Below are 57671 nucleotides of genomic sequence, written 5' to 3'. Positions count from 1 at the left end.
TTCTGGAGCGCCCGCCAGACGCGCTCGCGGCCGTCGCCGCGCGCGGGGGCCTCTTCGATGAGGCCGTGCTTGGCGAGGGTGCGCAGGTGGTAGCTGCACGCGCTCGGGGACAGCCCGGCGATCTCGGCGCACTCGGTGGCCGTCGCGGGGCCCTCCTCCTGGAGCCGCCCGAGGATCGCCAGCCGCGCCGGATGGGCCATGGCCCGCAGCAGCCCGACGTCGTCGGTGACCATCCGAGTCTTCATGGGGTCCTACGGTAGGCGGTGCCGAGATATGAAGCATTGCCTTCATATCTCTGAAAGAGTACTTTCATAAATATGATCCCCCTCCGCCGGCAGCGCGACTACCGCCTCCTCTGGTCCGCACGGGCCGTCACCGAAGCCGGGAGCGAGGTGTCCCGCCTCGCCGTCCCGCTCACCGCCGTCACCCTCCTCGCCGCCTCGCCCATGGAGATGGGCGTGCTGACGGCCGCCGCTTCCCTCCCGTTCCTGTTCGTCGCGCTGCCCATCGGCGCCTGGGCCGACCGGGTGCGGCGGCGTCGCCCGGTACTGGTGGCCTGCGAACTCGTGTCCGGCACGGCCGTCCTGACGGTCCCCGCCGCCTGGCTGCTCGGCCTGCTGACCGTCCACTGGCTGATCGCGGTGGCCCTGGTGGTGGGCACCTGCACCGTGACCTTCCGCAACTTCACCATCCCCCACCTGACCAGCGTGGTCGGCGAGTCGCAGCGGACCGAGGCCATCGCGGGCATGCAGTCGGTCTTCTCCATCGCCCAGCTCGGCGGCCCCGGGCTGGCCGGGGTGCTGGTCAGCGTGCTGTCGGCCCCGCTGGCGATGCTGGTCAACGCGGTGACGTTCGTGGCGTCCGCCCTCTGCCTGCGCTCCATCCGCGCCGTGGAGCCGGAGCGGCCGATCCCGCCCCGGCGGGCGCTCCGCCAGGAGATCGCGGAGGGCATGTCGGCGCTGGCCCGCCACCCCGCGCTGCGGGCGCTGACGCTGTGCGGCATGACGGTCAACCTGTTCGCCGCCGCCCAACTGGCTGTCTACGTCCTCTACGCGGTGCACGTGCTCGGCCTGCCGGGCGGCCTCGTGGGCATCTCGATGATGGGATTCGGGGCCGGCGGGCTGGTCGGGGCCTTCCTCGCACCCGCCGTCACCCGGCGGCACGGGGCGCCCCGGGTGCTGCTGGCCTCGGTGCTGTTCTTCCCGGTCGGATTCCTGGCGATGGCCGCCGTCAGCGGACCGGTGTGGTGGTGCGTGCTGCTGATCGGGCTGGCGGAGGCCGTGGTGGGGGTGGCCGTGGTCTGCTACAGCGTGTGCGCCGGGGCCGAGACGCTGCGGGAGACCCCGCCGCCGCTGATCGGCAGGGTCAACGCGTCGATCAACTTCCTCACGCAGGGCGCGCTGGGGATCGGCGGGCTGCTGGGCGGCGTCGCCGGGGAACTGCTGGGGCTGCGCCCGGCGATGTGGGCGTGTTTCGCTGGGGCGCTGCTGACCATCCCGTGGCTGTGGCTGTCGCCGCTGGTCGGGCAGGCGCGTGACCGTCGCGCGATCACCATGCGGCCGGATGCTCACCGGGCCGGGGTGGGGCCGACCATGTAGGCGGGCGCCCGGCGATGAGTCCGGCGGGACGGACGAAGGTGTATCCGTCGCGGGTCTCCAGGAGGTCGCCGACGCCGGGCTCGCCGCCGGGCGTCGTCCTGCCCAGGCCGTCGAGCCAGTGAGCGGTGGCGGCGAGGGACAGCACGGCGTGCCAGGAACCGCCCTCCCGCCGCCTGCGGAGGAGCGCCGAGGCCGCCGCGAAGGCGGCCAGGTAGCCGGTGGCGTGGTCGAGCGCCTGGCAGGGCAGCGGCCCCGATTCGGCGGCGATCCCGGTCGCCATCTGGACGAGGCTGTCGAACCCCCGCCTCCCGTGCCAGGGCCCCGGACCGTAGGCGGAGACGTCGACCACCACGACACCCGGCCGCAGCCCGACGAGATCGCCCAGCCCGAACCCGAGCCCGTCGAGCGCACCCGGCCGGTACCCCCGGATGACGACGTCGGCCTCCCGGATGAGCTCCCTGAGCAGGTCGCCCTCGGCGGGAAGATCGATCAGGCACGACCTCTTCCCGGCGGCGGTCTCCAGCACCAGCCCCGGAACCTCCGGGAGCCCGGGCCCGCAGACGTGCATGACCTCAGCGCCGTGCGAGGCCAGGAACCGGCTCGCGACCGGCCCCGCGATGACCCGCGTGAGGTCCACCACCCGCAGCCCGCCCTCGCGCGGCGGCGGCCCCGGGAGCCGGTCGAGCGTGAGAACCGGCCGGGCCGCCACCGCCCGGCCGTGCGGGTGGCCGGCCCATCCGGCCCGGCTCCGCATCGCGGCCGCGCATCCACCCGCCGCGACGACCGCGTTCTCGATCTCCAGTCCGGTACGCCCTCCGCACACCTCCCCCACCTCCTCCCGCGTGGCGTCCGGGGGAAGCCCGAGCGCCGCCAGCGCGGCGTCGCGGTGGTGGACGAAGTTGGCGTGGATCCTGACGCGGCCGTCGGCGGCCGGGTAGTCGCCGCTGATCGGCGCCCACAGCTCGATGGGCTCGGCCCCGACGCGGAAGTGGCGCTCACTGCGGAAGGCGACGGCGGCGTGGCGCATGTCGACCGACGCCTGGCCGTGGCGACCGGTGAGCGCCGCCATCGCGGCGGTGGCCACGCCCACGCTGGACGCGGCGGCGGTGCCGATCCGGAAGGGCGAGGGCATGACCGGCTCCTGGCCGGTGACCTGGACACGGCCCAGATCGACGCCCGCGAGCCTCTGCAGCTCCTGGATGACGTGGCCGGTCACGGGATCCTCAAGTTATCCACAACCTTCTCCACAGGCTGAACTCTCATAACCGGACATAGCTCCGAGGGTTATCCACAGACAGTTGTTGAAAGGGTGCGGGGTGTGTCGAGGTGGTCAGGCTGGTCGTCATGTTGTTTCCAGCTTCGGTCCTGCTCGTGATCGCCGCTCAGTGGGGGTGGCCCTTGGCCGGCGAACCCCGGCCTGTCCGCCCCTTCACTCCGCCGCCAGAACGGTGGTTGTCCGGGCACCGTGGGGTCGACCTGCCTGCTGATACGGGACAGGAGGTGCTGGCGGCCGGGGACGGCGTGGTCACGGTGGCCCGGAGGGTGGCGGGGCGCGGGGTGGTGACGGTTTCCCATGCCAACGGGCTGCGGACGACCTACCTGCCGGTCGCGCCGACGGTGACCGAGGGGCAGCGGGTGCGGGTCGGCGAGGTGCTCGGAACGGTGAGCGGGCCGGACGGGCACTGTCCCCGGACCTGCCTGCACTGGGGGCTGCTCAGCGGCGACCTCTACCTGGATCCGCTCCATCTGCTGGGGCTGGGCCAGGTGCGACTGCTTCCGAGGCCGCTTGGGGAATGGGCGCTTGACGACCCACCCGGACCTGCCCGGCCCATTGGGCACGATCATCCCGAGCCGTGATCCCTGGCCGGCTACCAGCCCTCTGATTCAGATGCGGCTTCGCCTGTCGACCTTTAGCCGAGAGGTTGTGGGAGCAGCGGTTCATCGGACACGCGGTGTAGCTTTGTCCCAGCTTCTCGAAGACCATCCTCAGCATGGCGCACCCACTGACGGAGGCGGGGCACCCTCGCTTGGACTCGCCCGTGTGCGCGCTTCGGGTCACCTTCGCTTGGACTCGCGGGTGCGCGCGCTTCGGGTCCCCTTCGCTTGAACTCGCGGGTGCGCGGGCTTCGGGTCCCCTTCGCTTGGACTCACGGGTGTGGGGGCTTCGGGCAAGAGGGTGTGTTCCCCGAATGGCTGCGTCGATCAATTTCCACAGAGCCCGGTGGCAGCATGCGAACAGGCTTGGCACCCTAGGGCCCAACGATCAAGCTGCCGGTCGACTCAGCTCCGGGAGCAGACGTCTCCCGCTGATCAAGCCCGAGGGTGGGCCTGCTCGTAGGCGGCCCGGAGGCGTTCGATCGAGACGTGCGTGTACAGCTGGGTGGTACCGAGCGACGCATGTCCAAGTAGCTCCTGGACACTCCGGAGATCGGCCCCGCCCTCCAGCAGATGAGTGGCCGCCGTATGGCGGAGACCATGTGGCCCCATGTCGGGGACCCCGGCTTCGCCCAGCCGGGCGTGAACGACCCGCCGCACCGCGCTCTGGTCGATCCGCCCGCCTTTCACCCCGAGGAACAACGCCGGCCCGGAACGCACGCCGACGAGGACGGGCCTCCCGCGAACACACCAGGCATCTAGTGCATCCAGCGCCGGCAGCCCCAGCGGCACGACCCGCTCGCGGCCACCTTTCCCCAGCACCCTGATGGTCCGCCGCTCCCGGTCGACGTCGTCGAGGTCGAGCCCGCAGAGCTCACTGACCCGGATACCCGTGGCGTAGAGAACCTCCAGCAACGCCTGATCACGGAGCTCTCTCGCCACCACGTGCGGCTCGTCATGGGCCGCGCCCTCAGTACTTCGAGCGGAGGGCTGGGAGGCCGACGCGGGACGGGCATCCGTGGCATCGGATGTGGTCGATCTCCGCTCAGAACGCGGGCCGTCACCACCCGGAGCACCTGACACCGAGCGCCGGCCGAGCTCCACAGCACCGGAGGCATCGCCCTCGAACCCAGAAACCAGCTCATCGGCCCCCAGCTTTGGCCGAGGATCATGGAGCCCAGCTGCCTCATATCGAGAATCGGAGGAAGCGGACCTTTCGAACGGAGGCTCACCGGCTCCCCATTGGGGATCGAGGGAACCGGACCGCTCGAACCGAGGAACACTGGTCTCCCGTTGGGGATCGGAGGAAGCGGACCTTTCGAACGGAGGCTCACCGGCTCCCCATTGGGGATCGAGGGAACCGGACCGCTCGAACCGAGGAACACTGGTCTCCCGTTGGGGATCGGAGGAAGCGGGCCCACCTGACCGAAGGTCGTAAGGCTCCGCGCCTGGATACCGCAGGGCGGGCGCATCGGAGTCCTGGCTCGGCCGATCACTTGTTCTGCTCGGCTGGTGATCCCTCAGCGGCGCGTCTTTGCCGGGAGCGGTCCCCCCGCCCTGTCTTCCGAGGTCCAGCATGCGCACGGCCTCGGCCTGGTCGAGCACCTTGGGGAGGGTTCGCTTGGTGCGGGCCGTACCGAGGAGCAGACCTGGATCGGTGGTCAGCCACCCCGCCCGGTGGCAGAACGATGTGAAGCCGCGGATGCAGGCCGTTCGCCGGGCCAGGGTCGCCCGGGACTTGCCGGTGTCGTGCTGCTCCCCCAGCCATTCGCGCAGCACCCCCACGCCGATCAGCTCGACCCGGTCGACGCCCACGTCGAGGAGGTGTTCCGTCAGGGATGACAGGTCGCCCATGTACGCCCGCACGGTGTTGGCCGCCAGGCCGCGTTCGACCCGGAGGTGGCGTTCGAAGGCCCGTACCGCGTCCTCTAGATCTCCCGACATATCCGCTTATCTTCCCCTTCCTTTCGCACTCAGCCGCCAGCCGCTCCCCTCACGCATCAGATAGCCGCCGGCCTCCAGGTTGCCCAGGCAGCTCAGCGCCACCGGCAGCGGGAGCCCCGCCTTGAGCGCCAGTTCGGCCGGGCCCATCGCCCCCCGGTTCGGCAGCGCGTCGAGGACGCGCTTGGACTCCAGGCTGAGCAGGTCACGGGAGGTCATCTGGCCACGCGGGACGGGTGCGATGTCGTCGCCGGCCTGGCCGACCTGTTCCAGGATCTCGTCGGCCGACGTCACGCACACCGCCTTCCCCAGCCGGATCAGGTTGTTGCAGCCCGCCGAGACCTCGCTGGTCACCGGCCCCGGTACGGCCATCAGCTGACGGTTCAACTGGAACGCGTGGTGGGCGGTGTTCAACGCCCCCGAGCGGGGCGCCGCCTGGATGACGACGGTCCCCCGCGACAGGGCGGCGATGACCCGGTTGCGGACGAGGAAGCGTAACCGCGTGGGGGTCACCCCGGGCGGGGATTCGCTGATGACCAGGCCCTCCTCCCGGATCGCGGCGAACAGGTCCTGGTGGGCGGCCGGGTAGGGCACGTCGACGCCGCACGCCAGGATCGCGACCGTCGGGGACGGCCCGGCCAGGCAGCCCCGGTGGGCGGCGGCGTCGATGCCGTACGCGCCTCCGGAGATCACCGCATAGCCCCGGTCGGACAGGCGGCAGGCCAGCTCGGAGGCGACGTTCACCCCGTAGGGGGTGGCCGCGCGGGCGCCGACCACGGCGATCGATCGCGCGCCCGCCTGGCGGAGGTCGCCCGCGCCGGAGAGCCACAGGCCGATCGGCCGGGCGTCCCGCAGGTCGTCGAGTTGACTCGGCCAGTCGGGGTCGCCGGGAATGACGAAACGGTGGCGGGCGAGGTCGTCGTCGGGGTCGCTCGCCGCGAGGGCCCGCGTCCGCCAGGCGGTCGCCTTCCGATCGTCGACGCCCGCCAGGGTCCCGTCACGGATCCCGGCCAGGACGGCCTCCGCGCCGTGGGTGCCGATCGCGCGGCCCATGGTCTCGTCGCCGGTCTCGGCGATCCGGGTCAAGGCCGCCCTCGCGGCCCGGTCACCGGTCACAGTTCCTCTCCCATCCACATCGTCAGTGCCAGCGATATCTCGTCGGCCGCCGGACGGGCGCGCCGGCTGATGTCGGCGATCGTCCAGGCCAGCCGTAGGACGCGGTCGACCCCGCGGGCGCTGAGCGTGCCCAGGTCGACGGCGCGGTTCAGCGGGGCCAGGTCCCGGTGGCCGAGGCGCCAGCCGCCGTGCAGCAGCGACGACGGGACCTCGGCGTTGAGCCGCCAGGGGGTGCCGGCGAGGCGTTCGGCCGCTCTCTCGCGTGCCTCCGTCACCCGTTCGGCGACGGTGGCGCTCGATTCGGCCAGGGCGCGGTCGGCGAGGAGCTCGGCCCGGGTCGGCGGCGAGAGGCGTACCTTCACGTCGACCCGGTCGAGCAGCGGCCCGGACAGCCGGGCCAGGTAGCGGCGGCGGACGGCCGGAGTGCAGGTGCAGAACCGCCCGGCCTCGCCGCTCAGCCCGCACGGGCACGGGTTGGCCGCCAGGACCAGCATGAACCTGGCCGGGAACGTCACCGAGCCGTTCGCCCGCGACACCGTGACCTGGCCCGATTCGACCGGCTGACGGAGCGAGTCGAGGACCCTCGGCGGGAACTCGGGAGCCTCGTCGAGGAAGAGGATGCCGCGGTGGGCCAGCGAGACGGCTCCCGGACGGATCTGTCCCGTCCCGCCGCCGATCACCGCCGCGGCCGAGGCGGTGTGGTGGGGCGCCACGAACGGTGGACGGGCCAGCAGGGGCCGCCCGGCCGGGAGGGTGCCGGCGATCGAGTGGATCGCGGTGACCTCCAGGGCCTGTTCCCGGTCGAGCGGCGGGATGATCGTGGTCAGCCGCTCGGCCAGCATCGTCTTGCCGGTCCCGGGCGGTCCGAGGAGCCAGAGGTTGTGACCCCCGGCCGCGCAGATCTCCAGCGCGCACCGGCCCTGTGCCTGACCCGCGACGTCGGCCAGGTCGACGGTCTTCTCCTCGGCGGGGACGGCGAACTCCATCGGGTCGAGGTAGGGCGCCCGCGCGCTCACCTCGCCCTCCCGCAGCAGCTCCACCAGTTCGCCCAGCGACGAGACGGGCAGCACCGCGAGGCCCGGCACGAGCGCCGCCTCGGCGGCGTTGGCGACCGGGACGACCATGGTCCGCGCCCCGGCGGCGAGGGCCGCGAGCGCGGCCGGAAGGACACCGCGGACGGGTCGCACCCGCCCGTCGAGCCCTAATTCGCCGAGGAAGAACGGCTCGGCGATCCGCGCGGGCGGAACGAGCCCCGCCGCGCCCAGAACGGCCATCGCGATCGCCAGATCGAAGGACGATCCCTTCTTGGGCAGCGAGGCGGGGAAGAGCGAGACCGTCACCCGGGCGTCGGGCCAGTCGAACCTGCTGTTCAGCAACGCCGACCGGACCCGGTCTCTCGCCTCGCTGATCGCCGTGTCGAGCAACCCGATGAAGTGAGTCCCCACCAGTCCTTTGCCGACATCGGCCTCGACCTCGACGGTGTGCCCGGACACCCCGACCAGCGCGGCACACCGCGTACGTGCAACAGGCACGGAACACCCCTCACGATCAATCCGGCGCATGCCGGAGCGCACATTCATCCGCGACAGCACAAGGCATCAGCGACAGCAGAAGGCATCAGCGACAGCAGAAGGGCAGGCCCTCGCCGAAGGGCCAGTGCGGTCCGGACGAAGGCGCAGGACCGCTGACCCGCGAGACGCCGCACGTGGAGGTGACGTCGAGCCCGCGATCACGGATCTACTCAGGGCTCCCATCAGCAGATGCCCTTCTCGTGGCGGATCGAGAAGGTCCCCGCGAACCCGTCGAGCGCCACCACGTCGACCCGCACCGCCGCGAACCGCTCGCCCTGCCCCGCCCTCCACCGGGCCCCCAGCCGTCGCAGCCGGGCCAGCTTCGCCTCGGTCACCGACGCGAAGGCCGACCCACGGGCATCGGAAGACCGTGTGCGCACCTCGACCACCACCAGCACGCCCCCGTCGCGCGCCACGATGTCGATCTCCCCCTCGCGGCACCGCCAGTTCCGGCAGAGGATCTCCATCCCGTGGCGGATCAGGTAACGCGCCGCCAGATCTTCACCGGCCCGCCCCAGCTCGTCCTTCGCTCCCATGCGGGCCACGCTCGCAGAGCGGGCGGAGGCGGGAACGCCCGAGCGGGGGCCCTGTGGACAACGGCAAAGCCTGGGGAAAACCAGAAGGGCCGGGCCCTGAACAGGACCCGGCCCCTCAAGGAGACGCTCAGCTGGAGAAGCCCTCCTTGGGCATCTCCAGGTCAGGCTTGGCGAGTTCTTCGACGTTCACGTCCTTGAACGTCACCACTCGCACGTTCTTCACGAATCGCGCCGGTCGATACATGTCCCACACCCATGCGTCCTGCATCTTCACGTCGAAGAACACCTCGCCGTTCTCCGCGGTGCGCACCTCCATGTCGACCGAGTTCGTCAGGTAGAACCGACGTTCGGTTTCGACGACGTACGTGAACAGACCGACCACATCGCGGTACTCGCGGTAGAGCTGCAGCTCCATCTCGGTCTCGTACTTCTCGAGATCCTCCGCGCTCATTCCGGCCCTCCTGTTCCCAACCCCGTTTCGGCCCCTGGTTCATTCTCCCGCATCCTCATACCCGGCATCGTCCGAGCCACTGTCACGAACGAGAACCGATGGTGCTGGGATGGCCCGTGGTGAGCGAGGGCCGCTCGGTGGTCTCTGGTCACGTAACCCTTGTGCCCGGCGAAGCCGTATTGGGGGAATGATTCGTGCAGGGTTGTCATCATGCGGTCCCGGGTCACCTTCGCGACGATCGACGCGGCCGCTATGCAGGCGGCCACCTGGTCACCCTTCCAGACGGCCAGTGACGGCGCCGGGAGGCCGGGGACCGGGAATCCGTCGGTCAGGATGTATCCGGGTGTGAGACCCAACCCGGCAACCGCGCGGCGCATTCCCGCCACGTTGCACTTGTGGAGGCCGCGCTGGTCGATCTCGGTGGGCGGGATGACGACGACGCTGACGGCCTTCGCGGTCGCCATGATCTTGGCGTGGTATTCCTCGCGGCGGGCCTCGGTCAGCAGTTTGGAGTCGTTGATGCCGTCGATCTCGCGTCCGAGAACCACCGCGGCGACCACCAGCGGGCCGGCGCAGGCGCCGCGGCCCGCTTCGTCGACGCCGGCGACGGGCTGGAAGCCCCGGCGGATCAGGGCGCGCTCATAGCCGTAGAGGCCTGAGTCACGTCGGACCACGCTCGGGCGCGGACGATAGGCAACTGTCATGACAGAAGCAGCGTACGCCCCATCACCGGACGTTGGAGAAGGTCTCTGGTCGCGATATGAGACTGAGCCGGTCAAGGGGCCAATAACGGGCGAAGGCGAAACCGATGACGTCGTCTTCGGAGATCGTGCCCTTGTACTCGTCCTCCATGTAGGCCCGGGAGTCCATCGAGTTGGAACGGTGGTCTCCCATCAGCCACAGGCGCCCCTCGGGCACCTTCACCTCGAAGGTGCGGCCGGGGTAGTCGCCGGGGTAGAGGTACTTGCCCTCTTCGTCGATCGGGGTGCCGTTGACCGTGATGTGACGCTGGGCGTCGCAGCACTTGACCGTGTCGCCGCCCTTGCCGATCACCCGCTTGATCGTGTCCTCGCCGTCCCAGCCCTTGAAGACCACGATGTCGCCGCGGTCGATGGAGCCGAACTGGAGGACGACCACGCGGTCGTTGACCAGCAGGGTGTTCTCCATCGACTCCGACGGGATCCAGAACGACCGCATGACGAAGAAGTGGACCAGGAGGGCGACGATCACGCCGCCGATCGTGAAGGTGATCGTCTCCCGGAGGGCGGACTTCTTCTTTTTTTTCTCCGGCTTGCCGGAATCCTCCGGTGTGCCGGAGGAGTTGGTCTCTTCTTCAGCGACGGCCACGGGCGGAAAGACTACCGCTTGACGCGTATGCGGCGCCTAAGGGCCATAAGCGGGAAGGCCCCCGCGAAGCCCAGCAGCAGCGGCACGGCGCTCTCGGCCGCCGCGGCGGCGGTGAGGCCCTTCTGGCCGAACGTCTCGGGGATCGGCAGGATCCCCGCCCGGTCGAACGGCCACACCTTCACGAACGCGCGCCCGATGACCTGGTCGATCGGGATGGCGCCGCCGCCCGGGTCGCCGCCGTGGGCGCGCGAGTCGAGCGAGACGGAGCGGTGGTCGCCCATGACCCACAGGCGGCCGGGGGCGACGTCGATCTCGAAGTTGCCCAGCGACGGCACGTCGCCCGGGTAGAGGTAGCTCTCCTCGTCGAGGGGCACCCCATTGACGGTGATCCGGCCCTTGGCGTCGCAGCACTTGACCTTGTCGCCGGGGACGCCGATGACCCGCTTGATGTAGTCCTTCTCGCCGGGGACGACGCCGAACGCGGTGCCGACCCAGCGGAAGAACCCGGCGACCGGGTTGGCGGGCGGCGCGAACTCGGCCTCACCGGCCCAGGAGTCGACGCCGGAGAAGACGACGATGTCGCCGCGCTCGATGTCGCGGACCCGGTAGACGAGCTTGTTGACCAGGACCCGGTCGTTCTTGAGGAGGGTGTTCTCCATCGACTCCGACGGGATGTAGAACGCCTGGACCACGAACGACTTGATGAGCAGGGCCAGCACCAGCGCCACCACGATCAGGACAGGCAGTTCACGCCAGAACGAGCCTTTCTTGTCCTTGCCCGGCTGCGCGTTCTGATGGGTGTCTTCGGCGACCACGTCCACCCCGTCCTGGTCTGGGAAGTCAAGAGATGCGGGCGCGCCGGCGCGCGCCTAGACGAGCCTAAATCATGGTCACAGTACGCGACGTCGCCGACTCGGCTTCCCGTCCCCAAAACTGCGAAAGCCCGTGCCGGTCAGGCACGGGCTTGCAGTGATATGCCGCTTTACTTCGCGGGCAGGGCGTCGCGGCGCTCGCGGATGCGGGCGGCCTTGCCGCGCAGGTCACGCATGTAGTAGAGCTTGGCGCGGCGGACGTCGCCACGGGTCACCAGCGTGATCTTCTCGATCACCGGGCTGTGCACGGGGAAGGTACGCTCGACGCCGACGCCGTAGCTGATCTTGCGGACGGTGAACGTCTCACGGAGACCGCCGTTCTGACGGCGCAGCACGAAGCCCTTGAAGACCTGGACACGAGAGCGGTTGCCCTCGATGACGCGGACGTGGACTTCGAGCGTGTCACCCGGGCGGAACGCCGGGATGTCGCTGCGAAGGGCGGCCTTCTCGAGCGCCTGGATCTGCGTGTGCATGACTGAGGTTCCTCATCAGTTGAGAGAGCACCCGGAGGTCCGTCCGTCCCCTGCGAGGCGGGGCGTCGAGAAGGACGCGGGCACGACAAGCCTGCGAACGGCAGGCATTCAGCGCTTCAGTCTGCCACAGGATCGCCGTCGGCGCGAAACGCCTCAAGCGCCCTGAGGTCGGCGGCCGACAGCTCGCCCCGCTCGATCAGCTCGGGCCGCTTCTGGAGGGTGCGGCGCAGCGCCTCGTCCCGGCGCCAGCGCGCGATCTTCCCGTGGTGGCCGGAGAGCAGGATCTCGGGCACCGCGTGGTCGCGCCAGACCGGCGGCTTGGTGAACACCGGCCCTTCGAGCAGGTTCTCCATGTCCCCGGGCGCGAACGAGTCGTCGACGGCCGAGACGGCGTTCCCCAGGACCCCGGGCAGCAGCCGGGCGACGGCCTCCACCATGACCAGCACGGCCGCCTCGCCCCCCGCCAGCACGTAGTCGCCGATCGAGACCTCGTCGAGCCGCAGGCGGGAGCCGTATTCGATCATGACCCGGCTGTCGATGCCCTCGTAGCGGGCCGGCGCGAACAGCAGCCACGGCTCGGCGGCGTACTCCAGCGCCACGGCCTGGGTGAACGGCCGCCCGCTCGGGGTCGGCACGACCATCCGCGGCAGGCCCTCGCCGGAGCCGACGACGTCGTCGATGGCGGCGCCCCAGATCTCCGGCTTCATGACCATGCCCGGCCCGCCCCCGTAGGGGGTGTCGTCGACGGTCTTGTGCACGTCGTGGGCCCACTCCCGCAACTGGTGGAGGCGCACGTCGAGGATGCCCCTGGCGCGCGCCTTGCCCATCAGGGAGACGTCGAGGGGCGCGAAGTACTCGGGGAAGATCGAGATGACGTCGATGCGCATGTCAGGCGTCGAGGTCGAAGAGGCCGGGGGGCGCCGTGACGACCAGCCGCCCGGCCGCCACGTCGACCTCGGGGACCAGCGCCTTCACGAACGGCACGTAGGCGTCGTCGCGGCCGGGGCGCTTCACCACCAGCAGGTCCTGCCCGTGGTGCAGCACGTCGGACACCTCGCCCAGCGGCTCGCCCTCGGCGGAGACCACGGCCAGCCCGATGAGCTGGTGGTCGTGGAACTCGTCGGGGTCGTCGGAGGGAGGGATTTCGGCGGAGTCGATCACGAGCATCGTGTCGCGCAGCGCCTCGGCGCCCTCGCGGCCGTGGACCCCCTCCAGGGTCAGCAGCAGGATGCCCTTGTGCCAGCGGGCCTGCTCGACCGTGAGCGGCCCCCGGGAGGCGGGGTCGGTGGTCAGCCGCGTGCCGGGCGCGAACCGCTCCCCCGGCTCGTCGGTGCGGACCTCGACGGTCACTTCGCCGCGGACGCCGTGGGGGCGGCCGATCCGGCCGACGACGAGCTGCATAAGGAGTCTCCAGAAACGACGATCCCGGGAGACCGACGACGGTCTCCCGGGATGACGGGCTGTTGCTTTCGGCAGGGTCAGGAACGGGCCTCGGTCAGGTCGACCAGGTCGACCCGCACGTACTTGCCGTCGGACAGGGCGTTGACGACGGTGCGCAACGCCTTGGCCGTGCGGCCCCCGCGGCCGATGACCTTGCCGAGGTCTTCGGGATGGACCCGCACTTCCAGGACTCGCCCGGTGCGGATCTTCCGCGCGCGAACGCGGACCTCGTCGGGATGCTCGACGATGCCCTTAACCAGGTGCTCGAGGGCCTCCTCGAGCATGTCAGGCCTCGGTTTCCGAGGTGGGCTCGGCGGGCGCCTCGGTGGCGGTCTCGGCCTTGGGCTCGGCCTTCTTCTTCCGCGGCGTGGTGGCGGCGCCGGTGTCGCTCGACAGGGCCTCCTTGGCGGCGGCCTCGTAGGCGGCGTGACGGTCGGCCGGCGGCTCGGCGACGAGCAGCGGAGCAGGGGCGGCCTCGCCCTTGAACTTCTGCCAGTCACCGGTCAGCTTGAACAGCTTCATGACCGGGTCGGTCGGCTGCGCGCCGACGCCCAGCCAGTACTGCGCCCGCTCGGAGTCGACCTCGATGCGCGAGGGGTGCTCCTTCGGGTGGTAGAGCCCGATCTCCTCGATCGCACGGCCGTCACGCTTGGTGCGGCTGTCGGCGACGACGATGCGGTACTGCGGGTTGCGGATCATGCCGAGCCGCTTGAGCTTGATCTTGACTGCCACGGGTGTGGTCTCTCCTGCTTCAAAAATGGATGAGCGGCGTCACATCGAGTGGGGCACGAGGTGGCGGCCACTCCAGGGACAGGCGCGGAACGCGGGGATTAGAGGGCGCCCGCCGGACCACGATGTTCCAACATGACATTCTGCCAGATCGAAGCGGCTACTTCTGCCCGGGCAGGTTGAACTTCGACGGGTCGAACCCCGGCGGCAGCTCCAGCCCCTTGGGCAGCTTGCCCGGCGTGAGGTTGCCCAGCATGCCGCCCGCCGGCTTGACCGGTGTGTCGGCGGCGGGCTCCTTGGCCAGGCCGGCCTTGCGCGGGTCGCCGCTCACGCGCCGGCCCTTCTTCGGCTTGGCCTGCTTCTGGTTGCGCTTGCCGCCCGGCATGCCCGGGATGCCCATGCCCTGCGACATGCGCTTCATCATCTTCTGCGCCTCGAAGAAGCGGGTCACCAGGTTGTTGACCTCGGTGACGCTCACCCCCGAACCGCGGGCGATGCGGGCCCGGCGTGAACCGTTGATCATCTTCGGCTCGGCGCGCTCGCCCGGGGTCATCGAGCGGATGATGGCCGCGACCCGGTCGAGGTCCTTGTCGTCGACCTGGTTGATCTGGTCGCGCATCTGCCCCATGCCGGGCATCATGCCGAGCAGGTTCTTGATGGGGCCCATCTTGCGGACCATCATCATCTGCTCAAGGAAGTCGTCGAGGGTGAAGTCGTCGCCCGAGGCCAGCTTGCCGGCCATCTTGGCGGCCTCGGCCTCGTCGAACGTCCGCTGCGCCTGCTCGATCAGGGTGAGGATGTCACCCATGTCGAGGATCCGGCCCGCCATGCGGTCGGGGTGGAAGGCGTCGAAGTCCTCGAGCTTCTCACCGGTGGACGCGAACATGATCGGGCGGCCGGTGATGTGGCGCACCGACAGGGCGGCGCCGCCCCGGGCGTCGCCGTCGAGCTTGGTGAGCACGACGCCGTCGAAGCCGACCCCGTCCATGAACGCCTGGGCCGTGGTCACGGCGTCCTGGCCGATCATGGCGTCGACGACGAACAGCACCTCGTCGGGGCTGACCGCGTCGCGGATGTGGGCGGCCTGGGCCATCAGCTCCTGGTCGATGCCCAGGCGGCCGGCGGTGTCGATGATGACGACGTCGTGCTGCTGGCGGCGGGCGTGGTCGATCGACTGGCGGGCCACCTCGACCGGATCGCCGACGCCGTTGCCCGGCTGGGGCGCGTAGACGGCGACACCGGCGCGCTCGGCCATGACCGAGAGCTGCTGGACCGCGTTGGGGCGCTGGAGGTCACAGGCCACCAGCAGCGGCGCGTGGTTCTGGTCGCGCAGCCAGCGGGCCAGCTTGCCGGCCAGGGTGGTCTTACCGGCGCCCTGGAGGCCGGCCAGCATGATGACCGTCGGCGGGGTCTTGGCCAGGCGCAGGCGGCGGGTCTCGCCGCCGAGGATCTCGATCAGCTCGTCGTTGACGATCTTCACGACCTGCTGCGCCGGGTTCAGCGCCTGGGAGACCTCGACCCCCCGGGCCCGCTCCTTGACGTGGGCCACGAAGTCCTTGACCACCGGCAGCGCGACGTCTGCCTCGAGCAGGGCGATGCGGATCTCACGGCAGGTCGCGTCGATGTCGGCGTCGGAAAGCCTGCCCTTGGACCGGAGTGAGGAGAAGACCGAAGTCAGCCGGTCGGAAAGCGTCTCGAACACGTGATTGGCCAGCCTCGAAGGGAATCGTCGTGGATCAGGGGACTACCCCCGGCCTCCCAAGCCTATCCGCTCACCAGCGAGGGCCGCCCACACGCGAGGTGAGGGCGTGCTCCACCAGCGTGATGAGGGCGGTCTTCACCGATTCGCGGGACCTGGCGTCCGTGCGGACGAGCGGGACGTGGGCGGAGAGGGTGAGGGCCTCCCTGATCTCGTCCTCGGCATGGGGGTAGCGGCCGTCGAAGCCGTTGATGCCCACAATGAACGGGAGGCGCGCCTCCTCGAAATAATCGACCGCGGGGAAGCTGTCGGCCAACCGCCGGGTGTCCACCAGGACGATGGCGCCGATCGCACCCCGTACAAGATCATCCCACATGAACCAGAAACGGTGCTGACCGGGCGTGCCGAACAGGTAGAGGATCAGGTCCTCGTCCAGGGACACCCGCCCGAAGTCCATGGCCACCGTGGTCGTGGTCTTGTTGGGCGTCAGGCTCGCGTCGTCGATGTCCTTGGAGGCGTCGGTCATCACCGCCTCGGTCGTCAACGGGACGATCTCGGAGACCGCCCCGACGAAGGTGGTCTTGCCCACCCCGAAGCCACCCGCAACGACGATCTTCGTCGAGGTCAGGCCGCGGCTCGCGCCGCCGCCGTGGCTATAGACGTCGAAGTCCACTGAGAACCCTTTCCAACAAGCCCAAATCTGGCATCCCGGCGTCCAACTGCGGCTGGTGCACGTGCACCAGGCCCTCGGCGACCATGTCCGCGATCACTACGCGGATCACCCCGAGCGGGATGTGCAGCAGCGCCGACACCTCCGCCACCGACCGCACCTGACGGCACAGGGAGCTGATCGCCCGGTACTCCGGCGGCCGCTGGGACAGGTCGTGCTGCAGCGAGGTGGCCGACGACACCAGCGCCTCCAGCGCGAGCTGCATGCGTGGCGTCGTCCGGCCGCCGGTGACGGTGAACGGGCGGACCGGCGACGCCGGCTCGGCTGGCCGCGGTGGCGGCTGGCCGCCCCCGTAGGGCGGCGGCCCCCACGAGTCCATGGTCATCTCCTCGGGTTGGAGGCCTGGAGTTCGGCCCTGACCGCGGGAGTGAGCACCTGACCGGCACGCTCGACGAACAGCGTCATCTGGTACGCCACCAGCCCCAGGTCGGCGTCGGCCGCCGCGAGCACGGAGAGGCAGGAGCCGTCGCTGATCGACATGATCAGCAGCAGGCCCCGCTGCATCTCCACGACGGTCTGGGTGACCGGGCCGCCCTCGAACACCCGGGACGCGCCCTGGGTGAGCGAGATGAGCCCGGCCGCGACCGCCGCGAGCTGGTCGGCGCGGTCCTTCGGGAAACCGTCCGAGTAGGCCAACGGCAGGCCGTCGGCCGACACGACGACGGTGTGGGCGACGCCCGGCACCGACAGGACGAAGTCGTTGATCAGCCAGTTGATGCCTCTGGCGGCCTGGCTCATCTCTCTCACGCTGGTCATTCCCCTCTTCCTGAGTAACCCTCGTCCTCGCTGATCTCACCCCGGGCCACGGCACGGCCCTGGCGTACTCCGTGTTGGAGGCTGGAGAGCCGGCTTCTGGCGCGGTCGGGAGAGAGGGACGGCGGGGGTGACACGGCCGCCTGCCGGTTCGGCTCGGCGGAGCCGGGAACCAGGTTGGCCTTGGGTACGCGCTTGGGCAGGCCGGCTGAGGTGCTGGCCTCGAACTGGGGCTGCTGGGCGGCGACGCCCCACGCGGAGTCGGCCTTCGACTCCTTCCAGACCTCCTCGACCTTGGTGTCGTCCTCGGGCTTCTTGAACCACGCGGACTCCACCGAGGCGAAGATCGGCAGGAACTCCTCGGGACGGTCCTGTCCCGCCGGTTCCCTGACGGCCGGCAGCGGGCCGGTGACGTCGGCGTCCCTTTCGGACAGCCCCGAGAGGCCGCCCAGCGCCGAGTCGAACCTGCGCCGGGGCAGCGGCCCGCCGGGCTGCTGCTGCATCGGCGGCGGCGGCCCGAACATGGTGGGCGGCTGCCCGCCGGGCGCGCCGTTCGGCCCCTGGAGGGGGGCCTGCTGCCGGGGAGGCGGTCCGAACAGCGAGTTCTGCGGGCCCGTGTGCTGCTGGCCCATGTGCTGCGGACCGGTGTGCTGCGGACCGGTGTGCTGCTGGCCGATGTGCTGCTGGGGACCCGTGTGCTGGGGTCCGGTGTGCTGCGGGGCCGCGTAATGCGGGCCCGTGTGCTGGACGGGCGCCGGGGACGGGCTCTGGTAGGGCCCCGTCGACGGGCCGAGCGGACCCGGTGAGGGCAGCGCGGGCCGTGCGCCCGGCGCGCCGAGCTGCGGCGCGCCCCAGCCGCCGGTGGTGTCCGCGGGCCCCTGGGTCATCTGGGCCTTGGGGGACCAGGTGGGGGCGTACCCGCCGGTGTTGTAGTGCTGGGACTGCTGCACCGCGTTGGGCGCGGAGGCGATCAGCGATTCGGGCAGCAGCACCATCGCGGTGAGGCCGCCGCCGTCGTGATTCCTTATCTGCACGCGGATGCCGTTGCGCAGCGCGAGCCGGCCGACCACGAACAGGCCCATGCGGCGGGACACCGACACGTCGACGACCGGCGGGTTGGCCAGCCGCCAGTTCGTGGCGCCGATCTCGTCGGGGTTCATGCCGATGCCGGAGTCGGTCACCGACACCATCACTCCCCCGCCGTCGATCCGGTTGCCCGAGACGATGACGCGGGTGTCGCGCGCGGAGAAGGAGATGGCGTTCTCCACCAGCTCGGCGAGCAGGTGGATGACGTCGTTGACGGCCTGACCGGCCAGCGAGACCTCGCCGGGCACGTTGATGACGACGCGTTCGTAGCCCTCGACCTCCGACAGGGAGGCGCGCACGACGTCGGTGACCTCCACCGGCTGGCTCCACCGGCGGGCGGGCTCCTGGCCCGCGAGGACCAGGAGGTTCTCCGAGTTGCGGCGCATGCGCGTCGCGAGGTGGTCGAGCTTGAACAGGTTGCCCAGCCGCGCCTCGTCCTGCTCACCCTGCTCCAGGCCGTCGATCAGGGCGATCTGGCGTTCCACCAGCGTCTGGGTGCGGCGGGAGAGGTTGACGAACATCGCGCTGATGTTGCTGCGCAGCCGGGACTCGTCGCCGGCCAGCCGGACCGCCTCGCGGTGGACCTCGTCGAAGGCCCGCGCCACTTCACCGATCTCGTCGGCGCCGCTGACGCCGATGGGGGCGACGTGCGGCGGGGAGTCCTGGGCGGAGGCGTCGGTCTCACGCAGCCGCTGGACGAGGTCGGGCAGCCGGTGCCCGGCGATCTCCAGCGCCTCCGACCGCAGCCGGCGCAGCGGCGTGGTCAGCGAGCGCGCCATCCCGGTGGTGATGAGCAGCACCAGCGCCAGGATGACCACGACGATCAGGATGTTGACGAGGGCGCCGCGCTGGTCGGACGCGGCCAGCGCGTCGGCCTGGTCGATGATCGACTTGTCCAGGGCCTTCTCGACCTCGTACATGCGGTTGATGCCGAAGCTGCTGGCCTCGAACCACACCTTCGAGTCGTCGCCGGGGGTGCCGTCGAGGTTGACGATCTGCCGGTCGAGGCGGATGCGCTCCATGGCCGAGCCCCGCAGGAACTCGGCCTGGTCGATCTGGGAGCCGGTCACCGTGTCGGCGTAGAGCTGGCGTTCGGCCGGGGTGGCCGCGAGCCGGAACGCGCTGATCTCGCTCTCGAACCGCTTGCGCGCGGCGGTCAGGGCGTCGAGCTCGTTGGGGGTGAAGCTGCGCTTCTTGATGCCGACGTCGAGCAGGCTTCGCATGGTCGACTGCTCGTGCTTGGCGCGGGCCAGCGCGGTCATCGCGGTGCTGGTGCCGTCGATGGCCTCGTCCGTGCCGCCCTGGGCGACCTCTTCGTAGAAGCGCAGGAGGTCGCCGATGACGAGGGAGTACTTCTCGATCGTCGGCAGCGCCAGGAGGTCGGACTTGACGGTGACCTCGCGGAGGTTGGGCAGTTCGCTGAGCCGGCCGTCGACCCGGGTCAGTTTCTCCTTGCCGAGGTCACCGAGCGAATCCGCGATCTCGGGGACGCGGTCCTGCACTTTCTCCGCAGCTAAGTCCACTTTGGCCTGTTGTGCGTCGATCAGGTTAAGTTCGGACTCATTGGTGCGATTGCCGGATGCGTACCGGCTAGTCAAACTCTGTTCCAGTTCGAGCTCATGGACGAGCTCACCAAGCGTTCCGGTGAACGCTGCGATATCACTCACTCGCTGATATTCCGCGGCACTGGTAACCGCGCTGATGACGCGCATGGCGCCGAGAACGACCGCGGCGACGGTCGGAATCATGATCAGTGCGATGAGGCGGTTACGGACCCGCCAGTTGTGCAACGCCATCCGATTGGAGGTCGTGTCCCGATGTCCGGCCGGTTCCCTCGGGGGCTCCGGCGGAGCCTCGGGCGCGGTGCGGTGATCACGCTCGATCGTTGCCGTCCTCACAGGCCGCACCCTTCCGATAAAGAAATTTCAATTTTCTTCGGGATACCTCCCATAAGCCAGGGGCAATTGGAGCATATGACTCGTAGCTCTACCAATAGCCACATTGGTTTTGGCCCGTTCCAAGGGTGACCATTTACCGCATAGTTACCGGACTGCTGGTCACAGCGTGATCGAATCCAGGAACTCAGGTCAGAAGATTGCTGGACCGGTCCAAACGGACACACGACACCTTTGGTGTACAAAAGTTACAGGGCCTTATTTATTTACAAGTTTGGTGACATAGTGCTCTTATTCCTGTTGATGGTGATTTCGAACCGCTACAGTCTTCGCCGTCGCCCGCCGGGCCCCGCGATCTTCGGCCATGGGCGGGTGTGACTCCCCCATCTAAGGAGACTCCACCTATGAGGCGCCTTTTTGCGGGCCCTACGCTCATCCTCGGCGTAGTGGCTGCGTTGACTCTTTCGGCCTGCGGTACCGGCGAGCCCGAGACCGGCGGCACCAGCGCCACGGGAGGCCCGGAGAAGGCCGCCCTGACCATCGGTGTCGTGGCCGTGCCCGACGCCGCGCCGATCCAGATCGCCGTGGACAAGGGCTTCTTCAAGGAAGAGGGCCTCGACGTCAAGATCTCCGTCGAGACCGGTGGCGCCGCCGCCACGCCCAAGCTCGTCGCGGGCCAGCTCGACGCCATGCTCGGCAACTACGTCGCGCTGTTCCTCGCGCAGCAGGCCGGCGCCGGCAAATTCAAGGTGGTGGCCGACAGCTACCAGGCCGCTCCGGACAACTTCGTCATCATGACCAAGGGTGACAACACGTCGATCAACACCGCCGCCGACCTGGCCGGCAAGAAGATCGCCGTGAACACCCTCAACGCGATCGGCACCCTCGCGGTGACCGCGACCGCCAAGGTCGCCGGCGTCACCATCAACGAGAACCAGTACGTCCCCATGCCGCTGCCCGACATGGGCGCGGCGCTGGAGACCGGCACCGTCGACGCCATCTGGGTCGCCGAGCCGTTCATCTCGGCCAACGCCAAGGCCGGCGCCAAGAAGGTCGCCGACAGCATGGCCGGTCCGCTGGAGAACTTCCCCATCGCCGGCTGGGTGATGACCGACAAGTTCACCACCGAGAACCCCAAGACGGTCGCCGCGTTCCAGCGCGCCCTGGCCAAGGCGCAGAACCTCGCCGCCTCCGACCGCAAGGTCGTGGAGGAGGCGCTGCCCAAGTACACCAAGATCGACGCCGCCACCGCGGCCGTCATCGCGCTGGGCACCTACTCCACCTCGCTCAGCGAGGCCCGCCTCCAGCGCGTCGCCGACACGCTGACCGAGTACAAGATGATCCCGGCCGGGTTCGACGTGAAGGCGCTGATGGCGCCGACCGCCGCCGCGCAGTGACGACGTGCCGAAGTTGAACGGGGCGGGTCTGCTCCGCGGTCTCATCGGGACCGCGGGGCTGCTCGTCGTTCTGGAGGCGGCCGGACGCCTGGGCGCGTGGGACACCGAGAGGCTGCCCCTCGTCTCCACCGTCCTGCTGCGGGCCGGCGAACTTCTCGCCGACCCCGAGTTCCTGGTGAGCGCGTGGTCGAGCCTGACCACGTGGGCGCTCGCCCTGGCACTGACGATCGCGATCGCCGTGCCGGCCGGGCTGCTGCTCGGCATGGTCCGGCCCGCCGAGGTGGCGGTCCGGCCGCTGATCGAGTTCCTCCGGCCGATTCCGTCGGTCGCGCTGATCCCGCTGGTCATCCTCATGTTCTCGGAGACCACGAACATGCGGATCACGGTCGCGGTGTACGCCGCCCTGTGGCCCGTGCTCGTCAACACCATCTACGGGGTGCGCGACGTCGACCCCCTCGCCAAGGAGACCCTGCGCAGCTTCGGCTTCGGGCCCGCCTCGGTGGCCTACCGGGTCGTGCTGCCGGGCGCGGCGCCGTTCATCGCCACCGGCATCCGGCTGGCCGCCTCGGTCGCGATCGTGCTGGTCGTGACGTCGGAGCTGATCGCGGGCGGCATCGAGGGCATCGGGGTCTTCATCACCATCGCGGCCAGCGGCAACCGCCTGGACCTGATGATCGGCGCGACCATCCTGGTCGGGCTGTTCGGCATCCTGGTCAACGCGCTGCTCGTGGCCGGGGAGAACCGGCTGTTCCGCTGGCACCGGGCCCGGACGGAGGGCGCCACGTGAGACGAGCGACTTTCGGCGTGCTCCGGTTGTGGATCGTGCCCGTGACGCTGATCGTGTGGGAACTGGTCACCAGAGCGACCGTCTCACCGTTCTTCCCTCCCCCCACGAGGATCGTGGAGCAGTTCCACGCCATGTGGCTGAGCGGCCCGGCCTCCCAGCTGCTGCTGACCGACAGGGCGCTGGAGACCTTCGGGCCCAGCCTCGGCCGGCTGCTGCTGGCCTGGGTGATCGCCGGCGTGCTGGGCGTCGCCCTCGGGGTGGCCCTGGGGCGGATCCGCGGCGTGGCCGACTACGCCGACCCGGTCCTGCAGTTCCTGCGCGCGCTGCCGCCACCGCTGCTGGTGCCCATCTTCTTCGCCCTGTTCGAGATCGGCACCGCCACCCAGCTCGCCGTCATCGTCTTCGGCGTGATCTGGCCGGTGCTGGTCAACACGACCGACGGCGTCCGGGCGGTGGACAAGGGCTTCCTGGAGACCGCACGGGTCTTCCAGTTCAGCCGGTACGACATCCTCCGCCGCGTCATCCTCCCCGCCGCCATGCCGAAGATCTTCGCGGGTCTCCGGCTGAGCCTGTCGCTGGCGCTGATCCTGATGGTCGTCTCTGAGCTGGTCGGCAGCAACAGCGGCATCGGCTACAGCCTGCTCTACGCGCAGCAGTCCTACGACTACGCCGGGGTCTGGGCGCACATCGTCCTGCTCGGTGTGCTCGGCCTGCTGTTCAACGCCCTGTTCCTCGTCGCCGAGGGCCGCGTCCTGTCCTGGCATGCCCACGCCAGGCGAACCGTTTAGGAAGATCCGGTGCTTGAGTTAGTCGATCTGGGCCACAACTACGGCTCCTACCGCGCCATCGACCGCGTCAACCTGAAGGTCGCCCAGGGTGAGGTGGTCTGCATCGTCGGGCCATCGGGCTGCGGCAAGTCGACCCTGCTGCGGTCGATCGCGGGGCTGATCAAACCCACCGGCGGGACCGTGCTGCTGGACGGCAAGCCCGTCGACGGCAGCCCGGAGAACCTCGCCGTCGTCTTCCAGGACTACAGCCGCTCGCTCTACCCGTGGATGTCGGCGCTGGCCAACGTCGGCCTGCCGCTGCGCCGCCGCGGCCTGGACAAGAAGAAGCGCGACGCCGCCGCCATGAACGCCCTGGAGCAGGTCGGGCTGGCCGGCGCCGCCGCCAAGTTCCCGTGGGAGATGTCCGGCGGCATGCAGCAGCGGGTGTCCATCGCCCGCGCGCTGGCCTACCAGCCGAAACTGCTGCTGATGGACGAGCCCTTCGGCTCGGTCGACGCGCAGACCCGCGAGGAACTGGAGGACCTGACCCTCCGCGTCTGCGCCCACCACGGCATGACCATCCTGCTGATCACCCACGACGTCGACGAGAGCGTCTACGTCGGCGACCGCGTCGTGGTGCTCAGCAAGGCCCCAGGGACGGTGGTGGGCGACCTGCCCGTCCAGCTTCCCGGGCCGCGCGACCAGATCCACACCCGCGAACTCGACGCCTTCGTCCGGCTCCGCGCCGAGGTCGGCCGTCTCGTCCGCGGCATCACCCCACAGAGAAACACCCACGGAAACACCCACGGTTACGGATATGGAGTGGAGACCAGGTGACCCAGAACGATCCGGCCGCCCCGGTATGGGATGCGATCTACGGGATCTCCCGCTTCGCCGCCCTCGCCACCATGGCGGAGCTGGGCTGCGCCGACCACCTCGCCGACGGCCCGCTGACGGCCGACGTGCTGGCCCAGCGCTGCGGGGCCGACCCGCTGTCGCTGGCCCGGACGCTGCGCGAGGTGGCGTCGATGGGCTTCCTGCGTACCGTCCCCGAAGGGTATGAGCTCACCGAGTCGGGCCACCTCCTGCGCGAGGACGTGCCGGGTTCGGTGCGCTCGGCCGTGCGCATGGTCAACCAGGAGGCCTTCTGGTACGCCATGGGCCAGCTGCCCGAGACGGTCCGGACCGGCAGCAGCGTCTTCAAGGAGAAGTTCGGCCACGTCTACGAGTACGTCGGCCGCAACCCCGAGGTCGCCGTGCTGTTCGACCACTACATGACGGTCCGCGCCGAACCCTTCGCGGCCGGGCTCGCGAACAACTACGACCTGAGCGGCGCCCGCAAGGTCGTCGACCTGGGCGGCGGGCGCGGGCACATCCTGGCCGCGCTGCTCAAGGCCAACCCGCACCTCCACGGCGTGCTGTTCGACCTGGAGCGGGTGCTGTCCAACGGCGAGGCCGCGCTCACCGAGGCCGGCCTGGCCGACCGCTGCGAGTTCGTCGTCGGCGACTTCTTCGCCCACATCCCGAGCGGGCCCGACGTCTTCCTGCTGGCCAACGTCATCCACAACTGGAGCGACGAGGACAGCGTGCGGATCCTGCGCAACGTCCGGGCGGCCATGCCCGCCGACGGGCGGGTGCTGATCCTGGAGATCGTGCTGAGCGACGACGACTCGCCCCACGTGGGCAAGGACGGCGACATCCGGATGCTGTCGCTCTCGGGCGGCGGCATGGAGCGCACGCCCGCCGAGTATCAGACGCTGCTGGAGAAGAGCGGCCTCACCACGGCGCGGATCCTGCCGCTCCCGGGGTGGGCCAGCGTCATCGAGGCCGTACCCAACTGAAAGCAGTTCAAAGGGACCGAGGTCCCCGGCTCAGCGCTGCCAGCCGGGGACCGCGACCCGCATCGTCAGTGCGTGCTCCACCAGCACGATGAGGGTGTTCTTCACCGAGTCACGCGACCGCGCGTCGGTCCGCACGATCGGCGTCTGCGGCGACAGCGACAGCGCCTCGCGCACCTCGTTCTCCCCGTGGGGGAAGGTGCCGTCGAAACCGTTGACGCCGATCACGAAGGGGAGCTGCGCCTCCTCGAAGTAGTCGACAGCGGGGAAGCTGTCGGCGAGGCGGCGCGTGTCGACCAGCACGACGGCGCCGATGGCGCCGCGCACGAGGTCGTCCCACATGAACCAGAAGCGGTGCTGACCGGGCGTGCCGAACAGGTAGAGGATCAGATCCTGGTCGAGCGACACCCGGCCGAAGTCCATCGCCACGGTCGTCGTGGTCTTGTGGGGGGTCAGTCCGACGTCGTCGATTCCCTCCGAGGCGTCGGTCATCACCGCCTCCGTCGTGAGCGGCACGATCTCCGACACCGCCCCGACGAATGTCGTCTTGCCGACGCCGAAGCCACCCGCCACGACGATCTTCGTCGAGGTCAGGCCCCGGCTAGAGCCTGCGAAGTCCACTGAGCACCCTTTCCAACAAACCCAGATCCGGCTTACCCGCGTCGAGCTGCGGCTGGTGCACCTGCACCAGGCCCTCGGCCGCCATGTCGGCGATGACCACCCGCGTCACACCCAGCGGCATGCGCAGCATGGCCGAGATCTCCGCGACGGACCTGACCTGACGGCAGAGCGAGGCGATCGCCTGCCGTTCCGGGGGCATGGTCGACAGATCAACGTGCGCCGCTATGACAGAGGAGACGAGCGCCTCCATGGCGAGCTGAACTCGCGGGGCCGTACGCCCACCGGTCACCGCATAGGGGCGCACCAGCGAACTTTGCTCCGCCGGGGGCTCACCTGTCCAGCCGCCTGCCACGGCGACCTCCTCATCTTGATCAACGCGGGTGGGAAGCCTGGAGCTCGGCGCGGACGGCCGGGGTCAGGACCTGACCCGCCCGCTCGACCAGCAGCGTCATCTGGTACGCCACCAGACCCATGTCACAGTCGGCCGCGGCCAGCACGGCCAGACAGGAACCATCGCTGATCGACATGATCAAAAGCAGCCCACGCTGCATCTCGACCACGGTCTGCGTTACGGCTCCACCCTCGAAGACCCGCGAGGCACCCTGCGTCAACGAGATCAGCCCGGCGGCCACCGCCGCGAGCTGGTCGGCGCGATCCTTGGGGAATCCCTCCGAGTACGCCAGGGGCAACCCGTCAGCGGAGACCACAACCGTGTGCGCCACACCGGGCACGTTGTTCACGAAGTCTGTGATCAGCCAATTGACGCCGCGAGCGGCCTGGCTCATTTCCCTCATGCCTCATCCTTATCGGTCTCTTGACCCTGACTCTGGGCGGGGTTCGCCCCGGGCCAACCCTGCTCCTCGCTGATGTCTCCCCTCGCCACCGCGCGGCCCTGCCGTACGCCGGCCTGGAAGCTGGCCAGGCGGTTGCGCACGCGATCGGGCGACAGCGACGGCGCGGGAGCCACCGGCACGGGAGCCGAGGGCGCGGCCAGTTCGGCCGAGCCGGGCACCAGGTTGGCCTTGGGCACCCGCTTCGGCAGGCCGGACGAGGTGATGCCGCCGAGTGAGGGCTCGGCCGCCGCCTGGGCGGCCTGCCAACCGGCGTCGACCGCGGGGGACGACCACGCGGTGCGCTCACCGGGGCTCTCGTCGTCGCCGGGGACCTCCTGCTCCGGCGCACGCCGGAACCAGTCGGACTCCACGGCGGCGAAGATCGGCAGGAACTCGTCGATCTCGTCGAGGGGCGAGTTCCGGACCGCGGGCAGCGGTCCGGTGTTGTCGACATCAGGTTCGAAGGGCCCGCGGTTAGCGGGCGTACCCGGCCAGGAACCGTTCTCGGCCGGTCCGCCGGGCCATCCAGGGGTGCCGGATCCGGGCGTCTGCCCCGGCCACGGCGTGTTGTTCGCACCCGGAGCCGGGTAGCCGCCCGAGGGGAAGCCGCCCATGCCGAGACCGCCCGTGCTGTGACCACCGGTGTTCTGGCCGCCCAGGGCGTGGCCGCCCGTGTCGAAGCCACCGCGCTGGTCGTATCCGGCCGGGGGCTCGAAGGCGCCGCTGTCGAGCGGGCCGCGGGCGAACGCGGTGCGGTCGAACGGGCCGGTGTCGGTCGGGCTCGGCCCCCCGCCGAACATCCGCCGGCCCTGCGGCCCGGTGTCGAAGGAACCCTGCTCGGGGGCGGGCGCGAACGGGTCGCGTTCAGGCTGGTCGAAGGGGTTGCGCGGGGCGGGCGGCGTGGCGGGCGACAGCGGGTTCGGGGTGCTCTCGAACGGGTTGCGCTGCGGCAGCTGTCCGAAGGAGGAGGCATCGAAGGGGGTTCCGCCGGTCGTGCTCGCCCAGGGGTCGGGCGGTCCGTCGCTGCCGAAGGGGCGCGGCATCGTCTCGAACGGGGTGGGGCTGGCCAGCGCGGGCTGCTGCCCGAACGAGCCGCTGACGGCGGGGGCGCCGTACCCCTGCTGCGGGCCGGGCAGCGCGGGCTGCCCGCCCGTGGGCAGGCCGCCCTGCTGCTGCGGCGCGCCGGGGAAGGCGTTGGCCGCCTGCGCGAGCAGGGTCTCGGGCAGCAGCACCATCGCGGTGAGACCGCCGACGTCCTGCTGGCGGAGCTGGACGCGGATGCCGTGGCGCAGGGCCAGGCGGCCGACCACGAACAGGCCCATGCGGCGGGACACCGACACGTCGACGACGGGCGGGTTGGCCAGGCGCCAGTTGGCCGCGCCGAGCTCCTCGCCGGTCATGCCGATGCCGACGTCACTCACGGAGATCATCAGACCGCCGCCGTCGATGCGGTTGCTCGACACGGTGACGCGGGTCTCGCGCGGCGAGAAGGAGATGGCGTTCTCGACCAGCTCGGCGATGAGGTGGACGACGTCGTTGACGGACTGACCGACGACGGCCGCGCCCGACTGCACCTGGATGGCGACGCGCTCGTAGTTCTCGACCTCGGAGAGGGAGGCGCGGACGACGTCGACGATCGGGACCGGCTGGCCCCAGCGGCGGGCGGGTTCCTGGCCGGCGAGGACCAGGAGGTTCTCGGAGTTGCGGCGCATGCGCGTCGCGAGGTGGTCGAGCTTGAACAGGTTGCCCAGCCGGGTCTCGTCCTGCTCGCCCTGCTCCAGGCCGTCGATGAGGGACAGCTGGCGTTCCACCAGCGTCTGGGTGCGGCGCGAGAGGTTGACGAACATCGAGTTGACGTTGCTCCGCAGGCGGGCCTCGTCGCCGGCCAGCCGGATCGCCTCGCGGTGGACCTCGTCGAAGGCGCGCGCCACTTCACCGATCTCGTCGGAGGTGGTGACGCCGATGGGGGCGACCTCGGGCAGGTCGGCGGCCTCACCGGACTCACGCAGCTTCTGGACCGTGTCGGGAAGACGCGAACCGGCGATCTCCAGGGCCTCGCGGCGCAGGCGGCGCAGCGGCCGGGTGAGCGAACCGGCGACCAGGGTGGTGATGACGAGGACCACGAGCAGCAGGACGACGATCAGCACGCCGGAGACGATGGCGTTGCGCTGCTCCGCGTCCTGGAGGGCGACCGACTGGTTGACGACCGAGTCGCCGACCCGCTTCTCGACCTCACGCATGAGGTCGACCGTGGCGGAGGTGGAGTCGAACCAGCGCTGGAGGTCGTCCTGGCGGGTGCGGTCGAGGTCACGGATCGCGCCGTTGAACTGGCGGAGCTGGGCGAGGGCGGCGGCGCGCATCGAGTGGGAGCGCTCGGCCATCTCGCCCCTGACCGTCTGGCGGTAGAAGGCGGCGTCGGCCGGGGAGGCCTCGCTCTGGAAGATGGCGAGCTGGGCGTCCTGGGAGCGGCCGGCGCTGAGGAAGTCGGACAGGTCGTCGTAGTCGAAGACGTAACCACGGGCGGTGGGCCTGGTCGACAGGGTGATGGTGAGCAGGCCGCGGCTCTTGGAGACGTCTTCCTTGGCCCGGGTGAGGGCGGCCAGGGCGGTGGTGTCGGCGAACAGGCGCTCGTCGGAGCCGGCGGAGCGGATCAGGTCCTCGTGGAGCGAGGTGAGCTCGGAGATCATCGAGGTGTACATGACCTCGGCCGCCCGGGCGGGCACGCTGTCGTTGTCACGGACACCCTTGCGCAGACCCTCCAGACCGCGGAGCCATCCGGCGATCTTGGCGGCCCGGTTGAGCACGCGGGCGGAGTGGCTGGAGTCGAGGGACTGGAGCGTGGCAAGTGCTTCGCCGGAAAGGTCGTCGACCTTCTTGGAGATCTCCTGGACCTCGTCGAACCGGTTGTTGCGGCGGCCCTCCTGGATGAACCAGGCCGTGTAGTCGCGCTCCTTGGCGAGCTCGTGGTTCAGCCCGTCGAGCTGGACCACGAGCCGCGACACCTCGGTCAGTCTCCGGTATTCGGCGGAGGTGTTGATCGCGGAGGTGAGCTGCACCGCCGCGAAGATGACACCGACCACCGTCGGGAGCAGGATCAGGGCGACGAGACGGGAGCGCACCCGCCAGTTTCCCAGCCGCAGGAACGCGGCCCCTGGAGCTTTGGCGGCGGGGGCGGGCGCCGCCTTCTCCTGCACGCCTGCCTCGATGCCGAGGCCACCTCGCGGGTCGTGCGTTGTCACTGGCTTTTACAACCTCTCGCCTGTCACTCCTGTTGCCCTCTATGGCACCAGAAATTGGAACACACTGTTACCAGATCAGCGAATTACACTCGGATCGCCGAATCGGACATCCAGTGCGATTGGTGCTAATTACTTGGCCGCGACCTTCTCAATGACGTCCGCCGCCACGCGGAGGCCGTCGCGGCGGCGGAGCTCCTCGCCCTTCGCCGCGAGGTCGGCACGGAGGGCGGCGTCGCCGAGGAGGCGGTCGACGGCGCCGATGAGCTCGTCGTCGGAGAACTTGTAGGTGTCCAGCCGGACGCCGTAACCCTTCTCGTCGACGCGCTGGGCGTTGTCGTACTGGTCCCAGAACAGGGGCAGCACGATCATGGGCTTGCCGAAGTGGAGCGCCTCGGTGGTGGTGTTGTTGCCGCCATGGGTGATGACGAGGTCCACCAGCGGAATGATCTTCGTCTGCGGGACGAACTCGGCGCCCCACATGTTGGAGGCCAACTCGATCTCCTCGTGGAGGGGGCCCTTGGAGACGATGTACTGATGCGGAGTGCGTGACAGCACGTCGATCACCCGGCGCATCAGGTCGACATCGGCCGAGCCGAGGGAACCGAGCGAGAAGTAGATCAGCGCGTTGTCGCCGCGCTCGAACGGCAACGTGAAGTCCTCATCCGTCTCGCGAACCGAGGAGTCGAGGCGGGTCCACGAAGGCCCGAGCGGGCGCTCGACAGTGTAGTCGAGGAATTCGGGGTAAACGTAGAGGTTCGCGTCACCTTCGTGGATGAAGTCGAGGTCCGGGAGCGGCGGCGCGCCCTGCTCGACGACCCACTCGTTGAAGGCCGTCCACAGCTCGCGGTGGGTGCGCTCGTACTCCTCGGAGAACTCCTTCCACCCCTCACCGGTGGCCGGGAGACCCGAGAAGACCGGGGCCACGCCCTCGCCGCGCATCTCCAGCGGGTTGCACGACATGATCCGCACGAACGGCACACCCGCGGTGACCAGCGCCGGGAAGGCGATGACGTTGTCCTCGACGATGACGTCGGGCTTCACGCGCTCGATGATGGCCTTGAGCTGCGGCTCGCAGTACTTGGCGCCGTCGACGAGGGCGTCCCAGATCGGCTTGGTGACCGTCTCGAGCTGCTCCTGGGTCGACTTGCGGTACTCCGGCGCGGTGTCCCGGATGAAGTCCTTCCAGAACTGGCCCGCGTCCTGCTCCTCGGCGTCCTCGGCCGGCGGGGCGAGGTCGACCAGGTCCTCCTCGAACCCGAGGGCGGTCAGCTTGCCCTTCCAGGAGGCCTCGGCGGCGAACACCACGCGGTGGCCGCGGTTGCGCAGGACGTCTCCGATGCCGATGCAGTTGTTGGTCGGCCCGTACGCGCTCTCCGGCATGAACAGTACGGTCAGCGGCTTCTCAGCAGACATGGGGATTTCTCTCTCGCGGTGGCGATCGTTCCAAAGCGGGACGGCGAAAGCGGCGAAGCCCCCGGGGACTCCGCCGCGGTGCCGTCACAGCGTCACTGGGCGGCAGTGACGTCGGTCGACAGGGTGGTGTACTTCACCGAGTCGGCGCCCAGGTCGATGATCGACTCGCCCTGCAGCAGGTCGGCGGGCGTGTACTTCAGAGGCGCGTTCGCCGCGAGGACGTCGGCCGGGATCTTCTCCATGGCGGCCTTGTTGGGCACCTTGTAGAGGATGTTCTGCGCGGCCCAGCCGTGCTGCTCCGGGTCGAGGATGAAGTTGATGAACGCGTGGGCGGCTTCCTTGTTCTTGGACGCCTTCAGCACCACCATCGTGTCCACCCAGAGGTCACTGCCCTCCTTCGGCACCACGAACGCCACGTTGGGCTCGCCGGTGGGGCACCAGCCGTCCCAGGCCTCGGCCATGACGGCCTCGCCCTTGGCGACCTTCTCGCCGAAGGTGGTGTCGTCGAAGGCGAGGAGCTTGGGCTTGGCGGCCTCCAGCAGCTTCTTCGCGTCGCCGATCACCTTGTCGTCGGTCGTGTTGATCGACTGGTTCAGCGCCTTGAGGGCGGGCAGCGCGAGCCAGCGCTCGGTGGTCATCAGGGTGATCTTCTTCTCGTACTCCGGCTTCGGCTCGAGAAGATCCCGCCAGCTGGTCGGAGCCGGCTTGACGAGGTCGCTCCGGTAGCAGATGCCCGTGGTGCCCCAGGTGTAGGGGACCGAGTAGTTGTTGCCCTTGTCGTAGGACAGGTTCGAGGCCTCGGGGTAGAGGTTCGCGAGGTTCGGGATCAGCTCCTTGTGCAGGGGCTCCAGCAGGCCGGCCTCGTTGAGGGCCTGGGCGTACTGGCCGGACACGAACGCCACGTCGAAGCCCTCGCCGCCGCTGGCGGTGATCTTGGCCATGGCGGTCTCGTTGGTGTCGTGGATCGCCTTCTCGACGGTGAAGCCGAGCTTGTCCTTGACACGGTCCACAAGGTCGGGCGGGCTGTAGCCGTCCCAGATCGTCATGGTGACGCTCTGCTTCGTCAGGTCGGCGTTCGGGTCGAGCTGAGCCGCAGTGGCGCTCGGCGCGGCGGCGGTGCCACCCTCGGCCGTGGTGTTGCTCGCGCCACCGTTGCACGCGGCCAGGGCGAGGACAAGGCCGGCGGCGGTGACTACAGCCGGCAGGTGACGGGTGTGCCGGGTTCGGGACACGACCGCTACTCCTTCTGATTTTGCCGAAGGGCCTGCTGGGGGGCAGACCAAAGGGGGAGTGTTGCAGCACGTATCAACACAGATCAAGACTTTTCAGGACATTGTTAGCTGGACGTTCACACTTCGATTTGAAGGATGCTTCAGCAACCTGTCAACTTTGAAATGGGACCCCAACTCCTTAACATCCCGAACCACCGCAATCCGGACAAAAACATGGGCCACCTGCCGGGGACAGATGGCCCTCATGTGCCCTGTGAGGTGCGGAGAGTTCCCGATCAGTATTGCCGACCGTATGCGGACCGTACGGTCAGTACGTACTCAACAAGGGTGATCAGGGTGGACTTGACCGCTTCCCGGGACCGCGCGTCGGTCCGCACGATGGGCACGTGCGGCTGCAGCGACAGAGCCTCGCGAATCTGGTCTTCGACGTGCAGGAACACGCCGTCCCACCCATTCAGCGCCACGACGAACGGAAGCTGCGCCTCCTCGAAGTAGTCGATCGCCGGGAAGCTGTCGGCCAGCCTACGGCTGTCGACCAGCACTACCGCGCCGATCGCGCCGCGGACCAGATCGTCCCACATGAACCAGAACCTGTGCTGCCCGGGGGTTCCGAACAGGTAAAGGATCAGGTCCTGATCGAGGGACAGACGGCCGAAGTCCATGGCGACCGTCGTGGTCGTCTTCTCCGGTGTGAGCCCGAGGTCGTCGATCCCCGCGCTGGCGTCGGTCATGACGGCCTCGGTCGTCAGCGGAAGGATCTCCGAGACGGCGCCGACGAACGTCGTCTTGCCCACGCCGAAACCGCCCGCCACGACGATCTTCGTCGAGGTCAGGCCGCGACTAGAGCCTGCGAAGTCCACTGAGCACCCTTTCGAGCAAAGTAAGGTCCGGCTGGCCGCTGCTGATGAGCTGTGGCATGTGCAGTCGCACCAGCCCTTCGTCGGCCATGTCGGCGATCAGGACCCGTGCCACTCCGAGGGGGACCCGGAGCAGCGCGGAGATCTCCGCGACCGATCGGACGGATCGGCAGAGCGTCATGATCGCCTCCTGCTCGGGGCCGAGCAGGGAGTAGTCATCGCCCATCATGGCCGCCGTGGAGACCAGCGTCTCCATCGCCAGATGGTAACGCGGCTCGGCGCGTCCTCCGGTGACGGCGTAGGGACGGAAAAGAGGTTCGTCGTCGGTCCCCTCACCCGCGCGCACCGGGCATCACCGCCGCGCCGAGTGCAGCTCGGCGCGCAGAGCCGGGGTCAGCGCCTGTCCGGCGCGCTCCACCAGGAGGGTCATCTGGTACGCCACAAGTCCCAGATCACAATCGTGTGACGCCAGTACGGCGAGGGCCGATCCGTCACTGATCGACATCACCATGAGCAGTCCGCGCTGCATCTCCACGACGGTCTGCCGGACCGGTCCGCCCTCGAAGACGCGGGAGGCGCCGGTGGTCAGCGAGGCCAGCCCGGCGGCCACCGCCGCGAGCTGGTCGGCCCGGTCGGGCGGGAACCCGGCGGAGTGGGCCAGCCGCAGGCCGTCGGCCGACACGACCACGGCGTGCGCCACCCCAGGAGTGCCGCCGACGAAGTCGGTGATCAGCCAGTCGAACCTGCTCACGTCGACACTGAGCTCAGTCACGAGCCCTCCTCCTCATTACCCGTGCCTTCCTGCGGCCTTTCCGCGCGCCCTCGGCGTACGCCCTGCTGGAGACTGGACAGCCGGTCACGCACGGCCTCCGGCGAGACCTGCGGCCGGGGCGCCTCCGGCGGCGGGATGCCCGGCCCGCCCTGCGCGCCGACGGAACCCGGCACGAGGTTGGCACGTGGCGTCCGCTTCGGGAGCCCCGACTGTGTGACGCCCCCGGAGGCCGGTTCGTTGGCCGCACGGGCCGCCTGGAAGCCCTGATCGGCATGCCGGCCCCAGGGAGTCGTCCCAGGCGTCACAGGAGCATCTGGAGCCCCAGGCGTGGCGGTCGGCTGCGGCCGCGTGAACCACGCCGACTCGATCGAGGCGAAGATCGGCAGGAACTCGTCCCCCCGCTCCAGCGGAGTGTCCGGAACGCTCGACGGCACGGGCGGCCCGGGAACGGGAAACGCCCCGGAGTGCTCGTTGAACGGCGGCGCGGGCAACGCATGCGGCCGGGTGTCCCCCACCGACGGCCGCACCCACCCACCCGAGTCGGCGGGGTTCCCCGGATACACCGGACTGTTCGAACCAGCCGGGTTACGCAGACCAGCCGGGCTGTTCGCACCAGACGTGTTCGCACCTGCGGAGCTGTTCGGACCGACCGTGTTGCTCAGGCCTGCCGGGTTGCTCAGGCCTGCGGCGTTGTTCGTACCAGCGGGGTTGCGCGGACCAGCCTGATCGTTCACACCGGCCGGGCTGTTCAGACCAGCTGGGCTGTTCGGACCAGCCGGGTTGTTCGGACCAGCCGGGTTGTTCGCGCCAGCCAGGTTCGGGCCTGCTGGGCTGTTCGTGCCAGCCGGGCTCGGGCCGGCCGGGTTGTTCGGGCGGCGTCGTTCGAAGCCGGGGAAGGTTCCGCCGGGAGGCGAGCTCTGCCGGGGCACCCGCGAGGGCGAGGAGGAGTCGTCTCCCGGAGTGCGGGGCGCTGGAGGCTTGCGCTGCGGCAGGCCGCCTGCCCCCGTGGTGACGGGGCCAGTGTTGATCGGGCCGGTGGAGCCGGGGCCGGTCTGCACCGGGCCGGTGGTGAAGCCGCCCGAGGTGAACGGGCCGGTCGAGCTGCCCGACGCGAACGGGCCGGTGTTCGAGCCGCCCGAAGCGAAGGGGCCGGTGGTCGAGCCGCTCGGGGTGAAGGGCCCGGTGTTCAAGCCGCCCGGGGCGAAGGGGCCGGTGGCGATCGCGGGGAGGGGGCCGGTCGGGAGTTCCGGGCGGGGGCGGGTCATCTGCGGCTGCTGGGAGGGCTGGGCCGGGGCGTCGGCGTTGCTGATGAGCTCGGCCGGGAAGAGCACCATCGCGATGATGCCGCTGGTGTCGCCGCGCCGGAGCTGGACCCGGATGCCGTGGCGGCCGGCCAGGCGGCCGACCACGAACAGGCCCATGCGGCGGGAGACCGACACGTCGACGACGGGCGGCTCGGCCAGGCGGGTGTTGATCTCCAGCAGCTCGTCGGGGCTGAGGCCCATGCCGGTGTCGCTGATGGCCAGCAGGACCGCGCCGCCCTCGATCGGGCTGCTCGACACGATGACCTTCGAGCTGGGCGGCGAGAACGAGATGGCGTTCTCGACCAGCTCGGCCACCAGATGGACCACGTCGTTGGCGGCGTGCCCGCCGATGGCCGGGGCGCGGTGGACCCGTACGACGACCCGCTCGTAGTCCTCGACCTCCGACAGCGAGGCGCGGACGACGTCGACCAGCCGGGCCGGGGAGCTGCGCTTGCGCGCGGTCTCGTGACCGGCGAGGACCAGCAGGTTCTCGGAGTTGCGGCGCATGCGGGTGGCCAGGTGGTCGAGCTTGAACAGGTCGGACAGGCGGGCGCCGTCCTGTTCGCCGCGTTCCAGGCCGTCGATCAGGGAGATCTGGCGCTCCACGAGGGTCTGGGTGCGCCGCGACAGGTTGACGAACATCGCGTTGACGTTGTTGCGCAGCCGGGACTCCTCCCCCGCCAGCTTCACCGCCTGGAGGTGGACCTCGTCGAAGGCCTGCGCGACCTCGCCGATCTCGTCCTGGCTCTCGACCGCGATGGGCTGCACGGCCGGGGAGGTGTCCCCCGTCTCCGACTCGCGCATGCGGCGCACGATCTCCGGCAGCCGGCTGCCCGCGATCTCCAGCGCCTCGGCGCGCAGCCGCCGCAGCGGGCGCACCATCGAGCGGGCGATCAGCACGGTCGTGACCAGGACCAGCAGGATCAGCGCGAGGATCAGCGCGCCGGCCACGATGGCGCTGCGGCGCTCGGTCGACCTGAGGTCGTCGGCGCGGGCCCGCAGCGAACCGGCCACCTGGGCCTCGACCTTGGAGACGGCGTCGAGCACGGTGCCGTTGTCGCGGAACCAGTCCTGCGCGGTCAGCACCCGGCCGGGGATCGGCTTCAGCGGCTGGTTGCGCGACCCGAGGGCGACCGCCCACGCCTTGGCCATCTCGACGTCGGTGCCGGCCTTGCTGATCCGGGCGGCGTGGAAGGCCTGGAACTGGGCCGTGGTCGCCTCGGCGTTGAAGGCGGTCTCGTACGTCTCCTGCCGCGACCACGAGCCCAGGAAGCGCTGCAGGTCGTCGGGTGTGAACGACTGGCGCGGCTCCAGGAGCTCGCCGACGAGCAGGGCGCGCTGCTGGGAGGCCTCGTCCTTGACGTGGGCCAGGGCGCTGAGCGCGCGGGAGGAGCTGACCACGCTGGGGTCGTCGCTGAGCTCGCCGAGGTCGTCGTGCAGCCGCAGGACGGCGGCGATGGCCGCGCCGTACTCGAAGAAGACCGAGGTCGCCGGGTCGTCGTCGCGTTCGGCCGCGTGGCTGTCGGTGACGGTCTCCAGCCGGTTGGCGACCTGGCGCGCGTCCTCCACGATGCGCGGTCCGAAGGACTCGTCGATCTCGGCCAGGTCGGTCGTGGACGCCTTGATCATGCCGTCGACGACCTGCTTCTGCTTCGCCAGGGTGTCCTGGTGCTGGCGGATCGTCTCCTCGGCGTTGCGCAGGGCGCTCTGGACTCCGACCAGGCCGTCGAGCCAGGCCTTGTGGTCGCGCTCGGCCGCCAGCTGCTGCGCCAGTTCCCGCAGACGACCGGCGTATTCGGCCGCGGTCGCGGTCCTCTCGTAGGCCGACAGGCTGTCGACCGAGCCGACGACCCGCATGCCGGCCAGGATGACCGCGATCAGAGTCGGCGCGAGGATCAGGGCGGTGAGCCTCGTGGGCACCCGCCAGTTGCGCAGCGCGAAACGGCTTGCCCGCTTGTGAGTGGACACCGGCCCCCGCCATTCGTTCTTGACATAAAGCCCTTCACACTCCTGACAGCATGAAGTGACATAGCCATACAAGCGGGCACAATTCGACCACAAGGTCATGATCAGCCACTTGATTCCCATAGGCGGGGACACAATCGTTACCAAGTGGTAAGTGGACTGAAGCCGACAAAGGTGATCAATCTGGGCGGGCCATCACCCTTTCACAAGCTCCCCTGTGAGGATCATCGCAGCGCGGCGAGCACGTGTTCCCTGACTTGGCCGCGTTGTGTCTCATCGGTGATGGGCCGCCCGGCCCGGTCGACGACGTAGAAGACGTCGACCGCCTCGGCCCCGAGCGTCTCCACCCGGGCCGCCCGGACGTCCAGGCCGCAGTCGCCGAAGGCCCGGCCGATCTTCCACAGCAGGCCCGGCCGGTCGTGGGCGCGGACCTCGACGACGGTCGCGGTGTTGGAGGCGTCGTCGACCAGGGTCACCCGGGGCGGCGCGACCGGCACGCGGGGCGGGCGCAGCGAGCGGGTGCGGCGGGCCAGCCGCTGTTCGATGTCCAGGCGCCCGGCGAGCACCAGGCGCAGGTCGGCCTCCAGGGTGGCGGGGTCGGGCGGCGAGCCGTATTCGGGCACCACCGCGAACTCGATGACGGCCGTGGACCCGGCCGAGGCGGCCGACGCCGACCGCACGACCATCCGGTGGGCGGCCAGCACCCCGGCGGCCCGCCAGAGCAGGCCGGGCCGGTCGGGGGCGACGACGGTGACCGCTCCCCCGTTGACCCTGATCGCGCCGCCGCCGTGGCGGGCCAGCGAGGCCTGCTCGGCCGACAGGACCGGGGCGGCGGCGGGCGGGGTGCCCGCCAGCGCCGACCTGACCCGTCTGACCAGGTCGGCGACGAGGTTGGCCTTCCAGGAGTTCCAGGCGGCCGGGCCGGTGGCCAGGCCGTCGGCGACCGCCAGGGCGGCGAGCAGTTCGAGGACCTCGTGGGAGCCGACCGCCTCGGCCACCCGCGAGATCGTCACCGGGTCGTCGAGGTCGCGGCGGGTCGCGGTCTCGGGCAGCAGCAGGTGGTGGCGGACCATGGTCGCCAGCACCTCCACGTCGGCGGCCGGCAGGCCCATGCGGGCGGCGATGTCACGGACGACCACCTCACCGGTGGTCGAGTGGTCGCCGGGCCAGCCCTTGCCGATGTCGTGCAGGAGCGCGCCGATGAGCAGCAGGTCGGGCCGGGACACCTCGCGGGTGAACGCGGCGGCCCCGGCGACCGTCTCGATCAGGTGGCGGTCGACGGTGTAGGTGTGGATCGGGTTGCGCTGCGGCCGGTGGCGGACGCGTTCCCAGTCGGGGATCAGCCGTACGAGCACCCCGGCCTGGTCGAGCTCCTCCCAGACGGGCACGGCCGCGCGCCCGGCGCCGAGCAGCCCCACCAGCGCGTCGCGGGCCTCGTCGGGCCACGGCACCGACAGCGGCGGCGACTGCGCGGCCAGCGCGGTCACCGTGGCGGGGGCCAGCGGCAGCCCGGCCTCGGCCGCCGCGGCGGCGGCCCGCAGCACCAGGATCGGGTCGTTGCGCGGGTTGACGCCGCGCGCCAGCACGACCTCCCCGCCGTGTTCCACCACGCCGTCGGCGAGCGGCCGCCGCCCGCGCGGCGCCGGACCGGACAGCAGCCGGTCGACGGTACGCCACGTCGCGTCGAAGGAGTGGGCGATCGTCCGCCCGGCCTCGGCCAGGCGGCGCATCAGCGCCTCGGCGTCGAGCAGCCCGAGGGTGCCCGCCACGGCGTCCTGCTCCTGGAGCACCAGGCGGTCGGTGCCGCGCGCGGTCACCAGGTGGAGCCCGTGGCGGATGTCGAGCAGCAGCTCGTGGGCCTCCCGGACGCGCGGGCCGGGCGCGGAGGCGACCCAGGCGGCGGCCACGGCCTGCATCGCCTGGACGTCGCGGATGCCGCCGCGGGCGTCCTTGAGGTCGGGTTCGAGCAGGAAGGCCAGCTCACCCGAGGAGTCGGCGCGTTTGTCCGCCGACTCCCGCAGCTCGCCCAGCCGGCGACGGGAGTCGGCCCGCCATTCGGCGAGCACCGCCTCACGCGCGGCGCGGGTCAGCTCGGGATCGCCCGCGATGTGCCGGGCCTGGATCAGGCCGAGCACGGCCTTCAGGTCTTCGCGCGAGACCTTGACGGCCTCGTCGACGGTACGGACCGAGTGGTCGAGGCCGACCCCGGAGTCCCAGATGGGATACCAGATCCGGTCGGCGATCTGGGCGACGTCGTCACGCCCGTTGTGCAGCAGGACCAGGTCGAGGTCGCTGCCGGGCGCCAGTTCCCCGCGTCCCAGGCTCCCGACCGCGACGAGCGCGACCCCGGTGAGGGGGCCGCGCTCCGCGCCTCCGAGCTCCGTTCTTCCCCTGAGCTCGCTGTCGAGGAGCCCGCCCTTTCCGTTCCGTTGACTGACGGCGGTCCGGAGCAGGTCCGTGAGCCACCGGTCGATGTCCGCCGCCCGTTCCTTACGGGCGGCGGCGAACGAGCGAGCTTCCCCTCTCATCATCCGGTTACAGCGCCTCCGGGCCGCGTTCCCCGGTGCGGACCCTGACGACCGTGTCCACGGGGACGGACCAGACCTTGCCGTCGCCGATCTTGCCGGTCTGGGCGGCCTTGACGATGACGTCGATGACGTCCTCGGCGTCGTCTTCCTCGGTCAGCACCTCGACGCGCACCTTGGGAACCAGGTCGACCTGGTATTCGGCGCCGCGGTAGACCTCGGTGTGACCCTTCTGACGGCCGTAGCCGCTGGCCTCACTGATGGTGATGCCCTTGACGCCGAACTGCTCCAGCGCCGCCTTCACGTCATCGAGCTTGAACGGCTTGATGATCGCCGTGATCAGCTTCATGCGTCCACCTTCTTCGCCTCAGCCGGAACCGCCGGCCCGTTGAGCGAGGACACGCCCGAGGAGTGGATGGTGCCGAGGTCGTAACCGGTCTCGGCGTGGGTGGTGATGTCGATGCCGGTGACCTCGTCTTCCTGAGCGATCCGGAAGCCCATGGTCTTGTCGATGACCTTACCGATGATGTAGGTCAGCACGAAGGAGTACAGACCGACGACCACCGGGCCGAGCACCTGGAGACCCAGCTGCCGGAAGGAACCGGTGTAGATGAGGCCCTTCTCCTGCCCGTCGAGGAACGGGTAGTTGGCGACGAAGCCCAGCGCCACGGCGCCGATGACACCGCCGACCAGGTGCACGCCGACCACGTCGAGGGAGTCGTCGAAGCCGAACTTGTACTTGAGGCCGACGGCCCAGGCGCAGACCGCACCGGCGAGCAGACCGATGAGGGCGGCGGCCCAGACGTCGACGAAACCACACGCGGGGGTGATCGCGACCAGACCGGCCACGGCGCCGGAGGCGACACCGAGGGTGGTCGCGTGACCGTCGCGGAGCTTCTCCACGACGAGCCAGGCCCCGGCCGCGATGGCCGTGGCGACCTGGGTGTTCATGAAGGCGAGGCCGGCGGTGGCGTCGGCGGCGAGCTCGGAGCCCGCGTTGAAGCCGAACCAGCCGAACCACAGGAGGCCGACGCCGAGGAGGACCAGCGTCAGGTTGTGCGGACGCATCGGCTCCTTGCGCCAGCCCGACCGCTTGCCGAGGACCAGCGCCAGGGCCAGAGCGGCGGCACCGGCGTTGATGTGGACGACCGTGCCGCCCGCGAAGTCCTCGATGCCCAGCTCGGTGAGCCAGCCACCGCCCCAGACCCAGTGGGCGACGGGGAAGTAGACAATGGTGGCCCAGACAACGGTGAAGACCACCCACGCGCCGAACTTGGCACGGTCGGCGATCGCACCGCTGATCAGGGCGACAGTGATGATCGCAAAGGTCAGCTGGAAGGCGGAGAACACCATCATGGGGAAGGTGTCGTTGTAGGCAGCTTCGTTGACGCCCATGAGCCCGATGTTGTCGAGCCCGCCGACGAACTTGTTCAGGAAGCCATCAGAGGCGTCGAACGCGAGGGAGTAGCCGTAGGCCACCCACGCGATCGTCACCGTGATGATGGCCACGAACGACATCATCATCATGTTCAGGACGCTCTTCGCCCTGGTCATGCCCCCGTAGAAGAACGCGAGTCCCGGAGTCATGAGCAGCACGAGCGCCGTGCTCACGAGCATCCAGGCAGTGGAGCCGCTATCGATCTTCATTCGATGCGACCCTCCTTCCAATTGGCGTGTGGCCGGTTATCACTTGCGCAGTGGGCTTCGCCAAGGGCTTCATCGACCGGCTCGCGCACTGACACGTAGTCGTAGGCGGAGAGGTGAGCTTCCTCTCCCGTGCACGCCAGGGTGTTCTTCTGCCGTTTCAGGTCGCGACCCTGCATGTTTCACATCTGTGAAACTCGCCACAACCGTGTTTCGGACGTGTTTCGGACGATACGTACACGCAAAAAACGCCTGCCGGTAAACCGGCAGGCGTTCGATGACCTCGTAAAACTAGGCTGCGACGTGGGCCATCTTGCGGAGACGGGCCAGAGCGTCGCGTTCCAGGCGGCGGGCCCGGTCACGGCCGATGCCGTAGCGCTCGCCGACTTCGGTCAGCGTGTGTTCACGCCCGTCGACCAGGCCGTAACGCCAGCGCAGCATCTCGCTCGCCTGACCCTCCAGACCGGTCAGCCAGTGTTCCAGGCGCTCGCGGTCGAGGGTGGCGAGGGCCTGCTCCTCGGGGTTGGCCCACGACTCGTCGGCGATCATGTCGCCGAGCTCGGTCTCGTCCTCGTCGCCGACGCCCAGCTGGAGCGACACCGGGTCGGAGGCCCAGCGGCGCAGCTCGCGCACCCGCTCGATGGGCAGTTCGAGCACCTGGGCGAGATCGTCGTCGGTGGGCTCGGCGTCGAACTCGGCCAGCATGTCGCGGCGGACCCGCATCAGGCGGGTCATCTGCTCGCCGGCGTGGGTGGGCAGGCGCACCGGGCGGGCCTGCTCGTGAATGGCCCGGCCGACCGACTGGCGAATCCACCAGGTCGCGTACGTCGAGAATTTGTAGCCACGGCGGTAATCGAATTTCTCCACCGCCCTGACCAGGCCCAGGTTCCCCTCCTGCACCAAATCGATGAGCGGCATTCCGCGCCCGGAGTATTTCCGGGCCACCGCCACCACCAGGCGCAGGTTGGCCTGGATGAACTCGTCCTTGGCGCGGCGCCCCGAGACCGCCACCCGCTCGAGTTCCTCGTCGAGCGCGTCGGAGACCTTCGGCTCCGGGTCGCCCGTGTCGAGCAGCTGCTCGGCGAACAGCCCCGCCTCGATACGCTTGGCGAGCTCGACCTCCTGCTCTGCGCTCAGGAGCGGAACGCGCCCGATCTCGGCCAGGTAGGTTCCCAGCAGATCTCGATCCGCGACTTCCTGCGTCCTGTTCCCCGTCGCCATTCCAGGCACCTCGTTCCGCAGCGCGAACACCCTCGTCCTGAACTGGCCAACGGTTCGATCAGGGCAAAGATTCCCTCAAGAGATACGCCAGCAGAATGGTTTTCAATTCCTCCTAAAGGAGGATGCGCCGTACTTTGGCCGGAATTTTCACACCACCCTACGTCCCGCCTGCCAGACCTGCGTGACGAGCGGCACGCCGGGGCGGTACGCCAGGTGCACGTACGACGCCGCCTCCAGGATCACCAGGTCGGCCCGCGCCCCCGGCCTGATCACCCCGACGTCGGTCCGGCGCAGCGCCGCCGCCCCGCCCGCCGTCGCGGCCCGGACCGCCTCGGCCGGGGTCATCCCCATCTCGCGTACGGCCAGCGCCACGCAGAACGGCATCGACGAGGTGAACGAGGAGCCGGGGTTGCAGTCGGTCGCCAGCGCCACCGTGACCCCGGCGTCGAGCAGCCGCCGGGCCTCGGGATAGGGCGAGCGGGTGGAGAACTCGGCCCCGGGCAGCAGCGTGGCGACCACCCCGGCGTCGGCCAGCATGCCGACGTCCTCACCGGTCAGGTGGGTGCAGTGGTCGGCGGAGGCGGCGCCGAGCTCGCAGGCCAGCCGGACCCCGGGGCCCTCCCCGAGCTGGTTGGCGTGCACCCGCAGGCCCAGCCCGGCCGCCTTCCCGGCGGTCAGGATCTCCCGGCTCCGGTCCTCGTCGAAGGCGCCCCGCTCGCAGAACACGTCGATCCACTTGGCGTAGGGCGCGCAGGCCGCCAGCATCGGCCCGGCCACCAGCCGCGTGTAGTCGTCGGGGTCGGCGCCGGGCGGCACGACGTGGGCGCCCAGGAACGTCGACTCCTCGGTGAACGCCCGCGCCACCTCCAGGGAGCGTCGCTCGTCGCCGGTCGTCAGGCCGTAGCCGCTCTTGATCTCGACGGTGGTGGTGCCCTGGCTGGTCATCTCGTGGACCAGCCCGGCGGTCCGGGTGGCCAGTTCCGGGGTGGACGCGGCCCGCGTCGCGGCGACCGTGGTCCGGATGCCGCCGGCGGTGTAGCGCTCCCCCGCCATCCGGGCGGCGAACTCGGCGGTCCGGTCGCCGGCGAAGACCAGGTGGGCGTGGCTGTCGACGAACCCGGGGAGCATGGCCCGGCCGCGCACGTCGACGCGGCGGTCGGCGGCCGGGGCGCGGGCGGCCTCGCCGACCCAGGCGATCTCGGCGCCCTCGACCACCACCGCCGCCTTGGCGATCTCCTCCCGGCACCCGTCGGAGGTGAAGAGCAGTCCGATGTCATAGAAGAGCGTCGCGCTCACTCAGCACCCGCAATCACGTCAGCCGCGGACCGCGCCGATGGCGTCCCGCAGCAGGTGGCCGATCTCACCTGTCACATGGCGTCCGGCCTCGACGATCCGCCGTCCACCCGACACGACGGACACGACATCGGCCCCCGTCGCCGCGAACACCACCGATTCCACTGCCGATCGGGCGGTCGCGCCAGCCGTACGGACCGAGTCGAGCCTTACTGTGACCAGATCGGCCCAGGCGCCCGGGGCGATCTGGCCGCCGTCGGGGAAGCCGAGCGAGGTGTGGCCGGTCACGGTGGCGGCGGTGAGCAGTTCGTCGGCGCGCCAGTGACCGCGTTCGCCGCTGACGATGCGCTCGCCGAGTTCGACGGCGCGGGCCTCCTCGAACAGGTCGACCACGGCGTGGCTGTCGGAGCCGAGCGTGATCGGGCTCCCGGCCAGGTGGAGGCGGCGGGTGGCGCAGACGCCGTCGGCCAGGTCGCGTTCGGTGGTCGGGCAGACGCAGACGTGGGTGCCCGAGCCGCCCAGCAGGGCGACGTCCTCGTCGGAGACGTGGGTGGCGTGGACGGCCGTGGACCGGGGGCCCAGCGCGCCGGCTTCGTGCAGGACCCGGACCGGGGAGGCGGCGTAGGCGGCCACGCACTGCTCGTTCTCGGCGAGCTGCTCGGAGACGTGGACGTGCAGCGGGCCCGCGTGGTGGTGGGTGAACTCGACGACGACGGGCATCTGCTCGGGGCGCATGGCCCTGACCGAGTGGATGGCCGCGCCGATCTCGACGTCCTCGGCCCCGGCGTAGGCCGCGGCGAGCCGGTCGGCCCGGCCGGCCCACTGGTGGACGTCGCCGTCGCCGAACCGGGTCTGCACCCCTTCCAGGGGAGCCCCGAAACCGCCGGACAGATAACACGTGTCGAGGAGGGCGAGCCGCACCCCGGCGTCGCGGGCGGCCCGGACCAGGGAGTGGCCCATCTCGTTGGGGTCGTCGTAGGGGACGCCAGAGACATCGTGGTGAAGGTAGTGGAACTCGCCCACGGCGGTGATCCCGGCCAGGGCCATCTCGGCGTAGGCGGCGCGGGCCAGCCGGTAATAGGTGTCGGGGTCGAGGCGGCCGGCGACGGCGTACATCTGCTCGCGCCAGGTCCAGAAGCTGCCCCTGCCCACCTGGGTGTGGCCACGCAGGGCGCGGTGGAAGGCGTGGGAGTGGGCGTTGGCCATGCCCGGCACGGTCAGGCCTTCGAGGATCTCGCCGCTCGGCGGCACCCCCTGTTTCACCTCGGTGACGCGGTGGCCGTCGACGTCGACCTGGACCCCTTCGGCGACCGCGCCGCCGACCCAGGCCATCTCGCACCAGTACGTCTGCATCAGGCCCCTCCCCCGGTCAGGTCGGCCAGCACGGCGGCCAGCGCGACGACCCCGGAGACGCAGTCGGCCGGTTCGGCGAACTCGCCGGGGGCGTGCGAGACCCCGGTCGGGTTGCGGACGAACAGCATCGCGGTCGGCACCCCGGCGGAGGCGAGGATCCCGGCGTCGTGCCCGGCGGCGGTCGGCAGGATCGGCGCGGGATGGCCGTCGAACCCGGCCGCGCAGGCGACCCGCAGGCGCAGCACGTCGTCGAAGACCACCTCGGGCGTCCACGACTCCTCGGTGACCTCGACCCCGTGGGACAGTTCCTCGACCAGGCGGCGGACGGCGGCGGTCTCCGGGCCCCGGGCGTCGAGCCAGGCGGTGACCAGGGAGGGGATCGCGTTGGCGTTGCCGGGCTCGACCCGCACCTTGCCGAAGGTGGCCCTGACCCCGTGGGTCTCGGCCTGGAGGCGGGCGGCGAGCACGGCGCGGGCGTAGGCGAGCATCGGGTCGTCGCGGTCCTCCAGCGCCGTGGTGCCGGCGTGGTCGGCCGTGCCCCGGAAGTCGAAGCGCCAGCGGCCGTGCGGCCAGATGGCGCTGGCCACCCCCACCGGGGCCTGGAGGGCGCGCCCCTGCTCGACGTGGAGTTCGACGAAGACCCCGATGTGGGCGAGGGTCTCGTCGTCGCGGCCCAGGCCGCCGGGGTCGCGGCCCTGTCCCCGGAGCACCTCGTCGAGGCACAGCCCCTCGTCGTCGGCCAGGCCGCGGGCCCGCGACGGGTCGAGGACGCCGGTCAGCAGCCGCGAGCCGATGCAGGGCACCCCGAACCGGGCGCCCTCCTCGTCGGTGAAGCAGGCGACCGCGATCGGGCGGTCGGGCCGGAAGCCGTCACCCCGGAGCAGATCGATCGCCTGGAACGCGGACGCCACGCCGAGGGGACCGTCGAACGCGCCGCCTTCGCGGACCGAGTCGAGGTGGCTCCCCGTGACCAGTCCGGGCCCGTCGGCCGCCGGGTCGCCCCACCACGCCCACAGGTTGCCGTTGCGGTCTTCGTGGCTGGTCAGCCCACGGGTGACGGCCTGGTGGGTGAACCACTCGCGCAACTGCATGTCGGCGGGCGACCAGGCGTCCCGCCGATAGCCCCCGGTGCGCGGATTTCTGCCGATCTGCTCGATGTCCGCCAGCATTACTCCACCCTACTGAATGGCTCCATTCACGTCAGGGAGGGCTACCCTGACCCGATGAGTTTCGATGTCAGCGTGGTCGTTCGTTACCGCAAGGCGGTGACCTACGGCATGCACGCCCTGCTGGCGGCCCTCGAAGCCGCGCCTCCGGCGGTCGACTTCGAGGTCAGGTTCGCCACCAGCGCCGAGGAGACGGCGATCCAGATCGGCCAGGCCGACGCCGGCCGGGTCCTGGTGCTCTGGTCCTTCTACTCGCCCGACTTCCCGTTAATGACGGCCGAACTGGCCGAAGTCAGGGCGCTCACCACCAGGAACGACGTCGTCCACGTGGCGGGCGGTGTCCACGCGACCGCCGAACCCCAGCAGGTGATCGACGCGGGCTGGGACGTCGCCGCGATCGGCGAGGGCGAGACCACGATCATCGCCCTGGTCGCCGAATCAGACCTGCGCAGGGTCCCGGGGCTGGCGATCCGCGACCACGACGGGATCGCGCTCCGCACCCCCGGCGTCCCGCAGCTGCCGCTCGACAGCTTCCCGTCGTTCCCGGCCGGGCGGGCCGGGCCCATCGAGATCACCCGCGGCTGCCGCTACACCTGCAAGTTCTGCCAGACCCCGTTCATGTTCGGGGCCCAGTTCCGGCACCGCTCGGTCGAGAGCGTGCGCGACCACGTGAGGCGGATGGCCGCCCGGGGGCTGCGGGACGTCCGGTTCATCACCCCGACCTCGCTCAGCTACGGCAGCCAGACCGCCGACCCCGACCTGGGCAAGGTCGAGGAGCTGCTGGTGGCCTGCAAGGAGGAGGCGCCCGCCGACGGCCGGGTGTTCTTCGGCAGCTTCCCCTCGGAGATCCGCCCCGAGCACGTCACGCCCGAGGCGATGCGGATGCTGCGCAAATACGTCGCCAACGACAACATCATCATCGGCGCCCAGTCGGGCTCCGACCGGATCCTGGCCAGTTCGGGCCGGGGCCACGGGGCCGCGCCGGTGCTCGACGCGGCCAGGATCGCGATCGACTTCGGGTTCCGGCCCAACGTCGACTTCATCTTCGGCATGCCGGGCGAGACCGAGGACGACCAGCGGGCGTCCCTGAAACTGGCCTCCGACCTGGCCGACCTGGGCGCCCGCATCCACACCCACACCTTCATGCCGCTGCCCGGCACGCCGTGGCGCGACGCCGAACCGGCGCTGATCCCGCTGACCACGACGAGCGAGCTCGACCGGCTGGCCCGGCGCGGCGACGCCTACGGCCACTGGCGCAAGCAGGCCGAACACGCCCAGGTGCTGGCCGAGACGGCCAAGCAGTATCCGCGCCGGACCCCGCGCCGCCGCATCTGACCCGCGGGATCTAGCGGGGCCGGACGATCACCTCGGTCAGGTGGGCGTCGGCCGGCGCGGTGACCGCCGCGACCACCGCTCTGGCCACCGAGTCGGCCTTGAGGTAGCGGTCCGGCTCGTACGCGCCGCCCTCCTGCTCGCGCACGTCGCGCTGCATGTCGGTGTCGATGCGGCCCGGGTAGACCGTGGTGACCCGCAGGTCGGGCTCCTCCTGGCGGAGCACGTCGGCGTAGGCGCGCAGGGCCCACTTGCTGGCGGCGTAGGAGCCCCAGTCGGGGTGGGCCCGCTGCCCGGCCCCCGAGTTGACCAGAACGACCTGGCCCCCGGCCGCCCGCAGCGAGGGCAGCAGCAGCCGGGTCAGCTCGGCCACGGCGAAGACGTTGACCTCGAAGGTCTCCCGCCAGACGCGGATCGGGGTCTCCGCCACGGGCCCGAGGGTGACGACCCCGGCGCTGTGCACCAGCAGGTCGATGCGGCCGAGCCCTTCGACGTCGCGGGCGGTGGCCTCGGTCAACTCGACCGGGAAGGGCCGCGCGCCGAGTTCCTTGCAGAGCTCGTCGAGCTTGCCTCCGCCCCTGCCGCCGAGGATCAGGTCGTGGGTGGAGGAGAGGGCGCGCGCGACGGCGGCGCCGAGGCCGCGGGAACCGCCCGTGATGAGGGCGACTGGTCGATCACTCATAGCGATCACCTTAGTTACCTCGCGAGGGCGGGCCGGATTTCCCACTATCTTTACCGGAAAACTCACGATTCAGAGGAACATCCCCATGGCTGAAGTGCTGCTGGCTCTCGTGGCGGGGTTCGTGGTGGCGGCGCTCGGCACTCCGGTCGGCGTGTCGGGGGCGGTGTTCCTGCTGCCGCTGCAGGCAGGGCTGCTCGGCGTGAGCGGCCCGGCGATCAGCGCCACCAACCTGGTGTTCAACGCCATGTCGACCCCGCTGGCGCTGGCGCGGTCGGCGGCGGCGCGGGCCCGCACCGCCGACCTGGCGATCGTCACCGCGGCCTGCGTCCCGGCGGCGGCGCTCGGGGCGTTCCTGCGGGTGACGCTGTTCGCCGATCCCGCCCGGTTCCGGCTGCTGGTCCTCGCGGTGCTCGCGCCGCTGGGGGTCCAGCTCCTGGTCAGGGCGGCGCGCAGGACGCCCCGCCGGGTGACCGGGGCCGGGGACGACGCGCCCCCGCTCAACCCGTTCACGCTGACCGCCCTGGTGCTGGCGACCGGCGCGGTCGGCGGCACCATAGGCATCGGCGGCGGGTCGGTGCTGGCCCCCATCCTGGTGGCGGTCCTGCGCCAGCCGGTCCGGCGCAGCGCGCCCCTGGCCCTGACCTCCACACTGTCGACCTCGCTCACCGGCCTGATCGCCTACACCCTGTTCGACACCCTGGCGGTGGGCACGCCGCCGGCCAGCCCGGTCTGGCACATCGGCATCGCGACCGGTCTGGGGGGCATCGCCGGGGCGCTCCTCGGGGCCAGGACGGCCGAACGCGCCGGTGAGCGGGCGCTGGTGCTGATCCTCGGCACGTCGGCCACGGCGACCGCGGCGATGTACCTCGTGCAGGTGGCGGGCTGACCGGCCCCAGGGTGGTCGGGCGGTCTGCCACTCCGGAGGCGTAACGGAAGAAGGCTCTTGAACCGTCGACGGCGGGAAAGCCGTTGCGACAGCTACTCAAATTTGTGTATAAATTTGAGCATGTCCTCCACAAGGGTCCTCATCCTGGGCACTCTGCTCGACGGGCCGCTGCACGGCTATGAGGTGCGCCGCCGCCTGGAACTGTGGGGGGCCGGTTATTGGGCCAACGTGGCTTACGGGTCGATCTACCACGGGCTCGCCAAGATGGCCGACGAAGGCCTGCTCGCCGTCGTCGAGCAGGGCAAAGCGGGCAAGACTGTGTACGAGATCACCGCCATCGGCCGCGAGGAGTTCCAGCGCCAGCTCCTCACCTACTGGTGGGAGATCAAGCCGATCGTCGACCCGTTCCAGGTCGCGCTGACGTTCCTGGACCGGCTGTCGCCCGCCGACCTGGTCAACGCCATGGAGGCCCGCCTGGTGGCGCTGCGGGCGGCCGTCTCGGCCACCGAACGCGCGCTGCAGGCCAAGTTCGCCTTCGACGCCCCCCGTCACGTCGACGAGTGCATCCGGCTGGCCAACGCCCAGCTCCGGGCGCAGGTCGACTGGATCGAGGACGCGGTCGGGCGGGTCGAGGACGGCGAGCTGCCGTAAACCGGTTGACCTTCACCCGGCGTCATCCCCGAGGCTGGGTCATCCCCCTATGCGAAAAGGTTTCCGAATGATCATCGAGGCGCACGGGTTGCGCAAGACCTTCCACGCCAAACGCGGCCGTGGCAAGACCGAGGAGGTCGAGGCCGTCCGGGGCATCGACCTGGAGGTCCGGGAGGGCGAGATCTTCGCCGCGCTCGGGCCCAACGGCGCGGGCAAGACCACCACCGTCCGGATGCTCGCCACCTTCATCGCCCCCACCGCCGGGACCGCCCGGGTGGCCGGGTTCGACGTGGTCAAGGAGGCCGCGAAGGTCCGCGAGAGCATCGGCTACGTCAGCCAGGCCGGCGGCGTCGACGAGAACAACCCCGGCATCGACCAGCTCATGCTCGCCGGGCGGATCGCCGGGCTGTCGAAGAAGGCCGCCCAGGCCCGCGCCGACGAGCTGCTGGCCGCGTTCAGCCTGACCGAGATCGCCCGCCGCCCGGCCCGCACGCTGTCCGGCGGGCAGAAGCGCCGGTTCGCCATCGCGCTCGGCCTGGTCACCGCTCCCCCGCTGGTCTTCCTCGACGAGCCCACGACCGGGCTCGACCCGCAGAACCGCGCCAACCTGTGGGACGAGGTGCGCGCCCTGCGCGACCGGGGCACCAGCGTGCTGCTGACCACCCACTACCTCGACGAGGCCGACGCGCTCTGCGACCGCCTGGTCATCATCGACAACGGCACCGTCGTCGCCGAGGGCACTCCGGCCTCCCTCAAGAAGGAGGTCGCCGGCGACGTCGTCACGCTCAAGCTGAAGGGCGTCGACGAGGCGGCCGAGGCGCTGCGCGCGCAGTCCTACGTCAAGGAGGTGCGCACCGAGGACGGCCTGCTGCGGGCCTACCTCGACGACGGCGAACACGGCCTCCCCCATTTGCTGCGGGTGCTCGAAGAGCGCTCCCTGAGCCTTGAGTCGATCTCCCTCGACCGGGCCACCCTCGACGACGTCTTCCTCCGCCACACGGGCCGATCCCTGCGAGATGCCGCATGATCCGTCAGATCTCCCTCTTCCTCGTCTACGAACTCCGGTTCCTGTTCCGCAACCCGGTGTGGCCGCTGTTCGGCATCATGCAGCCGGTCCTCTATCTGGTCTTCTTCGCGCCGCTGCTCGGGAAGACGACCTCCAGCGGCTCGATGCCCGAGGTGCTGGCCATGTTCACCCCCGGTTCGATGATGATGATCGCCCTGTTCGGCTCGCTGTTCGCCGGCTTCGGCATGATCAACGAGACCCGGAACGGGGTGCTCGAACGGCTGGCGGTCTCCCCGGCGTGGCCGCCCGCGATCATCCTTGGCCGGGTCGCCAAGGACATGCTGGTCCTGGTGCTCCAGGCGATCCTGGTCATGGGCGTGGCCATCCTGATGGGGCTGCGGATCGGCGTGCCCGGCTTCCTCATCATGCTGCTGCTGATGGCCGTGACCGGCCTGTTCGCCGCCAGCCTCTCCTACGGCCTGGCGCTGGCCATCAAGGACGAGAACGGCGTCTCGCAGCTCGTGCAGTTCTTCGCGATGCCGCTGACCCTGATCGCGGGCCTGTTCCTGCCGGTCTCCCTCGGCCCCGACTGGCTCCAGACGCTGGCCAAATTCAACCCGCTCTACTACGGCGTGGAGGCCGGCCGCTCGCTGTTCCGCGGCGACCTCGGCGACTCGACGATCCCGATCGCGTTCGCGCTGCTCATCGGGCTGGCGATGCTGACGCTGGTCTGGTCGATGCGGTCACTGCGGCGGCTCGCCGCCTGAGGGGCCCTCACCGCTCCAGGAAGGTGCCCGTCTGCTCGGTGAAGCGTTCGTGTTCCTCCAGGCGGGCCTGGGTCCGCAGCGGCGCCGCGTCGGCCATGGCCTCCACCAGGAGCATCGCCAGGGCCAGCGGCGCCACGTGGGAGTCGAAGACCAGCCGCTCCCCGACCGGCGCGTCGAGCACGACGTCGGCGGGGAACGGCACGTCCGGGCGGTCGGTGACCACGGCGATCGACAGGCCCAGGTCGCGGGCCTCGGTCAGGGCCGCCGCCGCCTCGGCGGGGTAACGGGGCAGGACCACCGCGAGGAGCCAGCCCGCCCCGGCCCGCCGGGCGGCGTGGAGGCCGTCGGCCAGTTCCGAGCCGCCGTGGGTGAACAGGCGGACGTCCGGATGGATGCGGCGGGCGAAGTAGGCGAAGGTGGTGGCCAGGCCGCTGGAGACGCGCAGGCCCAGGACGGTGAGCGGCTCGCTGGCCGCCAGGGCCGCGCCGACCTCGCCGATCGTCTTGGTCAGGGGTTCGACGCGGTCGCGCAGGGAGCGCAGGTTGCCGATCTCGGCGTCGAGGGCGTCGGGGCCCGCCTCCACTCTCGGCGGCGGGCCGCCCAGCACCAGGGGGCGCAGGGCGTGGCGCAGTTCCGGATAGCCGGCGAAGCCCAGCGCCGCGGCGAACCTGGTCACCGACGGCTGGCTCACCCCGGCGCGTTCGGCCAGCTCCACGCTCGACAGGAAGATCGCTTCATGGAGGTGTTCGCCCAGGTAGTGGGCGATGCGGCGCTGCGCCGGGGAGAGGCGGCGGCCGTCGAGGAGGCGTTCGAGACCGTCGAGCACGCCTCAATTCTCCCGCATCGGCACCCGGACCCCCGTGCCGGCCGCCACTTCGGCGGCTTCGGGATAGCCGGCGTCGACGTGGCGGATGACGCCCATGCCGGGGTCGTTGGTGAGGACGCGGTTCAGTTTCTCGGCCGCGAGCGCGGTGCCGTCGGCCACGGTGACCTGGCCCGCGTGGATCGAGCGGCCGATGCCGACGCCGCCGCCGTGGTGGATCGACACCCACGACGCCCCCGAGGCGACGTTCACCATGGCGTTGAGCAGGGGCCAGTCGGCGATGGCGTCCGACCCGTCGAGCATGCCCTCGGTCTCTCTGTACGGGGACGCGACGCTCCCGCAGTCGAGGTGGTCGCGGCCGATGACGACCGGGGCCTGGAGCACCCCGTCGGCGACCATCTGGTTGAACCGCTCGCCCGCCTTGTCGCGTTCGCCGTAGCCGAGCCAGCAGATGCGGGCCGGCAGGCCCTGGAAGTGGACCCGCTCCCCGGCCAGCCGGATCCACCGGGCCAGCGGCTCGTTGTCGGGGAACAGGTCGAGAATCGCCCTGTCGGTGGCGGCGATGTCGCGCGGGTCGCCGCTCAGCGCGGCCCAGCGGAACGGGCCCTTGCCCTCGCAGAACAGCGGGCGGATGTAGGCGGGCACGAAGCCGGGGAAGGCGAACGCGCGGTCGTAACCGGCGAGCTTCGCCTCTCCCCGGATCGAGTTGCCGTAGTCGAAGACCTCGGCCCCGCCGTCGAGGAAGCCGACCATGGCCTCGACGTGGCGGGCCATCGACTCGCGGGCCCGCACGGTGAAGCCCGCCGGGTCCTTCTCGCGTTCGGCGGCCATGTCGGCGAAGGCGACGCCTCTCGGCAGGTACATGAGCGGGTCGTGGGCGGAGGTCTGGTCGGTGACGACGTCGATCTCGGCGCCCATGGCGAGGAGTTCGGGGAGGGCGTCGGCGGCGTTGGCCTCGACGCCGATGCTCAGCGGCCTGCGCTCGTCGCGGGCCTGGTAGGCCATCCGCAGGGCGTCGGCGAGGGAGGAGGCCTTCACGTCCAGATAGCGGTGCTCGATGCGGCGTTCGATGGACCGGGGGTCGCAGTCGACGCAGATGGCCACGCCGCCGTTCATCGTCACGGCCAGCGGCTGGGCGCCGCCCATGCCGCCGAGGCCGGCGGTCAGGGTGATGGTCCCGGCCAGGCTGCCGCCGAACCTCTTGGCGGCGACGGCGGCGAAGGTCTCGTAGGTGCCCTGGAGGATGCCCTGGGTGCCGATGTAGATCCAGGAACCGGCGGTCATCTGGCCGTACATGGTGAGACCGGCGGCCTCCAGGCGGCGGAACTCCTCCCAGTTGGCCCAGTCGGGCACGAGGTTGGAGTTGGCGATCAGCACCCGGGGAGCCCATTCGTGGGTCCGCATCACGCCGACCGGACGGCCCGACTGCACGAGCAGCGTCTCGTCGGGGTCGAGCGTGGTGAGCGTCCGGACGATCGCCTGGAACGACGGCCAGTCGCGGGCCGCCTTGCCCGAGCCGCCGTAGACGACGAGCTGTTCGGGGTGTTCGGCCACCTCGGGGTCGAGGTTGTTCTGGATCATCCGGAGCGCGGCCTCCTGGGGCCAGCCCTTGGCGGTCAGGGTCGTGCCTCGGGGGCTCCGCACGATAGGCATGGCGCACTCTCCTGAATGAAAGCATTCACAACCGTCTCCCGAAGGATACGGCGGCGAGAGTCGGTGGGGCACCCCGGCGTCCCGGGGCACCCCGTCCCGGACGCGACCGCACGTACGCGCAACCCGGTTCCGGCTCTGTGGCGAAGGAGAGGCTCCGCTCCTTGCGGAGTGCCCCCGATCCCCTCCCGTCACCTCCCCCCGAGAGGAAAGCTCCGGCTAGGAGTTGACCAGGAACTGGGTGGCCGCCAGTTCGCGGTAGAGGTCGTCCTGGGCGATCAGCTCGTCGTGGGTGCCGCTGGCGCGGACCTTCCCGGCCTCCATGACGATGATCCGGTCTGCGCCGGTGACGGTGGACAGACGGTGGGCGATGACCAGCACGGTCGTCTCGCGGGCGACCTCGGCGATGACCTCGCGCAGCCGCAGCTCGTTGACGGCGTCGAGCTGGGAGGTGGCCTCGTCCAGGAGGAGCAGGCGGGGCCGCCGAAGGAGGGCGCGGGCGATGGCGACGCGCTGGCGTTCGCCGCCCGACAGCAGGATGCCCCGGTGGCCGACCTGGGTCTCCAGACCTTCGGGCAGGTTCGCCACCAGGTCGTCGAGCCGCGTGCGGGCCAGCGCCCGGCCGATCTCCTCCTCGGTCACGTCGGGGGCGGCGAAGGTGAGGTTCTCCCGGAGGGTGCCGTCGAGGACGGGGGCGTCCTGCTCGACGTAGCCGACGGCGGCCCGCAGGTCGGGCAGGGGCCAGTCGGCGATGTCCGTGCCGCCGACGCTGATGCGGCCCGACTCGGGCTCGTAGAACCTCTCGACCAGCCCGAACACGGTCGACTTGCCCGCGCCCGACGGGCCGACCAGAGCCGACAGGCGGCCAGGGGGCGCCTCGAAGCTGACGCCGTGGTGGACGGTCGGGCGGTCCTCGCCGTAGCGGAACACCACGTCGTCGAAGACCACCCCGACCGGGACTCCGGTGGTCTGCCCCCGGGTGGCGGCCGGTTCGACCGGGAGGTCGTCGATCTCCTTGATCCGGGTCAGCGCGGCCAGGCCGTTCTGGAGCTGGGTGCCCGCCTGGACCATCTGGCCGAGCGGCGCGACCAGGAAGAACAGGTAGAGCAGGAACGCGATCAGGGTGGCGATGGTCATCGCGCCACTGGCCACGCGCGCGCCGCCGACCGCCAGCACGACCAGGAAGGCGAGCTGGACCGACAGCCACGCGGTGGTGCCGGCGATCGACTGGTAGGCCGAGGAGAGCACGCCCCGGTCGCGGGCCTTCCTGGCGGCGGCCTCGATGACGGCGATCTCGCGGTCCTCGGCGCCGGAGGCCTTGACCGTACGGAAGGCCTGAAGGGCCCGGTCGAGCGCCGAGCCCATGTCGCCCAGCGCCTCCTGCGCGCGGAGGGAGGCCTTGCGGATGCGCGGGAACAGCAGCGACCCGAGCCCGCCGACCCCGGCCACCACCCCGAGGGTGACCACGAGCAGCACCCAGTCCATGACGCCCATCAGCACGGCCGCGCCGACGAACAGCACCGCCGAGCCGACCGCGCCGACCAGGCCGTCGGTGGTGACGGTGCGCAGCAGCGTGGTGTCCGAGGTCACCCGCGACAGCAGGTCCCCGGGCTTGAGCCGGTCGACCTCCGGCACCCGCAGCCGGAGCACCCGGTCGACGAGCCGCACCCGGGCCGACAGGACGATCCCCTCGCCCATCCGCTCCAGCACGAACTGCCCGAAGGCCGAGATCGAGGCGCCGAGGAGCACCACGACCGTGAGGAGTAACACGGGCGCGAGCACGCTCTCCCCCGCCCCGAACCGGTCGATCACCGACCGGACGAACAGCGGCATGGCCAGCCCGCCGGCCGAACCGGCGAGAGTGAGGACACCGGCCAGCACGAGCGTGCGCCGGTGCGGTTTGAGCAGGTCGGCGAGCATTCGCCAGGACGACGTCACGTGAGCCCCCTGAAGGACGTCAATGAAGGTTGACGACGTCAATCTAGGTTGACGCCCAGGAGGGTGTCAACCCAGATTGACGTGTCTGAGAAAGATGTCAGGCGCGAGCCACAGCCGACCTTCGGCCGGCCGCGTCTCGCTTGAAGCTTTCATCCGAGTCTCGCCGGTCACCTCGGGTTTCGGCTCCTGCCAGAGGTGGATTCCTGTACACCTCCGGCGCTTCGCCCGACTCTGGGGATCCGCTCCCCTTAACCGGTTCATGAAAAGAGTCACGCCATGTTTCTCTCAGGCAGATTCAGGGCGCGAGCCACGGCCGGCCTTCGGCCGGCCGCGTCTCGCTCGCGACGGATCGCGCTGACCTGCGCTGCGGTCCTCACCCTGATCGCGTCCCTGCTGGTCGCCGCCTCTCCCGCCCAGGCCGCCGTCGGCCTGCGGGTCAGCGGCCGCAACATCGTGGAGGCCAACGGCAGCGTCTTCGTCATCCGCGGCACGAGCCACGCGCACACCTGGTACACCACCCAGACGAGCTCGATCGCCAACATCAAGGCCAAGGGCGCCAACGCGGTCCGCGTCGTGCTCAGCGGCGGGCGCTGGCCCGCCAACGGCCCCTCGGACGTCGCCAACGTCATCTCCCTGTGCAAGGCCAGCAAGCTGATCTGCATCCTGGAGAACCACGACACCACCGGCTTCGGCGAGCAGAGCGGGTCGGTCAGCCTCGACGCGGCGGTCGACTACTGGATCAGCCTCCAGAGCGTGCTCACCGGCGAGGAGAACAACGTCATCATCAACATCGGCAACGAGCCGATCGGCAACAACGCGGTGACCCCGGGCTGGACCCAGGCCACCTCGGCCGCCATCCAGCGCATGCGCACCGCTGGATTCCAGCACCTGCTCATGGTGGACGCCCCCAACTGGGGCCAGGACTGGTCGTTCACGATGCGCGACAACGCCACGACGGTCGCCGCCGCCGACCCGCAGCGCAACACCGTCTTCTCGGTGCACATGTACGGCGTCTTCGACACCGCCGCCGAGATCACCTCCTACCTGAACGCCTTCCAGACCGCCGGGCTGCCCCTGGTCATCGGCGAGTTCGGCTTCAACCACTCCGACGGCAACCCCGACGAGGACACGATCATGGCCGAGGCGCAGGCGCGCGGCCTCGGCTACCTGGGCTGGTCGTGGTCGGGCAACGGCGGCGGCGTCGAGTACCTCGACCAGGTCACCAACTTCAACCCCAACCAGCTCACCTCATGGGGAACGCGCCTGTTCAACGGCGCGAACGGCATCGCCTCCACCGCCGTGGAGTGCACGATGTGCGGCGGCGGCACCCCGCCGGTCGACACCACCCCGCCGACCACTCCGGGCACCCCCGCCGCGTCGTCGGTGACGTCGTCGGGCGCCTCGCTGACCTGGGCCGCCTCCACCGACAGCGGCGGCTCCGGCCTGGCCGGGTACAACGTCTACCGCTCCAACGGCACCCAGCTCGGCACCACCACGACCAACTCTCTGGCGCTGACCGGGCTGACGCCGTCCACCGCTTACACGGTTCATGTCCGGGCCCGCGACGGCGCCGGGAACCTGTCGGCGAACTCGGCGT

53 protein-coding genes and 2 pseudogenes (2 of these 55 running past the window's edge) are annotated in these 57671 nt (G+C 70.4%); 13 read left to right on the top strand and 42 right to left on the bottom strand.

The window, feature by feature from the left end; translation table 11 throughout:
• Positions 1–245, bottom strand: partial view of a helix-turn-helix domain-containing protein gene (locus AW270_RS21835; RefSeq protein ID WP_063819292.1) — the 5' end (the start) only. It extends 337 nt beyond the left edge of the window; 245 of the gene's 582 nt are visible here — the first part of the coding sequence; it begins with the start codon at positions 243–245; its stop codon lies beyond the left edge, outside the window.
• 72 nt (positions 246–317) lie between these two features.
• Between AW270_RS21835 and AW270_RS21830 the strand changes: the two genes are divergently transcribed.
• Entirely contained in the window at positions 318–1598 is a 1281-nt protein-coding gene (locus tag AW270_RS21830) for an MFS transporter (protein ID WP_063819291.1), read from the top strand.
• On the opposite strand, the gene AW270_RS21825 is transcribed toward AW270_RS21830, so the two are convergent.
• Positions 1549–2814, bottom strand: a complete 1266-nt coding sequence (locus tag AW270_RS21825) for a CoA transferase (RefSeq protein ID WP_061296972.1) — start codon at positions 2812–2814, stop codon at positions 1549–1551. The genes AW270_RS21830 and AW270_RS21825 overlap by 50 nt on opposite strands.
• A 236-nt stretch (positions 2815–3050) precedes the next feature.
• Here AW270_RS21825 and AW270_RS21820 point away from each other — a divergent pair, with 236 nt between their 5' ends.
• Entirely contained in the window at positions 3051–3455 is a 405-nt protein-coding gene (locus tag AW270_RS21820) for a M23 family metallopeptidase (RefSeq protein ID WP_218009303.1), read from the top strand.
• Positions 3456–3908: 453 nt separating this feature from the next.
• Here the strand turns inward: AW270_RS21820 and AW270_RS41360 are convergent.
• The 19 genes and pseudogenes from AW270_RS41360 to AW270_RS21730 all read right to left on the bottom strand — a co-directional run.
• Positions 3909–4496 (bottom strand): annotated as a pseudogene (locus AW270_RS41360) (tyrosine-type recombinase/integrase); the annotation flags it as partial.
• Positions 4497–5156: 660 nt separating this feature from the next.
• Positions 5157–5417: pseudogene (locus AW270_RS41835) on the bottom strand (site-specific integrase); the annotation flags it as partial.
• A 6-nt stretch (positions 5418–5423) separates the two neighbouring features.
• The gene (gene dprA / locus AW270_RS21810; RefSeq protein ID WP_061296971.1) at positions 5424–6530 is read right to left on the bottom strand and encodes a DNA-processing protein DprA; all 1107 of its coding nucleotides are present in this window, start codon (positions 6528–6530) and stop codon (positions 5424–5426) included.
• Positions 6527–8062 carry a YifB family Mg chelatase-like AAA ATPase gene (locus AW270_RS21805; protein ID WP_061296970.1) on the bottom strand — a complete coding sequence of 512 codons (1536 nt, stop codon included), beginning with the start codon at positions 8060–8062 and terminating at the stop codon, positions 6527–6529. The genes dprA and AW270_RS21805 overlap by 4 nt, the downstream gene beginning before the upstream one ends.
• 221 nt (positions 8063–8283) lie before the next feature.
• Entirely contained in the window at positions 8284–8637 is a 354-nt protein-coding gene (locus tag AW270_RS21800) for a YraN family protein (RefSeq protein WP_061296969.1), read from the bottom strand.
• Positions 8638–8764: 127 nt separating this feature from the next.
• Complete coding sequence (locus AW270_RS21795; protein ID WP_030455669.1) at positions 8765–9088, bottom strand: DUF2469 domain-containing protein; 324 nt, start codon at positions 9086–9088, stop codon at positions 8765–8767.
• On the bottom strand, positions 9085–9792 hold the full coding sequence (locus AW270_RS21790; protein ID WP_061296968.1) for a ribonuclease HII: 708 nt from the start codon (positions 9790–9792) through the stop codon (positions 9085–9087). Before AW270_RS21790 ends, AW270_RS21795 begins: the two co-directional genes overlap by 4 nt.
• A 22-nt stretch (positions 9793–9814) precedes the next feature.
• Positions 9815–10435, bottom strand: coding sequence for a signal peptidase I (gene lepB / locus AW270_RS21785; RefSeq protein WP_061296967.1), 621 nt, complete (start codon positions 10433–10435; stop codon positions 9815–9817).
• An 11-nt stretch (positions 10436–10446) separates the two neighbouring features.
• A complete protein-coding gene (gene lepB / locus AW270_RS21780) occupies positions 10447–11256 on the bottom strand; it encodes a signal peptidase I (protein ID WP_061296966.1) in 810 nt (269 codons plus the stop codon).
• A gap of 161 nt (positions 11257–11417) precedes the next feature.
• The gene (gene rplS / locus AW270_RS21775) at positions 11418–11780 is read right to left on the bottom strand and encodes a 50S ribosomal protein L19 (RefSeq protein WP_061296965.1); all 363 of its coding nucleotides are present in this window, start codon (positions 11778–11780) and stop codon (positions 11418–11420) included.
• A 116-nt stretch (positions 11781–11896) separates the two neighbouring features.
• On the bottom strand, positions 11897–12667 hold the full coding sequence (gene trmD, locus AW270_RS21770; RefSeq protein WP_061296964.1) for a tRNA (guanosine(37)-N1)-methyltransferase TrmD: 771 nt from the start codon (positions 12665–12667) through the stop codon (positions 11897–11899).
• A 1-nt stretch (position 12668) separates the two neighbouring features.
• Complete coding sequence (gene rimM / locus AW270_RS21765; RefSeq protein WP_061296963.1) at positions 12669–13181, bottom strand: ribosome maturation factor RimM; 513 nt, start codon at positions 13179–13181, stop codon at positions 12669–12671.
• A 77-nt stretch (positions 13182–13258) separates the two neighbouring features.
• Positions 13259–13504 (bottom strand): RNA-binding protein, encoded by a 246-nt coding sequence (locus AW270_RS21760; RefSeq protein WP_061296962.1) that lies wholly within the window; start codon positions 13502–13504, stop codon positions 13259–13261.
• Between the two features lies 1 nt (position 13505).
• On the bottom strand, positions 13506–13952 hold the full coding sequence (rpsP, locus tag AW270_RS21755) for a 30S ribosomal protein S16 (protein WP_061296961.1): 447 nt from the start codon (positions 13950–13952) through the stop codon (positions 13506–13508).
• Positions 13953–14109: 157 nt separating this feature from the next.
• Positions 14110–15651, bottom strand: coding sequence for a signal recognition particle protein (gene ffh, locus AW270_RS21750; protein WP_061296960.1), 1542 nt, complete (start codon positions 15649–15651; stop codon positions 14110–14112).
• 70 nt (positions 15652–15721) lie between these two features.
• Positions 15722–16276, bottom strand: a complete 555-nt coding sequence (locus AW270_RS21745; RefSeq protein WP_061297029.1) for a GTP-binding protein — start codon at positions 16274–16276, stop codon at positions 15722–15724.
• 25 nt (positions 16277–16301) lie between these two features.
• Positions 16302–16697 (bottom strand): DUF742 domain-containing protein, encoded by a 396-nt coding sequence (locus AW270_RS21740; RefSeq protein WP_061296959.1) that lies wholly within the window; start codon positions 16695–16697, stop codon positions 16302–16304.
• Between the two features lie 2 nt (positions 16698–16699).
• A complete protein-coding gene (locus AW270_RS21735; protein ID WP_061296958.1) occupies positions 16700–17134 on the bottom strand; it encodes a roadblock/LC7 domain-containing protein in 435 nt (144 codons plus the stop codon).
• Positions 17131–19929: a nitrate- and nitrite sensing domain-containing protein gene (locus tag AW270_RS21730; RefSeq protein WP_245674799.1), complete on the bottom strand. Its 2799-nt coding sequence runs from the start codon at positions 19927–19929 to the stop codon at positions 17131–17133. Before AW270_RS21730 ends, AW270_RS21735 begins: the two co-directional genes overlap by 4 nt.
• A 629-nt stretch (positions 19930–20558) precedes the next feature.
• On the opposite strand from AW270_RS21730, the gene AW270_RS21725 reads away from it, so the two are divergent.
• From AW270_RS21725 to AW270_RS21705, 5 genes are read left to right on the top strand one after another with little or no spacing between them, the layout of a single operon-like run.
• Entirely contained in the window at positions 20559–21509 is a 951-nt protein-coding gene (locus AW270_RS21725) for an ABC transporter substrate-binding protein (protein ID WP_245674798.1), read from the top strand.
• 4 nt (positions 21510–21513) lie between these two features.
• Positions 21514–22296: an ABC transporter permease gene (locus tag AW270_RS21720; protein ID WP_245674797.1), complete on the top strand. Its 783-nt coding sequence runs from the start codon at positions 21514–21516 to the stop codon at positions 22294–22296.
• On the top strand, positions 22293–23084 hold the full coding sequence (locus tag AW270_RS21715) for an ABC transporter permease (protein ID WP_157522372.1): 792 nt from the start codon (positions 22293–22295) through the stop codon (positions 23082–23084). The genes AW270_RS21720 and AW270_RS21715 overlap by 4 nt, the downstream gene beginning before the upstream one ends.
• A 9-nt stretch (positions 23085–23093) precedes the next feature.
• The gene (locus AW270_RS21710) at positions 23094–23900 is read left to right on the top strand and encodes an ABC transporter ATP-binding protein (protein ID WP_061296954.1); all 807 of its coding nucleotides are present in this window, start codon (positions 23094–23096) and stop codon (positions 23898–23900) included.
• Entirely contained in the window at positions 23897–24904 is a 1008-nt protein-coding gene (locus AW270_RS21705) for a methyltransferase (protein WP_061296953.1), read from the top strand. The genes AW270_RS21710 and AW270_RS21705 overlap by 4 nt, the downstream gene beginning before the upstream one ends.
• A 30-nt stretch (positions 24905–24934) precedes the next feature.
• On the opposite strand, the gene AW270_RS21700 is transcribed toward AW270_RS21705, so the two are convergent.
• The 17 genes from AW270_RS21700 to AW270_RS21620 all read right to left on the bottom strand — a co-directional run bounded on the left by AW270_RS21700 (position 24935) and on the right by AW270_RS21620 (position 46342).
• Positions 24935–25495, bottom strand: a complete 561-nt coding sequence (locus AW270_RS21700; RefSeq protein ID WP_061297027.1) for a GTP-binding protein — start codon at positions 25493–25495, stop codon at positions 24935–24937.
• Positions 25496–25502: 7 nt separating this feature from the next.
• Positions 25503–25874 (bottom strand): DUF742 domain-containing protein, encoded by a 372-nt coding sequence (locus AW270_RS21695; RefSeq protein WP_061296952.1) that lies wholly within the window; start codon positions 25872–25874, stop codon positions 25503–25505.
• Between the two features lie 19 nt (positions 25875–25893).
• Positions 25894–26316: a roadblock/LC7 domain-containing protein gene (locus tag AW270_RS21690; protein ID WP_061296951.1), complete on the bottom strand. Its 423-nt coding sequence runs from the start codon at positions 26314–26316 to the stop codon at positions 25894–25896.
• On the bottom strand, positions 26313–29594 hold the full coding sequence (locus AW270_RS21685; protein ID WP_082801732.1) for a nitrate- and nitrite sensing domain-containing protein: 3282 nt from the start codon (positions 29592–29594) through the stop codon (positions 26313–26315). Before AW270_RS21685 ends, AW270_RS21690 begins: the two co-directional genes overlap by 4 nt.
• A gap of 129 nt (positions 29595–29723) precedes the next feature.
• Positions 29724–31007, bottom strand: a complete 1284-nt coding sequence (locus AW270_RS21680) for a glycosyltransferase (protein ID WP_061296949.1) — start codon at positions 31005–31007, stop codon at positions 29724–29726.
• Positions 31008–31099: 92 nt separating this feature from the next.
• A complete protein-coding gene (locus tag AW270_RS21675) occupies positions 31100–32239 on the bottom strand; it encodes a polyamine ABC transporter substrate-binding protein (protein WP_082801731.1) in 1140 nt (379 codons plus the stop codon).
• A gap of 275 nt (positions 32240–32514) precedes the next feature.
• Complete coding sequence (locus tag AW270_RS21670) at positions 32515–33072, bottom strand: GTP-binding protein (RefSeq protein WP_061297025.1); 558 nt, start codon at positions 33070–33072, stop codon at positions 32515–32517.
• A gap of 7 nt (positions 33073–33079) precedes the next feature.
• Positions 33080–33442, bottom strand: a complete 363-nt coding sequence (locus AW270_RS21665) for a DUF742 domain-containing protein (protein ID WP_061296948.1) — start codon at positions 33440–33442, stop codon at positions 33080–33082.
• Positions 33443–33448: 6 nt separating this feature from the next.
• Positions 33449–33868, bottom strand: a complete 420-nt coding sequence (locus AW270_RS21660; protein ID WP_061296947.1) for a roadblock/LC7 domain-containing protein — start codon at positions 33866–33868, stop codon at positions 33449–33451.
• Entirely contained in the window at positions 33865–37140 is a 3276-nt protein-coding gene (locus tag AW270_RS41830; protein ID WP_061296946.1) for a sensor histidine kinase, read from the bottom strand. Before AW270_RS41830 ends, AW270_RS21660 begins: the two co-directional genes overlap by 4 nt.
• 221 nt (positions 37141–37361) lie before the next feature.
• On the bottom strand, positions 37362–39665 hold the full coding sequence (locus tag AW270_RS21650; protein ID WP_061297024.1) for a [protein-PII] uridylyltransferase: 2304 nt from the start codon (positions 39663–39665) through the stop codon (positions 37362–37364).
• 7 nt (positions 39666–39672) lie between these two features.
• On the bottom strand, positions 39673–40011 hold the full coding sequence (locus tag AW270_RS21645) for a P-II family nitrogen regulator (protein WP_030455639.1): 339 nt from the start codon (positions 40009–40011) through the stop codon (positions 39673–39675).
• On the bottom strand, positions 40008–41309 hold the full coding sequence (locus AW270_RS21640) for an ammonium transporter (RefSeq protein ID WP_061296945.1): 1302 nt from the start codon (positions 41307–41309) through the stop codon (positions 40008–40010). Before AW270_RS21640 ends, AW270_RS21645 begins: the two co-directional genes overlap by 4 nt.
• A 288-nt stretch (positions 41310–41597) precedes the next feature.
• A complete protein-coding gene (locus AW270_RS21635; protein WP_061296944.1) occupies positions 41598–42527 on the bottom strand; it encodes a sigma-70 family RNA polymerase sigma factor in 930 nt (309 codons plus the stop codon).
• A 147-nt stretch (positions 42528–42674) separates the two neighbouring features.
• A complete protein-coding gene (gene hutI / locus AW270_RS21630; RefSeq protein ID WP_061296943.1) occupies positions 42675–43823 on the bottom strand; it encodes an imidazolonepropionase in 1149 nt (382 codons plus the stop codon).
• A gap of 18 nt (positions 43824–43841) precedes the next feature.
• A complete protein-coding gene (locus tag AW270_RS21625) occupies positions 43842–45173 on the bottom strand; it encodes a formimidoylglutamate deiminase (RefSeq protein ID WP_061296942.1) in 1332 nt (443 codons plus the stop codon).
• Positions 45173–46342, bottom strand: a complete 1170-nt coding sequence (locus AW270_RS21620; RefSeq protein ID WP_061296941.1) for an allantoate amidohydrolase — start codon at positions 46340–46342, stop codon at positions 45173–45175. Before AW270_RS21620 ends, AW270_RS21625 begins: the two co-directional genes overlap by 1 nt.
• A gap of 54 nt (positions 46343–46396) precedes the next feature.
• On the opposite strand from AW270_RS21620, the gene AW270_RS21615 reads away from it, so the two are divergent.
• Entirely contained in the window at positions 46397–47674 is a 1278-nt protein-coding gene (locus tag AW270_RS21615; protein WP_061296940.1) for a TIGR04013 family B12-binding domain/radical SAM domain-containing protein, read from the top strand.
• Between the two features lie 10 nt (positions 47675–47684).
• On the opposite strand, the gene AW270_RS21610 is transcribed toward AW270_RS21615, so the two are convergent.
• Positions 47685–48353 carry an SDR family oxidoreductase gene (locus AW270_RS21610; RefSeq protein ID WP_061296939.1) on the bottom strand — a complete coding sequence of 223 codons (669 nt, stop codon included), beginning with the start codon at positions 48351–48353 and terminating at the stop codon, positions 47685–47687.
• Between the two features lie 85 nt (positions 48354–48438).
• On the opposite strand from AW270_RS21610, the gene AW270_RS21605 reads away from it, so the two are divergent.
• From AW270_RS21605 to AW270_RS21590, 4 genes are all read left to right on the top strand, one after another.
• Positions 48439–49239, top strand: a complete 801-nt coding sequence (locus AW270_RS21605) for a TSUP family transporter (protein WP_061296938.1) — start codon at positions 48439–48441, stop codon at positions 49237–49239.
• Between the two features lie 120 nt (positions 49240–49359).
• The gene (locus tag AW270_RS21600; RefSeq protein WP_061296937.1) at positions 49360–49890 is read left to right on the top strand and encodes a PadR family transcriptional regulator; all 531 of its coding nucleotides are present in this window, start codon (positions 49360–49362) and stop codon (positions 49888–49890) included.
• Between the two features lie 67 nt (positions 49891–49957).
• Positions 49958–50917 carry an ATP-binding cassette domain-containing protein gene (locus AW270_RS21595; RefSeq protein WP_174549881.1) on the top strand — a complete coding sequence of 320 codons (960 nt, stop codon included), beginning with the start codon at positions 49958–49960 and terminating at the stop codon, positions 50915–50917.
• A complete protein-coding gene (locus AW270_RS21590; protein WP_061296936.1) occupies positions 50914–51663 on the top strand; it encodes an ABC transporter permease in 750 nt (249 codons plus the stop codon). The genes AW270_RS21595 and AW270_RS21590 overlap by 4 nt, the downstream gene beginning before the upstream one ends.
• Before the next feature lie 7 nt (positions 51664–51670).
• Here the strand turns inward: AW270_RS21590 and AW270_RS21585 are convergent, their stop codons facing one another.
• From AW270_RS21585 to AW270_RS21575, 3 genes are all read right to left on the bottom strand, one after another.
• Positions 51671–52489, bottom strand: coding sequence for a MurR/RpiR family transcriptional regulator (locus tag AW270_RS21585; protein WP_061296935.1), 819 nt, complete (start codon positions 52487–52489; stop codon positions 51671–51673).
• Positions 52490–52492: 3 nt separating this feature from the next.
• Positions 52493–54139 carry a urocanate hydratase gene (gene hutU / locus AW270_RS21580; RefSeq protein ID WP_061296934.1) on the bottom strand — a complete coding sequence of 549 codons (1647 nt, stop codon included), beginning with the start codon at positions 54137–54139 and terminating at the stop codon, positions 52493–52495.
• Positions 54140–54355: 216 nt separating this feature from the next.
• The gene (locus AW270_RS21575; RefSeq protein WP_245674796.1) at positions 54356–56074 is read right to left on the bottom strand and encodes an ABC transporter ATP-binding protein; all 1719 of its coding nucleotides are present in this window, start codon (positions 56072–56074) and stop codon (positions 54356–54358) included.
• Between the two features lie 276 nt (positions 56075–56350).
• Here AW270_RS21575 and AW270_RS21570 point away from each other — a divergent pair, with 276 nt between their 5' ends.
• Positions 56351–57671, top strand: partial view of a cellulase family glycosylhydrolase gene (locus tag AW270_RS21570; RefSeq protein WP_061296932.1) — the 5' portion only. It continues 335 nt past the right edge of the window; only the first 1321 of its 1656 coding nucleotides appear in the window; it begins with the start codon at positions 56351–56353; its stop codon lies beyond the right edge, outside the window.

The organism is Herbidospora cretacea (genome assembly GCF_001570605.1).
GTDB lineage: Bacteria > Actinomycetota > Actinomycetes > Streptosporangiales > Streptosporangiaceae > Herbidospora > Herbidospora cretacea.
Note: the sequence above shows the minus strand (reverse complement) of the source record. Positions and strands in the feature narration are given on the sequence as shown.

Excerpts from the sequence above, each read along its gene's own strand:
- AW270_RS21830 (WP_063819291.1), top strand. The coding sequence starts at position 318 with ATGATCCCCCTCCGCCGGCAGCGCGACTACCGCCTCCTCTGGTCCGCA.
- AW270_RS21800 (WP_061296969.1), bottom strand. The coding sequence starts at position 8,637 with ATGGGAGCGAAGGACGAGCTGGGGCGGGCCGGTGAAGATCTGGCGGCG.
- AW270_RS21795 (WP_030455669.1), bottom strand. The coding sequence starts at position 9,088 with ATGAGCGCGGAGGATCTCGAGAAGTACGAGACCGAGATGGAGCTGCAG.
- AW270_RS21790 (WP_061296968.1), bottom strand. The coding sequence starts at position 9,792 with ATGACAGTTGCCTATCGTCCGCGCCCGAGCGTGGTCCGACGTGACTCA.
- rplS (WP_061296965.1), bottom strand. The coding sequence starts at position 11,780 with ATGCACACGCAGATCCAGGCGCTCGAGAAGGCCGCCCTTCGCAGCGAC.
- trmD (WP_061296964.1), bottom strand. The coding sequence starts at position 12,667 with ATGCGCATCGACGTCATCTCGATCTTCCCCGAGTACTTCGCGCCCCTC.
- rimM (WP_061296963.1), bottom strand. The coding sequence starts at position 13,181 with ATGCAGCTCGTCGTCGGCCGGATCGGCCGCCCCCACGGCGTCCGCGGC.
- AW270_RS21760 (WP_061296962.1), bottom strand. The coding sequence starts at position 13,504 with ATGCTCGAGGAGGCCCTCGAGCACCTGGTTAAGGGCATCGTCGAGCAT.
- AW270_RS21740 (WP_061296959.1), bottom strand. The coding sequence starts at position 16,697 with ATGGACTCGTGGGGGCCGCCGCCCTACGGGGGCGGCCAGCCGCCACCG.
- AW270_RS21735 (WP_061296958.1), bottom strand. The coding sequence starts at position 17,134 with ATGACCAGCGTGAGAGAGATGAGCCAGGCCGCCAGAGGCATCAACTGG.
- AW270_RS21730 (WP_245674799.1), bottom strand. The coding sequence starts at position 19,929 with ATGCGCGTCATCAGCGCGGTTACCAGTGCCGCGGAATATCAGCGAGTG.
- AW270_RS21690 (WP_061296951.1), bottom strand. The coding sequence starts at position 26,316 with ATGAGGGAAATGAGCCAGGCCGCTCGCGGCGTCAATTGGCTGATCACA.
- AW270_RS21680 (WP_061296949.1), bottom strand. The coding sequence starts at position 31,007 with ATGTCTGCTGAGAAGCCGCTGACCGTACTGTTCATGCCGGAGAGCGCG.
- AW270_RS21650 (WP_061297024.1), bottom strand. The coding sequence starts at position 39,665 with ATGAGAGGGGAAGCTCGCTCGTTCGCCGCCGCCCGTAAGGAACGGGCG.
- AW270_RS21645 (WP_030455639.1), bottom strand. The coding sequence starts at position 40,011 with ATGAAGCTGATCACGGCGATCATCAAGCCGTTCAAGCTCGATGACGTG.
- AW270_RS21640 (WP_061296945.1), bottom strand. The coding sequence starts at position 41,309 with ATGAAGATCGATAGCGGCTCCACTGCCTGGATGCTCGTGAGCACGGCG.
- AW270_RS21635 (WP_061296944.1), bottom strand. The coding sequence starts at position 42,527 with ATGGCGACGGGGAACAGGACGCAGGAAGTCGCGGATCGAGATCTGCTG.
- AW270_RS21625 (WP_061296942.1), bottom strand. The coding sequence starts at position 45,173 with ATGCAGACGTACTGGTGCGAGATGGCCTGGGTCGGCGGCGCGGTCGCC.
- AW270_RS21620 (WP_061296941.1), bottom strand. The coding sequence starts at position 46,342 with ATGCTGGCGGACATCGAGCAGATCGGCAGAAATCCGCGCACCGGGGGC.
- AW270_RS21615 (WP_061296940.1), top strand. The coding sequence starts at position 46,397 with ATGAGTTTCGATGTCAGCGTGGTCGTTCGTTACCGCAAGGCGGTGACC.
- AW270_RS21610 (WP_061296939.1), bottom strand. The coding sequence starts at position 48,353 with ATGAGTGATCGACCAGTCGCCCTCATCACGGGCGGTTCCCGCGGCCTC.
- AW270_RS21605 (WP_061296938.1), top strand. The coding sequence starts at position 48,439 with ATGGCTGAAGTGCTGCTGGCTCTCGTGGCGGGGTTCGTGGTGGCGGCG.
- AW270_RS21600 (WP_061296937.1), top strand. The coding sequence starts at position 49,360 with ATGTCCTCCACAAGGGTCCTCATCCTGGGCACTCTGCTCGACGGGCCG.
- AW270_RS21595 (WP_174549881.1), top strand. The coding sequence starts at position 49,958 with ATGATCATCGAGGCGCACGGGTTGCGCAAGACCTTCCACGCCAAACGC.
- AW270_RS21590 (WP_061296936.1), top strand. The coding sequence starts at position 50,914 with ATGATCCGTCAGATCTCCCTCTTCCTCGTCTACGAACTCCGGTTCCTG.
- hutU (WP_061296934.1), bottom strand. The coding sequence starts at position 54,139 with ATGCCTATCGTGCGGAGCCCCCGAGGCACGACCCTGACCGCCAAGGGC.